We start from the raw sequence: 56469 nt of genomic DNA, 5'->3' as shown, positions 1-56469 counted from the left end.
AAACGCTTTTACACAAGAAAACACAAACGGGAAAACCGATGAAGGCACATTTGCATCATGAAATCGGTATAGAGCATCTCGAATATCAAGGCATTCGTTAAGGACACCCTCTTTTCTTAGCTCAAGCGCCAGAAACGTTTCCGCGTACTTTGACAAGTCAGCTATGACATCGTCTGGCTCATCCAAATCCTTCCAAAGCTTTCGAAGCTCCTGAAAACAATCTGATTTGGCGACCGTATGATCGTGGCAGAGACAGTACGGAAAAAGGTAGTCGTCAAAGCTTCCACTAAATCGTGAGAAGAAAGGTTGCCAGTTGTTGGAGTAAACCGATTTTGCCCTCGCCGGTTCATCATAGACTTTTGAAAAGATCTCATTTCGAACCAAATCCCCAATGGTCGTTTTCACACCCTTTTCGTTCAAACTCTCAAAAATAAGAGGGGCGCTGGCAGGGTCTCTCAATTTAAGAAATATAAAAGTCAAACGAGTAGTTACGATTTCTGTAAGTGACTTCAATTCCTCAATCGCAGCCTGCTCACTTTCCAGATCTTCGACCATCCCATTTAGGAGTCGTCGAATTCTGAAATATTGGGCTAGCATTTCCTGCCTTGACTCCGGAGGCTCTAATCCTTCAACTGAAGGAGGGCGAATCTCGAATGGGTCCAGTTCTTCAGACAGCCCAGCAATTCCGCGCAAAATTTGCATGATGTACTGGAATTCGTTTCGATCTTCGAGAGAGGGGAATAATGTGGTCGTATGCTCGAGATCCCTTTCCTGGAAAATAAGAAAACGAGTAACGATTCGTTCTGCATCTTTGTATGCTTTAAGGCCGCAGAGCACCTCAGATATTGCCGCCAAGAATAGATAGACAGTTGTGAGTCTTTGTTGGCCGTCTACAACTTCAACTTCTTCGTAGTCACCGAATGAACCCGGTCGGGAAACGGCGACAACAGTTCCCAAGAACCGAGCGGAGTCCTGAGAATCTTGAATTGCCGATATGTCATCTAAAAGTTGGTCTAGATTTTTTTTAGACCAGACATAGCGCCTTTGGAAAAGTGGAATACTTACCCTTCGTTGTTTGTTAAAGAACTTGTCATACGTAAGTTCATTTGATTCTTCGGTTACCTTTGACTGCACATCGAACCCCTAATTTAGAATCACACTTTTCCAAAAACCTTGTACTAATGCATTTTATGTCGGCACAGTTTCATCACTGTTATTGAGCACATAATATGTAACAGCATCTGTATATGCTTTAGTTAGTAACTCATAGTCATGCGTGTCACTCGTGAATCCCGACTTAACAACTTCAAAAATCGTTTCGGCCGCACTGGCCTCAAGTGAACTTATATCCAGTTTCCCAACTTGCACTTTAGCGATCATACCGCCAACACCACGAATTGCTGATTCCCACTTGTTCTGGTCCATCCGTTCGCCAAACTCCCTCTCAACCACGTAAGAAAATGCATTCCATATTTTCTTAACCTCTGGATCTCCTGCAGTGAGCCCTTGGCATTGCAAAATCAATAACATCGATGCAGCCTCTACCGCACTGAATCTAGAGTCAGGTCTTACAATTGCTTTTGCAACAAATACCGAATTAAAAGCGCCCAGGACTCCATCAACAATTCCAGTTTGCGATGCCAGCTCTTTCCCCAATCTTGCCGCACTGCCAAAAATCGATGCTGCAGGTTGCGTAAAGTCCCAAATTGCATTTGTCATTTTCACAAAATAGGAATCTGACATTAAGAGTTCTTCGGCTCGCGATTGACCATCCCAATCAGCTAGGGCACCACCAACCAAAGCGACCACTTCTTTATCTCGGCATAAGAGCCCACGTAAATTCCAATTTGCAAGTGTTGCGATGTACTGAGCATGCTCTATTTCTGAAACCAACCTTTCTGTTGAGCACCAAACCAGGATGTCAGAAATATCGAATGAAACACTGCCATCAATTCCTTCACAAACCCAAATTCTTGCTAAAGCATCTTCGCAGATATAGCTGTAGCCATGCCTACTCACGAGTTCCTTGGCATCCTGAAGGAGGTTATAGCCGACGTTCCCGTCAATGCCGGCCTTAGCAGCCAAAGACGAAGGTTGGTCAATCTGAACTAGATGTTTGAATAGTTCTTCACTTATTGCCTTAGATTTTTCAGAAAGTTGACTCCCGAAAACGGGATGAGACAAATGCCTCAAATACATTATCGTCGCTTTAGAAATTGCCACTTTCCTGAAAAGCTCGAATATCAACCCCAAAACCCCTAGATCAAAAGCAATAATGAGCGTTAGCAAATCGAGTAAGGGCACCCCGGCAACACTTTTTGATTCAATCTCGTTCTTATCCAGCCCAAGTCTGTTTTGCACGTGATATTCAATTGCATCCTTACTTGAGTACTTGCTTACTTCCCATAAATAGAGCACATCTGGTATTTCGAACAAAAAGTCGCTTGGCCTTGCAATGAATGGAACTAGTTTCACTCCAAACCTCAACTCACGAGCAGATTTTTCCTTCAGCTTTTGAAAACTTCCGGACCGACCGATTGCGCTGTTGATCTGCTCAACAATGTTAGGGGCTGATGGGCCTAAGTCCATTTCAGCGGACCTCAGCGATTTAGAGTCAGGAAACCGTTCAGTAAACTGTCTCAATCGAGATTGAAAAGCCTCAGCCCCAACGCTTTGGCCTTCTTCGTCACGTGTCACGCCAGACATCAAATAGAGCTGAAGAAAAATTGACTCCTGGGCTTCATCCTTCGGATCAACCAACTCGCCAATTTTCAGAGCAATTCTTGTTAATTTTGAACTGCCTGCCCCCAAAAACAGTTCTAAATTGAAGCGATTCCTTAGTAGATAAATTTTCTGAAGAGGATCTGAAGTAGATTCAATCAGGCTTTTAAGTGTCTTTAGCGCAAGGTCTGTATCGCCAAACCTATATGCAATCGAGGAATAGGCTTCTAGAACGAATGCAGGAGAAAAATCCGAAGCCAGCACGTCTTCCAGTAGTTTTTGAGCCAGAATTGATTGACCTGAAAGATCTAGAGCAACCGCATGGATGGCGCGAAGATGTAGGCTTTTTTCAAAATCTAAAATAGCTTGACTAGTTACCTTCAAAAGCTCATCGAGCTGATCCAGTTCGATTAAAGCCTGTGTCCATTTAACAACATCAAATTCCTGCAAATGCCTCCTTTCCTTTATAGAAGCAATGATTTGGATTATTTTTTCTGCTTGATCTTTTTGCGATGCATCGAGATTCGCCAAAAGGCTTTCTTCAATTCTTGATGCACTTCTATCTAATTGGTACGCATCCCACAATTCGACAAGAATCGAGTGCCTTTCTAGTGGCGAATCCTCAATCCGCTTGAATGCCTCATATAGTTGCAAGTATTCACGCCAATCGTTTTCTTTACGAAGTTCATGAACAAATTCTTGCTCATCAGTAACTTCAAAAAGCTTATGGGCCGCGAGAGCACCAACGCATAGCGCTCCACCATGCAAATCAGAGTCTTCTACTAATTGGTTTGATATTTCATTCTTTACAATGTCAACTAGATTTGTGTGATCCCCTACCTGGTAAAAGCACACTGCCAAGTTATAGGCTCGCATACGGTTGGGAGGTAAGCTCTTGAGCAATTTAATTGCGTCATCAAACCGCCCCAGCTCAAACGAAATTTGCGCTAATGCAGAATTTGTCTGGTCAGACTCACCCCGGCTGTCCCTTATTCTTGATATCCAGGTATGAGCTTCTGCCTGATTTGCAGTTACAGACGAAATGTTCGCAAGCACCTCAACTACAAGTTCACTGTTAGGCGGCCAACCGGACTGCTCCAAATGTTGCAAACAATGAACCAACCATCCCCAAAGCTCTCTTGCTTCAGCCTTTTGTAGGCTTTTGTCAAATTTTCCTAGCTTTAATACCTGATAATATTCTCCGAATAATTCATAAGCGGTCGATTTCAACCTAAAAATTTCTGCCAACAACTGTTGTCTTTCTGAGAGATAACCATCAGCTATAGCCCGATTAAGAATGCGAGCTGATTCCGAATAATTGCCCTCCTGAAAACAAACAATCCCTCTTGTTACAACAGTTTCCCCACATGAAGATTCACCTAATATCGAATGTGCTTCTTCAAACCTATCCTTGCTAGCCAAAAGCCGTGCCTTCAACAAAGCAAGCTTTCCAGAATTAGTGCCCTCTAGATCCTCCAAAATTCGACATATTGTTCCATCGTTAATTGGGTCCCCAGAAGCCCGTATTTCTGACTCGTAAACAGCAACCGCATATTGCTCGTTTGTGACATCAAAACTTAAGGCCATTTGATAACAAGCGAGAGCTGCTTCCTCGATTCCTTTAAATGCAAATGCTCTGCCTTTTAGAAACTGAATACGCGCTTTTAGTGCTTCTGCACCCCCTTCTGTTTCTAACTCCAAGTGTTCGATTTGCTCCAATGCCCGATCAGGGCGGCCATTGTCAATCGAGCTCTTGATTTCATGAAGCTCCGAAGCGAAAGCTTCTTTCTGGACGAGATCCGGGATTTCTTCGTTAGCAATCTGAGCGATTGTTGAGCCCTCTAACCGCTGAGCAAGTATCGCTAGACCACTAAAAAACTGTCCTTCCTGATTTGGGTTCTCACTGCCAAGCTTCTGCTTTGAAATTTTTATTAGCTTTGCAACTGCGATGTTGGTACTAACTTGTCTGGTAGCGAAACTGGAAATATCTGTTTCTGGAGTCAGCTGATTAGATACCGGAATACGAAATGTGTACGAACTCTCATCTTTAAACTCTGATTTTCCATCCAGTTTTTCTTCGAATTCTTCATGAATCCACGAATAAAAAACTTTCGAATCTTTAGCTGGAACGTTATCGCTTAAATCGGCATAGATGAGCAGAATTGGCCAACCTGATTTGCGAAAGTAATTTAGCGTGCTTCCATAAAGGGACTCTGAGTAGTAGGCACCATCTCCATGCAACTTCGAACATTTTGTGCTCGACTTTAATTGGGCATGGAACGGGAGCTTCATCCTTCCATCTTCATAATATTGAAGAAATATGTCATAGCCAAAATCTGAATCCCCGGACATATCTTGCACAATCCAGGTCTCTGGGCGATTCGCAATGAATGCTTGATACCCCTTGTTCCCAATGATTTGAGATTCTGAGATTTTTGGGCCAGACATCTATTAGTAACTCAACTTTTCTTTCATCCACTCAGCTCTAATTCTTGACTCAAACACAAATTCTAAACAGTCCATTGAGTTGTCATTTCCACACCTCAACATGAATAAGATCAAGATGAGCCACCTTTAAATCCAGTTGAAATCAAGATCGAAATACAAATCGTAATTGAACGATAGAATTATTCGGGGCAGTCAAAGTTAACCCAACAAACTTGGGAAGTAGTCATTGAAAAATACGCCATCACAAAGGAGCATTGCCCGCCCCTTTGCTCCATAAGTTTATCCAATCAGTTCTTTTCGCCGACTTTCAATTACAAAGTTGATCCACATGACCCGCCAGTCGATTCAACATAATCGCAAATCTAGATTCCAAAATATCATCAACATTAGCTGGTTACGAAGGTTATACGAGAATGTTTTAATTAGGTACTGAAGGCATCAGTTCGAGCCAATTTGTAATAGTCGAAGCACCTCTCTGTAGAAGGAGCTTTTTTGAAAAATGGTACACATCAACCACGGGGAAGTGCTGATACTAGAAACGAGGCGATGAATTACCAGCAGCCATACTTTGGTGTCGTGAAGTCACTGACGATGTACCAAACGCCGCCGGAGGCGATAGAAGAGGATTGAGCGAATAGTGTGGCCGGAATTGAAGCAACGCGATTCTGGGCCCCTGTAGGGCCTCTCTTGGTGATAACAACTAACCATCAGATTGGAGCGTCCAAGGAGGCGACCACGCTTGAACCGACTGATCCAGACTTAAAATTGAGCAGGAGGAAATTACAATGATGCAAATTGCCGCTGTCGTCTGGTGGATCATCTCTGGAACCATTGCATTTGGAGTCGTCCAGCCCGAAAGCTTCTTTGCCGTCATTGGATTCCTCATATTGTGGTGGATCATCCGATGGGGCGGAGTATTAGCTGGTGCCTTCATTGTTGGCGCAGGAGTTCGTGCTGCTGAGAAACGCCCACGCAAGAGAGAAGAAGAGGTTCCGATTGAGGAGCTACAGCGACAGGCTGCCGAAGAAGAAGATCCAATGAGGTTGTATGAACTTGCAAGATCACTCGATTCCAGAGACTCCACAGCGGCATTGGCCACAATGGAGAGAGCGGCGGAGATGGGCCTAGCCAATGCTCAGTATTTTCTCGGTGTTCACTACTCGATCCCTTTTGACGACTCCCAGGACTACGAGCTCGCCGCTAGGTGGTTTCGGAAGGCCGCTGACCAAGGATTTGCAGCGGCCCAATTTAAACTTGGCAAAGCCTATTATGAAGGCTTGGGTGTAAATCAGAGCCAATCGGAGGCGCTCAACTGGCTACGCAAGGCTGCCGAACTCGGAAATGAATACGTAAGGCGAAAAGCTTCGGATTACATAAGTCGAGTCGTAAAAACCCGGACCTGACAATTTATCATGGTGGGTCACAGAGATTTACAAACCTACCTACGGGTTTAGTAACTTCGAAATCCAAGAACCAAGTTCAAACCTCCCCCCCCCCCGGCTGTAAAAACTGGTTCCTAAATCTGGCCTTCACTTACGCCACCCGCCATGGCCTTAACCCGCCTATCGATTCAACATAATCGCGGATTATTCGCAGTGCCTTCGGCACCGTCCGCTTCGCCGCATAATCACGATTATGTGTAAATCGACTGGCTAGCCTTTTCCCAACTTGGGTTTATTTCTGGCCTCAGGGTTTTAGATCTTAAGTACTAGAAATTTAAATGTAAGCATAGATAGAACCAACCCCTCTTAAATCTCTTTACTACTCCTTCATCTAAACAAACTATCTATTTCAATATAGCTATTTTCAAATTTCCTATTTTCATCATTATTAGTGTCTTTAGTATTGACTGACTCTGTGCCGCCCAGGTGGGGACTCTGCGCCCCAGGTAGGGGCTTAGAACCCCTACCTTGAACTGAATTTTTTTCGGTTTGGAGCTTTAATAGATTCAGTTCGTAGAAACTCGTTTCTCTATGAAACTGTGTTCCCACACGGTCAATATCCAGCCAGCCCCCATTCTCAAGCTTTCTAAGATTTCGAGTAATCGTTCTTTTGTCGAAACCTGTCAGCTTTGCAAGCCGACTAATACTAGGCCGACATTTGCCGTTCTCGTTCGCTAAAGCAGCGATCGTCAAAAGGATATGCTTCATGGTTGGAGATGGGATATCCGCATGGATAACCAGATCCACATAGTTAATTTTATAGTCCTGGTTCATTACTCTTTCCTCTGAAAAGGGCGAAATACCCACAAAGCACAGTGGAAGGCTGAACATTGCCTGATTTCTTTTCGGAACCCTGGCTCAATCCAGTCTTCAAACGCCTCACCCTGATCACTAGCAGTACAACCAACGCAATGAGCACACATTGCATTTATTGCAGCTCTCATTGATCGTTTGCCTTGGGAAATTAGCGCCAAATTGCGGCTAACTGGATTGTCTTCTCGAGTTTGGTCGAGATTCTGAGCATCGGCCCCGCAAAAGGAAGAAATATCCTTAGAAGGGGCTATTTGCCGGTTTTGAATTTCAATAGATTGTAATTCGAACATCTTGCTGTCTCCTTGCATGGAGGCAGCCGTAAAAACATATCGAGATTGCTATGATCGAAACTGATCAGCATCCAATTGATCAGTAGTTGACCCCGGTATGCCATTACGGCTGCCGGGTTTATCACTGACCTGCCTTACGAACCTGCTCAACGGATTCCGAAGTAATTCTTCTGGATCGTCCAACCAGGTAGCTTTTAAGCTGACCTTTATTGATCAATGCATAAATTGTTGGGGGAGTGACCCTGAAAAAGGCACTTGCTTCCTGAACTGTGAAATCTTGGGTTTTACGATCTTTCATTTTGATACTCCAATCTGTACTTGGGAGTACCAATTTATTCATGTTGTTAACCGTTCAATAAGACAAAAACCAGCCCCATTAATTGTCACTATTTTTGGTTCTCTGATTCTTGAGTTGTTCCCACGAAGATAGCGCACTATCAAGCCGTTCAAGGTCCTTCCCGACTCGAGGCTTCATAACATCTATCCACCTCTCTATCGTGCGAGTGTCAGGAAAATCCGATTTATCCCCGAATACTTCCATCGCAAATCTTTCAACGGCCTCAACACGCTTTATTTCGCCGCGAAGGTGCTGTTTCACAATCTCGTAGGCCAAAGTCCCTGGGTATTCCGTTTTGGGATCAAAATTAAATTTTCCCGAACTATCTTTACGAAGTTGCAGTATTTGACGTAACTCAACATTCATATCATCACCGGCTTTAGTTCCTTGCACTAACGCAGCAAGCAGAACCGCCACCTGTAAAGCATCTTCGTGACGGACAACCTCTTCCTTCAAAGTGCCGTCAATGAATCTCTCAATTGCTTCTCGCTCCAATTTGGGCGAGTAACCATTCTCGACCATCCACTTGATCATTTCCTGTGATCGGCTGGTCATATCTTGTCCACCGCGTCACGGAGGTTTTCTGGTGCCAAATGAGCGTAGATCAGGGTCATTTCAAGATTGCTGTGGCCCATCAATTCTCTAACTGTGTTTAGTGGAACACCGGCCGACACCAGCTTGGAAGCGAAGGTATGACGAAGATCATGAAACCGGAAGTTCTGAATCCCGGCCTTTCTCAGTACACGGTTCCAGGTCTTAATGAACTCATGCTTCCCAAACACCAACTCATTAGCACCGGGATTGGCCTCTCCGCGATGTATGTTTATCGTTTCAAAAGCTACGGCATTGAGTGGAACGTGACGAGTCTGCCCCGACTTTGCGCCTAGTCCATGAACAGTGAGCATTTTTTCGCGAAAATCCACATCACCCCATTTCAGGTTCCACAGTTCTCCACGTCGCAATCCCGTATTGATAGCCAGCATCACCATCGGAGTTAGTCTGTCGCAGTAGGCTCCCAAATCGGGCATTGCTTGGTAGTTACGCTCCTTCCGCCACTTGTTAGCTGACTGACGCGATGTACGCTTATATTCGTCTCGAGCACTGAGAGCTGCGTAAAGAGCAGCCTCTTCATTCGGCCCCAGGCTCCGGGGCTTCCTGAGTTTATCGACCCGAAGGGCTTTGAACTTGGCCATTGGATGCACACCCAATAAATCCCACTCAACTGCCTTCGAAAATGCCGCTCCTAACGCACCGGTATCACGATTAATCGTCGTTGCCGCCCGACCATCCTGCTGCCGTTTAGTACGCCACGTTTCAATGTCCGCCAGTTTTATCTCCTCCAACAGCTTTTCGCCAAACCTAAAACGATAAAGACGATTGAGGGTGTCATCTGGGTTGGCATGGTTAGCCCTAACGAACGGCTCATAATGCTTCTCCAGGAACGAATCAAACGTCATTGGTACTCGACTAGGTTGATCTGCTTCGCCCCGTAAAATTCTCTCGGCTTGAGCCTTCGCCATGGCAAAGGTCATGACGGGCATTCTTCCCAAAGTTTGCGGCTTTCGTTTCTGGATCAACTTCCAAACTTTGGTCCCCGTTGGCTGTACGCGAAGCACCAATCCTGGGATTGCTGTGTCATGGATCTGGTAGGGCTTATCATCGGGCTTGGAGCGTTCTGCCAATCCCTGACTAAGTAGCTTTTTCATGAAATGAGGTGTGTGCTGCCTGAGCAGGTTGGGACCAAGAGAGGCTTAACGACTGCCATCTTGATTCATTAAGCGTGTGATTCTTCGAGTTCTGTAATCCAAAAGTCGCTCAACCTTTGACTCCCAATCAACTGGAAGATACGGATCGTTCCAACTCAATTGCTCATACCAACTCGGGACCAGATCATGCCGAAAATCAGAACGCCCTTGAAGTGGTGACTCCCCGTACAGATCTATGTACCGCTTGTAGAAGACTGCTTTCAGTACCATGGAGTTGTCCGTGGGCCGTATCGTGCCTTTTGGTAAGAGCACGACATTGCAAGCACACGAAAAATCCCCAGACGGCAACATTTTGGCGTCAAATTCTCTGAAGAACTGACGTTCTGTACCTAGCTCACTTTCCTTGTGTGAAAACACGTGAGCAAGCTCGAATTCAGAAAGACCCAGATCTTTCCATGAGGGACCCGAGTAAATTTTGTCACCCGTTAGGAAGCACCAGATGTGACGAGGAAAAACGTTGTCATCAATAATCGCTTTAAATTCAGGGTTGTACTTTCTCCTATTTCCTACACCACTTACGTAACGTTTCACTCCCGGAAATACACATGCTGAACCTGGGAACAAATAGTCTTTGGTAGGAACCCGATCTCCAAAAAGAGATTCAAAGAACTCCCTTTGCTCCTCATTCCTCTCTTGAATTGTGGCAACCACTTTAGGGTGAATGTGGTGTGCCAACTGAGCGAGAATAACCGCAATTGATTCTTCGAATTCTGTGACTCGGTTTACGTACAACTTGCCACCACTCTGCCAGCTATTGGGTTTATTCGTAAATCCGCTGTAAATCCTTTGGCATTATAACCGCAATTAACTGAAGAAAACGTCTATAAATAAAACAACAAGATATGCGTTAGACGATTGATTTAAAAGGGGTATAAAACGCAGTCACATTGCAGAGGTCACTGGTTCGATCCCAGTATCGCCCACCATTTTTCAGATCAGGTCTTCCGGATCAACCCCTAACGCACCCGCCAACGCGCGTACCGTTTTGTACGCCGGCTCGCTATTGGCACCGCGGGATTCCAGCGTCGAAATCGTGGCCTGGCGGACCCCGGAAGCCTTCGCCAACGCTGCCTGGGTCATTCCGCGATGCTTACGCCATTCGCGTAAAGGGCTGTGCGCGTTCAAGAGCCTTTCAACGAAGTCCGCGGGCAGCAGTTCATCCTCGCCACTATCCAGCGCTGCAGTCGCTTCATCGAACGCGCGAATGTCCTCGGCCTCTTCGGCCAAAGCCGTCAGTCGCTCAAGCTCGGCACGCGGCAGCATGGCCATTTCATCGCCATTTGGCGTAGTGAAATAACTGACGACAGCGTTCATTGGTATATACCTCCACGAGGCCCGACATCCATTACGACCATGATGATGAGTTGATTGCCGACGTCATCCAGGCGGTAGATCGCACGATATCGACCTTGGCGGTAGCGAAACCCTTCACGCCCCTTCAGGTTGACGATGTCTTTACCCTTGGTCCGACCATCGGCGATATCGGCTAGGGCAACCAGCAATTTCTTTCGATCGCGAATGGGTAAGGACCTGAGCCCCTTAACCGCCCGTCTGTGGTACTTGATCGAAGCCATGATTATACGCTCACAGTATATTTAATCAATACTGTGTTCTATGTAGTCTTTTTCTTCGTCATGACCTCAACGACAAGAAACGGACCTGCGCTCTACCAGTCCCAGTCTTCTGTATCATCCAAGTCGATGCCGTCCTCCCAGGCATCTTCATCATCATCGGGTCGATAGTCGTCGAACCACCCGGCACGCAATGCCCGCGTGCCTTCTGGGATGTTGTCTTCAAAGTCCACGGTTTAGTGCCTTCGCTCGGGTTCATTCCAAGAGTAGACGAGGCCCAACGAGTTGCCCATAAGCACTCATCTCGAAATGCTGTAAGCAAATCACCCGCCCAGACTACCCGCCGGATATCGCCGCAATAATCATCAATGGCTCATCGCCATTAGCCACCGCGGCCGGCAGCGCCGTGTCCAGCGGCAGGTGGGTGACATCCTGGCGACAGGCGAAAAAGCGTACCTTGGCGCGCCGCTCGCCACTCACGTGCTCGCGCACCATGCCACGCAGCATGGGGTAGCGCGCCTCCAGCGCATCAAGCACGGAAGCGACGCTCACCGGTGGTGACACGTCCAGTGTGACCTCTGCGCCGGCACCGGACAGCATGCGCAGGTGGTGCGGCAAGGTCACCCGCACCGCGGCGGTTTCGTCGCTCACACAACCACCCTCATTTCAGCGTCTGCACTTCCACCGACAGCACGGGTGGCAGGTCACGCACGGCGGCGTGCCAGTGGTCACCGCCGTCGGGCGAGACGTAGACCTGGCCGCCGGTGGTGCCGAAGTAGATGCCGGCATCGTCGCACTCATCCACGGCCATGGCGTCGCGCAGGATGTTCACGTAGCAGTTTTCCTGCGGCAGGCCGTCGGTCAGCGCTTCCCAGTCCTCGCCGCCGGTGCGCGAGCGGTAGACGCGCAGCTTGCCCTCGGGCGGGTAGTGCTCGAAGTCGCTCTTGATGGGCACCACGTAAATGGTCTCGGGCTCATGCGGGTGCACGGCAATGGGAAAGCCGAAATCGCTGGGCAGGTCGCCGCTCACCTCGCGCCAGTTCTCGCCGCCATCGTCCGAGCGCATCACGTCCCAGTGTTTTTGCATGAACAGCGTGTCGGGCTTCGTCGGGTGAATGGCGATGCGGTGCACGCAGTGGCCGACCTCGGCGGTGGGGTCTGGAATGTACTCACTGACCAGGCCGTGGTTGATCGGCGTCCAGCTCTCGCCGCCGTCCTCGCTGCGGAAAGCACCGGCGGCGGAAATGGCGGTGAACAGCCTTTGCGGGTTCTGCGGGTCGATAACGATGGTGTGCAGGCACAGACCGCCCGCACCGGGCTGCCAGCCGGGGCCGGATTCGTGACCGCGCAGCGCCGGCAGCTCTCGCCAGCTGGCACCGCCGTCGGTGGTCCTGAACAGCGCGGCGTCCTCGACACCCGCGTAAACGGTATCGGGGTCGTCCAGCGACGGCTCCAGGTGCCAGACCCGGGCGAACACCCAGGGCTTCTGGGTGCCGTCGTAATGTTGGTGCGTGGTCAGAGGCCGGCCGGTTTCATCGCTGTCGTCGTAGACGAACTTGTTGCTCTCGCCGGTGGGCATGCCCTGCTCGTCCACCAGGTCGCCGCCCTGCGAGCCGGGCGTGAACCAGGTCTTGCCGCCGTCGTCGGAACGCTGGATGACCTGGCCGAACCAGCTGCTGGTCTGCGACACGTAGATGCGGTCGGTGTCCACGGGCGAGCCCTTGGCGTGGTAGACCTCCCACCCGGCGAAATGCGGGCCGGAGACCGACCAGTTCTCGCGATCGTCGCTTTCCAGGATGAACAGGCCCTTGCGGGTTCCGGCGAGTACTCTGACGGCTGGCATGTCACTCCTCCCTGGCCGGGATCAGCTCCCGACGTACTTGGCGTAGACGGCGCGCGCCTCACTGGCGTCGTCCGTGCCCTTGATGATGGCGCGCCCGTCCGGAAACAGGCTCAGTTCGAACACCTTGCCGCGGTCGCCGAGCTCGGCGCGCAGCATGAAATCATTCACCTTTACAGGCCCATGCTTGCCCAGGTGCCCGGCCAGTGCGGCCAGGTCGATGGCCGCCCCGGCCGGTCGGGGCCTGAGCTGCACCGCGTCGCGGCCGCACAGGCTGGTGGCCGAAGCGCCGGCGTCACCTTCAAGATAGTCGAAACGACGGCCGCTGCAACACGGACAATCGCTGTCCGGTGCGTCCGCCGCGTCCAGTTGAAGCAGGCGGTTATCCCACAGGTCGAGCGTCAGCAGGCCGCGCCGCAGGCGCTCGTGGGCGCCGGCCAGCCACTTGATCACCTCGGCCACCTGGAACGCCGCGATGATGGACACGGCCGGGCCCAGCACGCCCACGGTATCGCAGGTGGCGCCCTGCCCTGGTGGCGGTGGCGGGCCAAACAGGCAGCGCAGGCACGGGGTCTGCCCCGGCAGGATGGTGGCCGCCATGCCCTCGGTGCCGACGGCGCCGGCATAGAAATACGGCAGGCCTTCGCGCACCGCGTAGTCATTGGCCAGGTATCGCGCCTCAAAATTGTCCAGGCCGTCGACCAGCAGGTCCGCGCCGGCGGCGTGGCGGGCAAAACTGGCGGCATTCAGGTCGTCGACCACGGCCGTGACTTTTACCGAAGAATTGATACGCGCCAGCTTGCGCCTGGCCGCCTCGGCCTTGGGGAGTGCGTCGGCCACATCCTGCTCATCGAACAGCACCTGGCGCTGCAGGTTGGTCAGCTCGACGAAATCGCGGTCGACGATCACCAGGTGGCCGACGCCGGCCCTGGCCAGGCCGTCGGCCGCGACGGTGCCCAGCGCGCCGCAACCCATGATCATGACCGTGGCGCCGGCCAGGCGCTGCTGCGCCGCCCGGTCCAGGCCCGGCAGCAGCATCTGCCGGTGATAGCGATCAAGGGAATCGTTCATGCGACCGTCCGCGTCAACCGTGACTTCCTGGAGGCCATGGTAACGCAGTCGTGACGATATAATGCGGCGTTCGCCCGGCCCACCGGGCACCACGAATACCGGGAAAACAACATGCACAACACGATCACGACCCTGTCGATCGCCCTCGCCGCCAGTCTCTCCATCGCACCGCAGTCCCATGCCCAGGACGACCCCTGGCTGTGGCTCGAGGGCGTCGATGACCCGAAGGCCCTCGACTGGGTTCGCGCCGAGAACGCGGACACCGCGGAGCGGCTGGAGACCAGCCCGCTGTTCACCGAACTGCAGGCCGAGGCCCTGGCGGCACTAAACTCTGAATCGCGTCTGCCGGCCATCGAGCAGAAGGGCGAGAAGATCTACAACTTCTGGCGCGGGCCGGACAACCCGCGCGGCGTGCTGCGGCGCACCACGCTGGACGAGTTCTCCAGCGACAACCCGGCCTGGGAGACCGTCATCGACATCGACGCGCTCAGCGAAGCCGAGGGTGAGAAATGGGTCTACAAGGGCCTGGACTGCCTGCCGAAACAGCCCGAGTTCTGCCTGGCGCGGCTGTCACCCGGTGGCGGCGACGCCATCGTCACCCGCGAGTTCAACGCGGTCAGCAAGACCTTCAAGGCCGACGGTTTCACCCTGCCGCTGTCCAAGGGCGGCGCCAGCTGGATCGACCAGGACACGCTGTTCGTGTCCACCGATTTCGGTGAGGGCTCGATGACCTCGTCCGGCTACCCGCGCATCGTCAAGCGCTGGCAGCGCGGCACGCCGCTGGAGCAGGCGGAAACGCTGTACGAGGGCAACGCCGATTCGGTCTCCGCCTTCGGCACCCGCCTGCGCTCGCCGGCCGGCGACGTTGACCTGGTGCGCGAAGGCCGCACGTTCTGGACCGGTGAGTACCGCATCCTGGGCGACGACGGCCTGGTCAGGCTGGACCTGCCCGCCAGCGCGCAGGTCGGCGGCCTGTTCCAGGGCCGGCTGGTCATCCGCCTGCAGGAAGACTGGGAGCGCAACGGCGAAACGCTGCCGCAGGGTGCCTCGCTGATTGCCGATACCGGTGCGCTGGTCCCGGGCGGCACCGGTGACATCGAGGTACTGGTCGCGCCGGACGACACCACCGTCGTTGAGGGCATCACCATCAACGACAACGACATCCTGGTCACCGTGCTCGACAACGTGCGCGGCAAGATCTACCGGCTCACGCCGGGCCCCGAGGGCCAGTGGCAGCGCAAGCTCGAGCCCTTCCCCGATGACGGCGCGCTGGAAATCGTCACCAGCGACAGCGAGACCGGCAACTTCTTCGCCCGCTACGAGTCGTTCACCACGCCACCAACGCTGTACTACGCCGCGGCCGGCGCCTGGCAACCGCAGTCCGTGGCGCAGCAGGAGCCGACCTTCGACGGTGACCTGTTCCGCACCGAGCAGTATTTCGCCACCTCCGCCGACGGCACCCGCGTACCCTACTTCGTGGTGGCGGCGAAAGACATCGAGCTGGACGGCAGCAACCCGACCCATATCTTCTCCTACGGCGGCTTCCGCAACGCGCTGACGCCGTCCTACTCCGGCTCGTACGAGAACCTGTACGGCGCCTACGGCAAGATGTGGCTGGAGCGCGGCGGTGTGTTCGTGCTGGCCAACATCCGCGGTGGCGGCGAGTTTGGCCCGGCCTGGCACGCGGCGGCGCTGAAACAGAACCGCGAAAAGGCCTTCGAGGACTTCGAGGCCATCGCCGACGACCTGTTTGAGCGCGGCATCACCGCCCCCGAACACCTGGGCATCGAGGGCCGCTCCAACGGCGGACTGCTGGTTGGCGCCCTGATGACCCGCAACCCCGGCAAGTACGGCGCGGTGATCTGCGGCGTGCCGCTGCTGGACATGAAGCGCTATCACAAGCTGCTGGCAGGGGCGAGCTGGATGGCCGAGTTTGGCGACCCGGACAAGCCGGAAGAATGGGCCTACATCTCAAAATACTCGCCGTACCAGAACCTGGAGGCCGACGTCGATTACCCGGCCACGCTGTTCTACACCTCCACCCGTGACGACCGCGTGCATCCCGGCCATGCCCGCAAGATGGCGGCGAAGATGCAGGACATGGGCCAGGAGATCTGGTACTACGAGAACCTGGAAGGCGGCCATGGCGGCTCCAGCACCAATGACCAGCTGGCCTACCGGCTGGCGCTGGTGTACACCCACCTGTGGACGCAGCTGAAGTAAGGCCTTATAAGAAGGTTAAGACGATGCTTCGACGGGGAGGCCGGGTTCGGCCTCCTCGGCGGTCTCGGCCTGCCACTTGAAGATATTCATCTCGATAAAGATGAAGGCGACCAGCCACAGGAAGGCATCCCAGAAGTCCAGGAAGTCCCCCAGCACCCCCCAGTAGGCCGCCGCGGCGAACAGGATGGCGTAGAGCACGCCCTTGACCAGCTTGGACGCCCGCATCAATGCCTCGGTCAGGCGGCCGCGCAGTTGCAGCAGCACCTCCACTTCCAGCATCAGTACGATGATGATCCAGTCGCCCGCGTTGATCACATCGACCCAGGCCAGGCGCACGGCTGCCGCCGCGGCATCGGGTGTGCCAATAATCTGGGTGCCATTGATCCTAACCAGATCGCTGCCCGACAGCGCCGCGCAGGCTGCCGCGTCAATCGGCAGGTACTCGTCCAGGTCGGACAGCCAGGTAAAACCGGTGCCGACCAGCTCGCAGACATTGGCGATGACAAAGGGCTCGTGGCCACTGACCAGCCCCAGCTTGCCCAGGTAGCCCCAGAACGCCCAGCCGATAAACACGTAACAGATGGATCGAACGGCCATCAGCAGCCATTTCAGGCCGCCGCGCAGGCGCTCATCGGAAATGACCGCGGTCTCCAGTTCGAACAGCAACAGCAGCACCACCCACGCGGCCGTGTCGATGGTCGCCGAGAACGCCTCGACGAAATTGCCCCAGCCAATGTTGGAACCGAAGGTTTCGCGCGCCGCCAGGTAGTCCTCCTGGAAGAACAGGACGATGTTGATCGCCAGCAGCAGGTAGATGGTGTATTTGAACGCGCGGAACAGCAACCCGGTCAGTCCAGTTCCAGCATCAGGCGCTGGTTCATGTAGTCGATGCGCATGCCCAGCGCCCGGGCAATAAGCTCGTTGACCGCGGCCGCCAGCCGCGAGTCCCGCAGGTCCGCCGCGCTGAGCACCTCGGAAGACATGAAATACAGCACCGAGGGCGCGTCGGCGGTGACCGTCGCGGTGCGCCGCTTGCCCGGAATGAACATCGACAGCTCGCCGATCAGCGAACCCGGCCCGAACTTCTTCACCCGGTGCTGGGCGCCGTGCTGGTCGATATACGCCGACAGCGCGCCGCTTTCCAGGATGTAGAAGCCATTATCCCGGTCGCCCTGTGCGAACAGGGAATCGCCCTCGGCGCACTCCACCCGCTGCAGCGCGTGCATGATCAGCTCGATGCGGTCCTCGGACTCCAGGATCTGCTCGAGCTGTTCACGTACCGTCATGCGGATGGCGCTGGGGTCGGCATGGCGCAGCACCAGTTCCTCGATGTATTCGACGGCGTAATCCATGTCCTCGAAGAACAACGGGCTGTCTTCCTCCAGGCTCACCGCGTTCAGCGAGGAGATCTGGAACTGGCTGGCCATCGGTACATCGGAGTACAGCAACTGGATGCCGCGATCCTCGCAGAACTGCCTGACCTGGACAAAGGTATTCAATGCAGAGATATCGATGCCCGTGACCCGCTTGAAATCGAGCAGCACGGCCAGGTGTTCCTCGTTCTCATCCGCCAGGTCTTCCTTGATACGCTGGAACACATGGTTGGCGGTGCCAAAGAACAGGAAACCGCGCAGCGTGTACACCAGCGAACCGCGACCGACCCGGTCCAGCGCCAGGTTGACCGACGGCGGCCGCTCCACCGAGCTGCGGTATTCGCGCAGCGTATAACGGCCGTGAATGGCGCTGATCATGCTGTAGCGCAGCACGAACAGCACCAGCGTCAGCACGATGCCGGTGACAATGCCGACCATGAAGCCGACAAAGATCACCATGGCCAGGATGATGCATACCACCAGGAAATCCACCGGCTGGAAGCCGCGGATACGCTGGAACAGCCACTCGTAGGCCAGCTGGTAGGCAAACAGGAAAATGGTCGCGCCCACCAGCACCTTGGGCAGGTAGCTGATCAGCTGGCCGCCGAACGCGGCGATCAGCAGGCAGACGATGCCGGAGACCAGGCCGACCCAGCGGCTGGAAACGCCAAAGCGCGCATAGATTGACGAGCCGGCGACATCGGTATACCCCGGCGGGCAGGCCACCACGGCACAGAGCAGGTTACCCAGGCCCTGGCCCTCGATTTCGGCGGAACCGTCGACATCGACCTTCTGCGAAGACGACAGCGCGGTCAGCGACATCGACGCGCTCAGCAGCGCCAGGAACACGATGGTCAGCAGTTCAGGCAGCGAACCCAGGATAAAGCCGAAGTCGATATCCGAGAACGACAGGCCGGCAAGCGTTTCCATGACGCTGCTGCCGTTGCCGGACACATCAAACAGCCAGCCGCCAGCCAGCAGGGCCTGCTGGTCCATGCCCAGCCAGCGCGTGACCGCGTAGAAGCCGATGAAGATCAGCAGCGCTGCGGCCGGGAACGCCCAGACGCGCCGCACGCGGCCAACGAACACCGACAGGAACACGCCGCAGCCCAGGGCCGCCAGCAACTTGGCCAGGTCCTCGCCCACGGCGAGCTTTTCCGGCAGGGCGGAAGAAATCGGCACGTCCACGGTCACCAGCACGGCCGCATTGACCAGCAGCCAGGCCACGCCGGCCATGAAGCCGCAGATGACGGGGAACGGCAGTAACTCCAGCACCCGCGCGGCCCGAAACCGCCCCGCGACCAGGAAACCCACCGCCACCAGTACGGCAGAAACGGACGTCAGCGCCAGCAGGGTCGCCAGCGATTCCGGCCCGGCACCGCCCTTGGCCGCCACCAGGCTCACACCCAACCCGGCCAGGATGACCACGGCCTGCTCGTCGATATTGGTGACGTGCACGTTCAGGCCGCTGGTGAGGGCAACGAAGATCGCCAACAGCCCCCAGCCCACCAGGATCGCCATGACCGCCACCGGCAGGTAGGCCGTCATCGACCCGGCAAAGAGGATGGTGGCAAAGCCGTAGCACCACAGGGCGCTGTCCAGGCCATCGAACAGGCCCAGCACCCCGTCGGAGAATGGTGTCTTGGAAACGTAACCCCTGCGTTGAATCCAGTTCATAGTGTCCGTTTCACTGGCCCGAGCCGGCCAGCTACCCTTTGTGAACCTGTTCGGAGAAAGCCCTGCACGCGTCGCCGAAAGCCCCAAACAGGGCCATCGACACGGTGCTCGCCGTGACTTTCCACTCCGGATGCCATTGTACGCCCAGTGTGAAGCCGGGTGCATCGGCCACCACGAAGGCCTCGACCAGGCCGTCCGGCGCCAGCGCCTCCACGCGCAGGCCCTGTCCCAGCCGGTCGACCCCCTGAGAATGCAGCGAATTGACCGTTGCCGTGGCCTGGCCCGTCAGTTCCCGCAGCAAGCCGCCCTCGACGAAACTGACCTCGTGCGCCGGGCCATACTGCACCTCCACCGGCGCGTCGTAATCCTCGTGGTGGACCAGCGCGCCGGGGCGCTCATGCACGGCCTGGTGCAGGCTGCCACCCATGGCCACGTTCAGTTCCTGGAAGCCACGACAGATGGCCAGCAGCGGCAGCCCCATCTTCAGCGCCGCCGGCACCAGGTCGAACGCGGCCACATCCCTTTCGGGGTCGTGCAGCGTGCCAGGCGCCGATGATGGCCCGTCGTATCGCGCCGGCGCCACGTTCGACGGACTGCCGGTCAGCAACAGGCCGTCCAGCCGTTCCAGCAGGCCCGCGACCTCGAACCCCTCGCCAAACGAAGGCAACACCACCGGGTCGACCCCGGCGCCATCCACCAGCGCCGCCAGGTATTTCTCGCCGGCCATGTGGAACGGATGCGGCCCGACCATGCGGCGGTCGGCGACCACGCCCACCAGCGGCCGTGGCGATGACAACGGCCTAGGCCCCACCCGTCACACCCAGCGACGACGCCGTGATATCCAGGCTGCGCCAGGCCTTGTCGACCAGTTCGCCGACCTGCTCCCGGGTCATTACCAGCGGCGGCGCCACGATCATCGAATCGCCGACCGCCCGCATGACCAGGCCCTGGGCGAAACAGGCATCGCGACAGCGGCCACCCACGCCCAGGTCCTTGTCGAACCGCGCCAGGCTGTCCTTGTCACGGACCAGCTCAATCGCACCCACCAGCCCGATGCTGCGCGCCTGGCCCACCAGCGGATGGTCCGCCAGCGTGGCAAAGCGCTCGGAAAACCAGGGGCCAACGTCATCGCGGACCCGCTCAATCACACCCTCGTCACGCAGCGCGCGGATGTTCGCCAGGGCCACCGCGCAGGCGGCCGGATGACCGGAATAGGTAAAGCCATGGGCGAACTCGCCGCCCTGTTGCCCCAGCACCGCGCCGACGCGCTGGCCGACCAGCACGCCGCCCAGGGGCAGGTAGCCGCTGGTCACGCCCTTGGCGAACGGCATTAAGTCGGGCTCGATGCCCAGGCGCTGGGATCCGAACCACTCGCCCAGCCGGCCGAAGCCGCAAATGACCTCGTCGGCCACCAGCAAGACATCGAACTCGCGGCAGATTCGCTGGATTTCCGGCCAGTAGCTGTCCGGCGGGATGATGACGCCACCGGCGCCCTGCACCGGCTCGGCGATAAACGCGGCGACGTTCTCCGGGCCGGTTTCCTCGATCTTCTCGGCCAGCAGGCGTGCCTGCCGCAGGCCAAACTCGTCCGGGTCCATGCCCGCGCCCAGGCCAAAGTGATAGGGCTGGTCGATATGCTCGATGAAATTGACCATCGGCCCCAGCTGGTCGTGCATCGGGGCCATGCCACCCAGGGTCGCGGCCGCCACGGTGCTGCCATGGTAGGCATTGCGCCGGCTGATGAACACGCGCCGCTGCGGCTGCTCCACCAGGTCCCAGTAGCGCCGCACCATCTTGATGACGGTGTCATTCGCCTCCGAGCCGGAGCCCGTGTAGAAGACCTTGTCGAAGCCCTCCGGCGCGACCTCGCCCAGCACGCGCGACAGCTCAATCGCGGGCGGGTGGGCGGTCTGGAAAAAACTGTTGTAATACGGCAGTTCGCGCATCTGCGCCGCTGCCGCGTCGACCAGGTCCTGGCGGCCGTAGCCCAGGTTCACGCACCACAGCCCCGACATGCCGTCGAGTATGCGATGCCCCTCGGAATCGTAGATATACACGCCGTCGGCGCACTCGATGACGCGGACGCCTCGCTGGCCCAGGTCGTGGTGGTCGGTGAACGGGTGCAGGTAATGGCGGTGGTCCAGCGCCTGCCACTCTCCAGTCCCGTGGCGGGGCACGCCGGCGCCGGATTCAGTGCTCATGTTGAATAAACCGGACAGGACAATTCATGCCCCAAGCTTCCATCACCTGCCGCCCGTTGTCCAGATGAACAGTGGTTAAACTTTGCTCAATCCTCGCGAACGGATGATCCGGGCGGCTTGTGCAGCCGCCCGGATTTGCGCAGGGCCTCACGCAGGACGTATTCGATCTGCGCGTTAACGCTGCGCAACTCGTCTTCCGACCAGCGCCGCAGTGCGTCGTAGATGTCCTCGTTGACCCTGAGCGGGAATGACTTCTTCGCCGGCATGCCGAATCCGTCAGTTGTAGAGCGAGCCCGCGTTCACCACCGGTCGGGCGTTTTCCTCGCCGCACAGCACCACCAGCAGGTTGCTGACCATGGCCGCCTTGCGCTCCTCGTCCAGGTTGACGACGTTGTGCGCCTCCAGGTCGGCCAGCGCCATCTGCACCATGCCGACAGCGCCATCGACGATCTGCCTGCGCGCCGCCACCACGGCCTGGGCCTGCTGGCGCTTGAGCATCGCGCTGGCGATCTCCTGCGCGTAGGCCAGGTGCGAAATGCGTGCCTCGATGACCTCGACGCCCGCCTTGCCCAGGCGATCCTGCACTTCGTCCTTGAGCTTGTCCGCGATGTCCTGCGGGTCGCTGCGCAGGGCAATCACCTCGTCATCATGTGACTCGTAGGGATGGGCAACCGCCAGGTTGCGCAACGCCGCCTCCGACTGGATATGGACGTAGTTGACGTAATCATCGACCTCGAAAACAGCCTCGGCCGAATCCACCACCCGCCAAACCACGACGGCAGCAATCTCGATCGGGTTACCCGACGAGTCATTGACCTTGAGCATCTCGCTCTCGAAGTTCCGGACCCGCAGCGAAACCGTCTCCTTGGAGTAGAACGGGTTGGCCCAGCGAAGCCCCGTTTCATGGACGCTGCCCACGTAGGTACCAAACAGCTGCAGCACCTTGGACTGGTTTGGCGCCACCATGAAAAAGCCCTTGTAGCAGATGAGCACAATGACCGTCGCCACAATGGCAACAAACACCATGGTGATGTTCTCGTCCTGCGCGGCTTTCACAAACAGGTAGCCGAAAACGATGTTCAGCACCGGCAGCACCGCCAACGCCAGGAAGCCCGACGCGCACTTGCGAATGCGTTCTTCAATCATGAGTTTTCCTCCCTTCGTACGATTAAGTACATATTGATATCATATTGTATGTCACGCGCGTTTGCTATCAATGTGGCATTGGTCACGGGTTACGGGTTACGGGTGACGTGTCACGCGTCACGCGTCACGCGTCACGCAAGATTGCTGCGGGAAATAACGTAGCGAACAACACCGTACTCGGAGCCTTTTCCCGCTGGCATGAATCCATTGCGGCGGAGCACGGCGATGGATCGCCTGAGATGGGGGAAGGTCTCGGCGCTGACCTCGTTGACACGCGGGTGACTGAAGGCCCATTCAACCAGGCGGCTCACAGCCTCGGAGGCCAGGCCCTGACCCTGGAACGCGGGCAGCAGTGAGTAGGTAATTTCCACCGAGCCGGCGCCATCCGGGCGGCCCTTGAAACCGCAGACGCCGGCCAGGGTCGATACGCCCTGCCCGCCACGCGTGGCCAGGTACCAGTTGGTCCAGCCATGGTGCGATGCGTCGGCCAGCAATGCCAGCGTCAACTGCAGCGCGTGCCGGGAATAGAGTTCAGGCGGCCATTCGGCGGGCACGTCCAGCCCCAACCGGCGGGCCAGCGCTTCGGGGCCGTCCAGGTCGGCGCGGGTGATGTCGGCCGTGGCCGGCACCAGGCGAAGTCGCGCCGAGTCGATATAGCTGGCGTTCAGCCCGTTCACGAGGAATACCCCGACAGCAGGGCGCTCCAGAGCCGGTCCAGGCGCGCCTCGTCGCCCACCCACAGTTTGTCCAGCGAGCGGCGCAGGCGGGCCAGGTTGCGGCCGCCGTCCACGGCGTGGCCGGGGCGGTAGCTGCAGCGGTCGAAGTCGATCAGCCATGGCGCACTCTCGCCATCTCGGAACAGGATGTTACGGGCGTTCATGTCGGCGTGGTCGACACCGGCATCGTGGAACTCGCGCAGGCCGGCGCCCACGCGGCGCCAGTCCAGGTCCGGGTCGGCGAAGCGGTCGGGCCAGGCCCGCGAGCGCGGAATACGGCGCGTCATCAGCGCGCCGCTGTACAGCAGGCCATGGCGCCGGACCTGCGCGGCCAGCGGTTCCGGCACACGCAGTCCGTCGGCGTTCATTCGCCGCAGCAGTTCGAATTCGCGGAACGGCCGGCTGGCCTTCAGGCCCAGGTAGACGTAGCGGTCGCGGCTGAGCTTCGCCGCCCAGCCACCGCGGAAATAGCGCCGTAAGACCACGCGGCCAAACGGCGCGTCGATAAAAAAGGCGGTGCCACGACCCGGCGCGGCGCCATCCAGCGCGCCTTCCGCCCGCCACGCGTCCACGTCGAACAGCGCCGGCCCCGGCGGGGGCAGCGCGTCCCGGTCATATACAATGACCCGTGATTCTTGCGTGCTGACGGATGGATTCATGGTCGATAAGCCTGCGCCTATTGTGCGTTTGGACGCCCCCCCGGACAACATCTGTATTCTGCGCCTGTCCGCGCTGGGCGATGTGACCCATACCGTCCCGGTCGTGCGTGCGTTGCGGGACCACTGGCCGTCTACGAAGATCACCTGGATCATCGGCAAGCTCGAACATAAATTGCTGCAGAACCTGGACGATGTCGAGTTCATCGTGTTCGACAAGCGCGGTGGCTGGGGCGCGGTACGGCAACTGCGTGAGCGGCTTCACGGCCGTCGCTTCGATGTGCTGCTGCACATGCAGGTGGCGATGCGCGCGAACCTGCTCAGCCGGCTGGTCAAGGCGCCGGTCCGGCTGGGCTGGGACAAGCCACGCGCCCGCGACCGGCATAGCTGGTTTATCAACCACACGGTCGCCGCGGTGCCGTTCCAGCACCAGGTGCAGGGCTTCCTGGAGTTTCCACGCGCGCTGGGGATCGACGTGGCCACGCCGCGCTGGGACCTGCCGGTCTCGGACACCGACCGCGCCTGGGCGGAAAAGCAACTGCCCGGCGACCAGCACACCCTGGTGATCAGCCCCTGCTCCAGCCACACGCTGCGCAACTGGTCGGTGCCGCGTTATGCCACCGTTGCCGACTACGCCGCGCGCAGCCTGGGCATGCGCGTGGTTCTGAGCGGTGGCCCAAGCGACCTGGAACGGGAAATGGCCGCCGCCATCCATGACGAGATGCGCAGCGAGGTCATCGACCTGGTCGGCAAGGACACGCTGACCCAGTCCATGGGCCTGCTGGAGCGCGCCAGCGTGGTCATGACGCCGGACTCCGGCCCGGCGCATATCGCCTCGGCGCTGGGCACCCCGGTCATCGGCCTGTACGCGGCCACATGGTCGCGACGCAGCGGGCCTTACAACTCGCTCGACCTGACCGTCGACCGCTTCACCGAGGCCGCCCAACAGTTCCGCGACAGCACGCCGGAAGGCCTGCGCTGGGGAACGCGTATCGAAGAGCCCGGGGTCATGGACCTGGTCGACGTGGACGCCGTGGTGGAAAAGCTCGACGAAGCGGTCGGTCTCTAGGGTCGGTCGCCAGGCCGGGCACTAGGCCCGGGGACTGGCCGTCAGGTCGGCGTTGACCGCCTCATCCTTGCTGGTTTCCGCCTGGTCTTCGCTGCCGATGGGCGTCTGCTGGGAGAGGAATCGATCGGTCGACCGGTCCCAGTTGTTGTCCAGCGCAAACTCGATGCAGGCATCCGGGTCCAGCCGCAGTGCGCGGTGGAAGGCGGCCTCCAGGTCATCATCCAGGGCACCCGTGGAACCATTGATCACCACGTCCTGCGGGCCCGGTACGGGAAACGCCGCCACCGGCACGCCGCAGGCCATCGCCTCCAGCATCACCAGGCCGAAGGTATCGGTGCGGCTGGGAAACACGAACACGTCGGCGGCCGAGAGCAGGCCGGCGAGTTCCTCGCCGTATTTGGGCCCCGTGAACACGGTGTCCGGATAGGTCTCCTTCAGCTTGTCCAGGTCCGGTCCACCGCCGACCACCACCTTGGTGCCGGGCAGGTCCAGGCCAAGAAAGTCCGGTATGCCCTTCTCCACGGCCACGCGACCCATGAACATGGAAATCGGCCTTGGCAGGCTCAGCGCTTCCTTGCCCCGTGGCTTGAACAGGTCAGTGTCCACCGCGCCGGGCCACACTTTCATGTGCTCGAAACCGCGTTCGCCCAGCTCCTTTTTCTGCGTCCTGGTCCGCACCAGGGTCTTGCGCGCCGGCGCGTGGAAACGGCGCAGGAACCCATAGCTCCAGTCCACCGGGATGGGTGCCCGCAGGCGGATGTACTCGGGAAAACGGGTGTGGAACGAGGTCGCAAATGGCAGGTTGTTCTTCAGGCAGTACCGGCGCGCGGCCATCCCCAGGGGGCCTTCCGTGGCAATGTGGATGACGTCCGGCTGTCCCTCGTCCAGCATCCTGGCGACTTTCGAATACGGCTTCAGCGCCAGGCGGATTTCCTTGTAGCCCGGGCACGGGATGGAACGGAACTGGTCCGGCGTGACCAGGGTCAGGTCCAGGCCGCGACGGCGGATCCGCTCGCTGGTATTGCGCATGGTGGTGACCACGCCATTGACCTGCGGCGCCCAGGCGTCAGTGACCAGGGCGACCGAGCGGATGCGCGGGTCCGGGGTCTTGCGTTTGCTCATGCAGCCAGGTCCCCGACCATGTCGTCGCCGGCCTCGACCGGGTCGGCGGCATGCACTTTCAGGCGCTCGGCGCGGTCGCGCCACTGCAGCAACTCGATGCTGCCGTCGTGCTTTTCCACCAGCGCCGTGCAGCTTTCCACCCAGTCACCGCAGTTCATGTACAGGATGTCGTTCACCTGGGTGATCTCGGCGCGGTGGATATGACCGCAGACCACGCCATCGACGCCGTCCTCGGATGCCGCGCGAACCACGGCTTCTTCGAAGCTGGAGATGTACTTCACCGCGTTCTTGACCTTGTTCTTCAGGAACGCCGCAAGCGACCAGTAGCCCATCCCGAAGACCCGGCGCATGCCGTTCAGCAGGATGTTCAGCTGCAGCAGGGCGCCGTAGGCCACGCAGCCAATCTTGGCCAGCCATGGCGAGCAGCGCACCACGCTGTCGAACTGGTCACCATGCAGCACCAGCATCTTCCGGCCGTCAGCCGTCTCGTGAATGATGCGGTCATGGATCTCGATGCAACCCATGTCCATGCCGTCATAGGCACGGCAGACTTCGTCATGGTTGCCGGGCACGAACACCACCCGGGTGCCGTGGCGGGCCTTCTTCATCAGCCGGTGCACGACTTCGCCGTGCGCCTTGGGCCAATAGCGCCGCCGCTTCATGTACCAGAAATCAAAGATATCCCCGACCAGGTAGAGCGTCTCGCACTCCACCTTGTCCAGGAAGTCACAGAGGAATTCCGCACTGCAACCTGGAAAGCCCAGGTGCACATCAGAGATGAATACCGTGCGGCTACGGATCTTCGTATCGAGCGTGACCAATGAATTCATGGTCTTACCTCCCTGTGTTTTACGAAAGTCTAGGGAGGTCGTGTTTCAGCCCGATGAAGGCCCCGTGACCATTTAATGACGCCCAACCGCGTCACCTGTCACGCGTCACGCGTCACGCGTCACGCGTCGAGTCTCATGCGCGCCCCTCCGGACCAAACCCGATCGCACGTATGAACCCATCGCGATCGGCCGGGGAAACGAGCACCTGGCCGCCGTCATAGGCCACCTTCAGCCGCTTCAACGACAGCGCTGGCGCGGAAAGGATTGAACGGCTGGGCTCCACGGAACGGATCCCGCTGATGGCGATGGTTTTCGACACCGGCCCGGAGCGCACCCGCAACTCGTCGCCCTGCACCGTGTATCGCGTGCTCAGCAACAACCACAGCGGAATCAGCGCCGCGATGAGCACAACACCCAGCACGACCAGCGCCTCGCCGAACGACCGGAAACCGGCCTCCAGGTAAGCAATGACGATGACCAGCAGTGGCGCGCCAAAGGTCACGATGTAGTACCAGCTGTCCACGGCACTGCGAAAAACCTGCGACCGGCTACCGGGTCTGTCGGTTCGAGCCATCGATGAACTCCACGTCGAATTAATGCACCGACAATCTAGCATAAGCACCTGAGTTAACGTGACTTCCTGCCCTACTCAAGTCGCCCGCGTATTGCTAACGTAAGCCCATGATCAGGGGGATCAGGATGATGAAACATATGTCGACGGCGTGTATCGCCGCGTTACTGCTTACCGTTGTGGCAAGCGCTCCGCAGGCCGACCCGGGCCAGCCGCCCCACCTCTCCGAACTCGATGCCAGCGAGTGGACCGAGGTCGAGCAGGCCTTCGAACTCGCCTATGAGCAATGGGACGCGGGCTTCACTGCGGAACTGGCGACCAGTGGTGACCCTTCATTGCGCGTGATGGGCCTTTACATGCTCGCCATCGTCGAGCACGCTGGGGGCGTCCCACTGGGAACGCTGCCGCACGGCCGGGACATCCGCGCCCTGGCCGAAACCCCCGGAATGACCAACGACGCCACGTGGGTGGCGGCAAAGATCTGCGGCGAGAGCTGCCTGTCAGAACGGATGATTGACATACTGGCGGACGCCGAACCTGGCAACGGCGCGGTCATCGTGCTGGACCTGCAGCGCCACCGCGCGCAAGACCCCATAAACTGGCTCAACAACCCAGGAGTCCGCGAGCGGTTGCTCAGCCTTTCTTCGTCCGACCGCTTTGACGCCCACCCGCTCGCGCAACTGGCCAAGTTGCAGACGGCACTGGAGAAATACCTGCACGCCAACCCATTCCCGCCCATGCCGAAAGGGGTCGGTGACATGAGCGGGGCCGCGGCCTGGCTGGAATTACTGACCCACTCCGTACTTTCCATGAGCTTTCCGACATGGGTGCTGGTCGAAGCATGTCGCGTTGGCGTCGACACCGAAGACGACGCAGTCGTGAACGCATGCCGTCATGCCGCCGGCCTGATGATCGCAGGCAGCACTGAACCCGAAAGGCACACGGGGCGTCACATCGAGCGCATTCTGGACCATCCCGAACCTGACAGTGAAACAAGAGAACGCTGGCAGCGTGAATTGATGGGCAGAACGTGGGCAAAAGGTTGTCTGAGTTCGTTTCAATCCAACGAAAAGGCGTTACTCGCCGCCATCACGCCGAAGGATGCCTACCAGTGGGCGCGTGACGGCCTGCAATTGGGCAGCCTGGAAGCCAGTTTTAACCTCGCCACGACACTCCATGACCGCTATCTCGGGGCGCTCACGGTCGACCCGAGCGAATGCCGCCGGTTCGAACGCCTGACGCACGGGCAGATCGACCGCATCTTTCATGACGGCGAGCAGAGCTACAGCGTGCGCTGGGAGCAGGCCTTTATCCGCATGGAGGCCCTGGAAAACGCCGGCGAACTGGAAACGCTGGGCGACCGTTAAGTCAACCAACACGCGACGAAATCAGTCCAGCCGCATGCGCTCGTAGATCGTGACCAGCTCACCGCTTTCGCGCATCTGGTCGAGCTCGGTCTCGATGTCGGCGACCGCCGCCTGGTCGTCGGCCACGACCACGAAGTGCATGGGTTCGTCACGCAATTCGACATCGTCGGCCTCGTCCAGGCCGTTGTGGCTGATGATGCCCTTCAGGTCGTCAACGTAGGCCTGGCCACGCTCGGAGTACTTCAGCAGGCCATCGGCCAGCACCAGCGAGTCCAGCGGCTCGCCGGCGGCGCGTTGCTGGGCTCGCAGGCGACGGAAATCGGCGTAGGACGGGTGTGACATCAGGTTCATGAAGTAGCCGCGGACGCTGTCGAACGGCCATTCAAACGAGGCGATGCGGTGGTCTCCCAGCGACGTGCGTTGCTCCTCGGGCTTGATCCCTTCCCCGCCGTAGGTCCATTGACCGAACAGGGCGTTGCCCTGGATGGCGAAGCGCGAAGTGCCGTAACCACTCTCATAGGCTGCCTGGCCCAGGGCCAGTCCGGCAGGGATTTCATCCAGCCGAACCAGCACTTGATCCAGCCAAGCACCGAGTTCCGGTGTACTGATTGACAAATCGGCGACGTCATCGTCTCCGGCAATACGCAACTCAACCAGTCCCTGACGCAGGAACTCGATATCCTCCGGCGTCAGTGAACGCCCGTCGGCCAGGCCGGCCTGGAGGTCCAGGACACGGGCGCGGCGCTCACGAACCATCTTGTTGGCGTGCAGGACCAATGGCAGCATGAAGCGATAGAAGATCTGCTTCTTGCGTTGCACCGTCATTTCGTTGGACATCGTCTCCCAGCGCTCGCCCACCGCCGTGAACAGCAGGTAAGGCACGCCCAGCGACGGGGCCTCATCCAGGCCACCCCAGGCCTCCGCGGAGTCCAGCCAGTCCAGGCCGGTCTGGTCTGCCGGCAGCACGATGATCTCCTTCTCGAGCAACGAACCGGTGCCGGCTGGCTCGGCCGTCCCGGTTAACGTTTCTGAAGCATCTACGGGTGGCGTCGCGGTATCGACCGCAGCGAGTTCTCCAGTTGAGGCTTGTTCCGTGTCACCGGCAGGGCCATCGCATGCGAACAGCGACAGGGCCAACAGCGAAACGACAATGGGATGCAGGAAACTTTGGCGGCTCACGGGTGAATCTCCGGAACGATGGATATGGCGTGCAGTTCACCACCCCGCCGGCTGGCGGTCAAGCCAGCCGTGCGGGGATCAGCCGGTATGGTCGTCAGAAATCGAAACGCCCGCGCAGGCCGCCGTAGAACGCACGCCCGGGGCGGGTGTAGCCATAGACTTCCTCGTAATCTTCGTCACCCAGGTTGTCGACACGGCCGATCAGTTCCAGCGACCGGGTCAGCCGCCAGGAGGCGGCCAGGTCGACCACCGTGTAGGCATCCAGCTTGACCTGGCTGGAGACGAAGGTCGCGGGATCGTAGAACACGTCGTACTGCTCACCGGTGTAATCGATGTCGAGGTTCAGGTTGCCGCGGCCGTCGCCAAAGGCCCAGTTGGCGGTCAGGCCGGCCTGGTGACGGGGTCGGCGGACCTCACGTTGGGTGCCGCCGCCGGGGAGGTCCTCGCTGGCGTCCAGGTAGGTGTAGTGCAGGTCCAGCAGCAGCGATTCGAGCGGCGCGGCGTCAAACACCACCTCGAGCCCGGAGCGATCACTGTCGGCATCGCGGTTGGCGGCGGTGTACAGGAAGGTATCCGGGTCGAAGACGAAACCGTCGATCTCGTTCTCCAGCACCTGGTCAAACCAGGCCACGTCCAGGCCCAGGTCGCCGTCGAGCCAGCGCGCTTCCAGGCCCACTTCCCATCCGGTCGACTCTTCCGGCACCAGGCCGGGGTTGCCGATGAACTGGTCCGGGTAGAAGCCAAAGCGCTCCGTGAACGTCGGCGCCTTGAAGCCGGTGCCCACCGAGCCGCGAGCACGCACGATATCGGTCACCTGGTGGCTGGCGGCTACTTTCCACGTGGTGATGGCGTCCCAGTCGCTGAAGTCGTCGTAGCGGCCGGACGCGGTCCAGGTGAAGCCCTCGAACAGCTGGCCGATGTATTCAAGCTGGTAGCCGGTCTGGTCGGTTGACTGGTCCTGGTTGGGGTTGCCGAAGCCATAGTCGATGCCACGCTGGCTGAAATCCGAGTCGATGCGGTCGATACCGGCACTCAGGCGGTGCTGCTGGTCATCGGCGGCGCCGTCGAGCAGGACGCTGCCACGCAGCCGCGCCTCCAGCACCTCGGCGCCCGTGGCGCTGTCCCAGGCGCCAAACGCGTAGTTCTGGTTGTCGGTATCGGTCCAGCCGACGAACGCGTTGCCGGACCAGCGGCTGTCGGCCGGCTCGAAACGTGCCTCGCCGGAGAGATAGTTACGCTCGGCCTCGGTGTACTGGTCGCCATCGATGGGCAGGCCGGTGACCACGAAGTCCGTGCCATCAAACTCGTTCTCGGCCTCCACGTGGCGGCCGGTGAAACGCAGGGCCCAGCCCTGCCCCAGCCCGACGTCCACGCCCAGGTCAGCGGTGGTGTTGGTGCTGCCATCCTTCTCGTCGCCCTGGCGGGAAATGTTGGTGCCATCGGTGTCGTAGTGGGACACGCCGGCCGTGACCCGGGTCGCGCCCGCGCTGAAGCCGCCGCTGGCCGCCAGGTCGACGGTGCCAAACGAGCCGCCCTCGGCGCGGCCATTGACCCAGCTACCGGTGCGGTCCCTGCGCCGGATGATGTTGACCACGGCACCCACGGCGTCCGAGCCCCAGGTGGCGCTCTGCGGGCCACGAACGATCTCGATGCGCTCGATGTCATCGGTCAGTGCATAGGCAAACTGGAACTCGTCCGCACCGGCCGGGTCGTTGGCGCGGATCCCATCGATCAGCACCAGCAACTGGTTGGCCTCCGTGCCGCGCACGCGCACCTGTGTCAGGGCGCCCGGGCCGCCGGACTGGCTGACCGCAAACCCTGGCACATCGCGCAGCAGGTCGGAAAGGTAGCGCGCCTGCTTCTGCTCAATCTGCTCGCGCGTGATGATGGTGACGGACGCGGCGACATCGTTGACCGCCAGCGGCGTCAACGCCGCGGTGACCACGGTCTCGCCCAGGTCCAAAGGTGCCTCGTCATCGGGCTCGTTGACCTGCGCCTGGGCGCCAAGCACAAAGAAACCGGACAGCAGGCAGGCCGCCCGCACGCAATTCAGGTTGGGATACATGTTTACACTCCGGCGTTCGCACCCGAACGCATCGGGGCCTACTCGGGTCCGGGAGTGGTCGTCGGCAAATCCAGGCTGCGGCAGCGCGACTCACACGCCCCGCCCACCGCGATGGCACATTGAGATTCACCCGGGGCCGGTCTCCGGACTCGCGAAGGGCATGATTCATGCCTGCGCCGGGTCGCCTTCCCATGCCCGGGCGTTCACCCAGTGGCACAGTGGCTGCAATGACCCAGCCTTCGCTTACCGTTGCGGGGGCAGTGACGGCCTTGTCATGACACGCGATTCGCGCACCCTGACGCACCATCTTCCCGTTTCATTCCCCTGGCCGGGCGGCCATGGGAACACCCAAGGTATCGAACGCGGCAATATGCTAATTCAGCCGCGTGCTGTCAAGGGTGACGCGTTACGCGTTACGCGTTACGCGTGACGCGTGACGCGTGACGGTCAGGGGATTTGGAGGCAGCGCATGTTGTCGAGGGACATGCGGCACATGGTGACGCGGCCGGGCGGGTCGACGGGTTCCCAGGTGCCGTTGCCGTCGACCTGGATGTCGGTCATGCCCAGGCGGGCCATGTCGTCCAGGGAGTAGGTCCAGGCAGTGTCCGTTTTTCGGCTGGGGTAGCCGGCGCCATCGGCGAAGCCAAGAATGGTGATCCGCTGTTCCACGCCAGCCAGCTCGAAGAACCGCACCTCGCGTTCGCGCTCGCCGTTCGCCCGGGTAACGCAGTCGTCATAATCGGCGCTGTCGGCACCCTCTTCCGGCTTGAACGACTCACACATGGCTTCCGCGCTGTCCCATTGCAGGGTACCGCCATGCCAGCCGAGCTCTGCGCCTGGCGCCAGGCGACGTTGGCGGCCGGCGGGGAAAATGTAATTGGCGCAGGACGAGTAGCAGTACTGGTCCACGTAGACCGTCAACCCGCGGACCAGGATCCACTGACCCAGGTCCATTCCTGCCGTGATCGGACCCCCGCCGCTGATGATTCTCAGGCCGGCACCAGGGTGCTGGTCAAACAGCGCCAGCGCTTCACCATTGGCTTCCTCGGACAGGGGGCCTTCGTAGACAATCCATTCGCCGTCAAACCAGACCCTAGCCTCTTCCGGCGCCTCCCAGATGGGATGCCGGACGCAGCCTGACATTGCCAGTAACAGCAAGCCGAAGAGCACCCGGGCTGTCGTGGTGTGCAGGCGAATGGCACTCACGGCCTAGCCCTAGGTGTAATCCTGGTAGGACTTTTCCTCGACGATGGTGGAGCCCAGGTAGGTGTTGAGTTCCTTCTTGGCGGCGGCACGCTTGTCGTTGGTGACGTAGACGGCGCGGGCCAGTTCGATGAAGCGGTCGTCGAATTCCTTCGCCCGCTCCTTGTCGCGGATATCGTCCTCGATTTCCCACAAGGCCTCGTTGATCGACTTTAACTCGGCGTGCAGGCGGGTGACCGTGTCATCGGCATTGACCGCGTCGCGCCAGGTGGCGTTCAGCAGGTCCAGCTCCGTGCGCACGTTGGCCAGCTTGGCCGGGTCGTCCATGCGTTCGGATTTGATTTCCAGGATGGTGATCTTGTCGAGCAGCTCGCCCGGGGACATCGGGATGTGGATAAGCTCCATGACGTTACCCTCAGGCCAGGGTGTGGGCGTTGTGCCACAGCCAGATCGCGCAGGCGACCAGGTAGACGGTGATGTAGAGCTCGCCGTTACGAATCAGCGACTGGTGCGCGCTCCAGCTGGTGTCGGTCAGCTTGCCGATGTTCAGGCGCTTGGGGATGACGGCCCAGGTACCGGTGCTCCACTGGCGCCAGTCATCGCCGAAGATGCGCTCCAGCTTGGCGTCCTCGTAGCGGATGGCCGCGGGGTACCAGATCACCCAGAAGGCGACGATGACGGCGATCACCCACAGGTTGGCGGCCGCGAGGCAGAAGCCAATAAGGATCAACAGGTTTCCCAGGTAGAGCGGATGCCGGACCAGTGAGTAAGCGCCGGTGCTGGCCAGGCGCTTGTTCTTGAAGATGGTGCCGGCCGCGAAGGTACGGAACAGCTGGCCAAAGGTGGCGATGCCCAGGCCCCAGATCACGCGCTCGTGACCCGGCTCGGCGAACGCCGCGCAGACCGCGATCAGCAGCAGGCCGAAGGCCTGGCGGTAAATTTCCTTGAAACGTACGCGGTCGACGAACCCCATGAATCCGCCGCGCGCGCCGATGACCTCGGTGCGGTCTCTGCCCATTCCGGTATCTCCTGTGTAGAACGCGAATTTTAGCCGATTTGGGCCCCATAGCGTCGGCCGGGCAAAGAAAAGGGCGGCTTTCGCCGCCCCCTCTCCCCAATTGCGGGGTCAGTCGCCCTGGGCGACCTGCAGAGACGCCGGCTCCAGCAATTGCTGAGCCAGCTTTTCCAGCCGCGCGATGCGTTCCTCAAGCTCCGCGTTACGCGCCACCAGCGCCTGCACGGCCGCCATGTTCACGCCGGCCATGTCGCGCGCGGAGATGGCCTTCTCGCCACTGGCCAGGCCAAAGGCGGCGTAAAAATCCTGCGCCATCGGGCCAATGTGGCGCTGGTCGGCCGACTCGTCGCGGTAGGCCCATTCGGTGATCGGCACCTGTGCCAGCTTCGCCAGCACCACATCGCCGTCCAGCGGCACGATGGCGTGCTTCTGCTCGCGGTCCGACATCTCCAGCAACGTGCCCCCGATTTCCAGGTTACCGGTGTCGGTCACCCGCATCACCCAGTCACCCTGGTTGTTCTTGACCACGAACCGCAGCCCGGCGCTGAACACCCAGGAGTTGCCCATGGCCGTGTTGGTCATGCGGAACTCCGGATTGCCGTTGTTTTCGATCTCGAACAGCGTGCGCGGCCCCTGGTCCACGCTGTTCTCGACCACCAGCACGTTGGCCGTGCCGTCGTCGCGCTGCACGTGCAGCGGTGCCAGCGGCATCGTGGTTCCTATCGCAACATCTGTGTAATTTGGGGCGCCGTTGGAACCGGCAATGGATCCCAGCACAAGGCTCCAGGGTTCTGTCGCCATGGCGTACGGGCCAATCGCGGTGCTGTGCTGCTCGAATGCTCCCGCGGCATAGCCGAGAGCGACACCGGCAGTCTTCGAAACGACAGAGTGTGGACCTACGGCAACGCCACTTGCTGCTGCAAGTGCGGTATCGGCGTCGCGACCGACTGCAACGCTATCGGCACCCTGGGTGCGTGCCATGCGCCCGACTGCCGTGCTGTAAATCCCGTCACTCCTCGCATAACTTCCAACGGCCAGGCTTTGCACCCCGTAGGCACCGGCTCCGTGGCCAACGGCGGAGCTGGAACCCGCACTTGCGGACGTGGTCGCGTTGCGACCCAACACGAGACTATCATCACCTTCTGCCGTCGCTTGCCATCCAAGCACGACAGAGCGTTCGCCCACCGCATATGCACCGTATCCCGCCGCGAAATTTTGCAAGCCCGCTGTTGTGGCACCCTCACCCAACGCAACGCTGGATGACCCCCCGGCGACGGCGTCACGTCCCAGTGCCGTGGCCGACCACTCGGTCGTTAACGCGTTGAACCCCAACGCGGTACTGAAGCTGCCCTGCGTTTCGGCGTTATAGCCAACCGCCACGCTGCTGCCCGCGTTTGAATCGGCAAAGTAGCCAATACCGACAGATCCCTCAGAAGGGTCGGCACTCAGAATAGTCGTTGCCCGACCCAGGTCCTGTATCGCGAATATCGCGTCCAGACCCACAATCGCCCATTCGTTTCCGGTGTGATTGGTATCGTCAAACAGCACCTGCGGATAAACGGATTCGGCTTCCAGGTTCGCCGCATTCGCGACACCGGACGCACCAATTATGACACCGGCTAACCCGGCTCCTACGACCTTCAACGTGCTCTTGCTGTTCACCGTGATTCCCTCCCATTTCGCTCGTCGTGACCCATCATCTGGGTTGCTTAACGGGTCTAACGGGCGAGCGGCGAAAAAACTGACACTGGATGATGGGTTCGCCCGGCGGCGGGTTCAGCGCAGGCCGTGCTGGTCCAGCAGGGCCTGGAGGGTCTCGTCTTCCATACCGGTGTCGCGCAGCGTGGCGACCAGGGGCGCGGCCTCGTCGTACTGGCCCAGTTGGATCAGTGGAATGGCCAGGGAATAGACGTAGTACTTGTTGTCCGGTTCAGCCTGCTGGACGGGCCGCATCAACTCGACGGCCTCGCGCCACATGACCTGGCTCTCCTGCTGGTGGCCGAGCCGCGAGAGCACATTGGCCACGCTGGTCAGGTCGATGGCGAGGTCGTTGGCGGAGGAATAGCCGCCGGAATCGCGGGCGGCGATGTCTCGCGAGCCTTCGAGCCCGCGCCGGTACAGTGCCAGCGCGCGCTCGTCGTCGCCCATCGCCTCGGCGATTTCGCCACCGGTCGTTAGTGAATAGGCGAATTCACGTCGGTATTCGAGGTTCTCCGGCGCCATCAACGCCAGTCGCTCGCCGGCGGCGATGGCTTCGTCGGTGGTCGACTGTGCTTGCCCGAGGTCACCGCCATCCAGCAGGAAAAACGCCTTCTGGTTCAGCAATATCCGGTAGTTACTGAGGAATTCGATGTCCTCACCTGTCGCGTCGACGGTCTCCCGGGCCAGGACCAGTGCCTGTTCGATGGACGTCATGGCGTCTTCCGGCGCGCCGTAGTCGAAATGGTGCCAGGCCATGGCCTGGTGGGTGTGGGACAAGCGCAACCGCCATCGATTCGCGGCACCGGATTCGGAGCCGGCGCCGGCCAGCGCGGACGCGGCGGTCGCGGTGGAGGACCGAATTTCGGTATCGGCCTTTTCGGGCTGATCGTACTCCATGTAATGCCAGCCCAGTAACAGGTGCGCCTCCCAGGCCAGTCGCCGAGCCTCGTCCGTACCCGTGTCGGCTAGCTGGCCTGTGAGTGAGAGCGCGCGCCGCAGGCTTTGCTCGGTCTTCTCGCCCTGGCCCTCGGTCGCCAGGGTTTCCGCCCGCAGGACGTCGATCGACGCCAGGGTTCGCAGGTATTCCTCGTGGAATCCCGGCTTGTCGGCCAGATTGGCCAGGTTGGCTTCTGCCTGGTCATAGGCGAGCAGGGCCTGCTCACTTGATTCGAGCTGGTCGAACACCCGGCCGCTGTTCCTGTAAGCCAGTGCCGTCTGCAAACGGGTATGGTCGTCGAAGATTCTCGGATCCTGGCCGGACAAATGATCTACGCCACGACTGGCGACCAGCTCCAGCGCATCAACACGACCGATCCTGACCAGGCGGTCGAACAGATCGGTCAGGACGAAGTTGTAGAACTCGTCGCCGGCGTTCTTCTCGGCCTGGGTTAACTGTTGCAGTTCCTGGATGTCTGCGGTGTAACGCCCGATGCCACCGACCAGGAGCACCCCTGCCAGCAACGCTGCCGTGGAAAACAATGGGTGACGGCGCACCGCTTTGCCCAGCACATGCAACGGACGCTGTCGGTTCGCGACCAGCGGCAGCCCCTGCAGCCAGTTGTTCAGGTCGAATCGCAGGGCCGCCGCGTCAGCGTAGCGGCTTTCCGGTCGATGACGGGTACAGGCCTGGATGACCTGGACAAGATCTGGTGGCACGCCCTTGTGCCTGAGTCGTTGCTCGCGCTGGCGGGCGCCGATCCCGGTCAGCTCAAGGTCGTTGCAACCCGGCATGGAGCGCGCCAGCATCATGCCCACTGCGTAAAGGTCGGCACGCGCATCAGCGGCTTCACCCTCCGCCTGTTCCGGGGCTGCGTAACCCGGGGTGCCGAAGCGTGCCTTTGCCGTGTCGGCATCGGAATCCACCTGGCGCGACGAAACGCCAAAATCAATGATGACCGGGTAGGCCACACCGTTGGCTTCGCGCACCAGGACATTGGCCGGCTTCAGGTCCATGTGGACCACACCGCGCAGGTGGATGAAATCCAGCGCATCACACAGGCGCGTGAACAGGCGCACTACGCTTTCGGCATCCAGGCATGACTCATGGCAAAAGCGATCGATATGCGGGCCGTCGATGTACTCCAGCACCAGCCAGGGCTGGCCTCCTTCCGTCAGCCCGGCATCGATGATGGGGACGATGCCCGGGTGGCGCAGGTCGGCCAGGAACTGCATTTCGCGGAAGAACCGCTCGCGCATGGCCTGGCCGGCGAAACGCCGCGGCAGGAACTTGATGACAACGGACTGCTGGTAGATGCCGTCCGAGCGCTCTGCCAGGTAGACCTGGCCCTGGCCGCCCTCGTCCAGCTGCTTCAGGATCCGGTACTTCGACAGCTCAATGTCTTCCAGCGACTCGTTGGGCAGAAAGGCGTGCTGGACCAGTTCCGGCGTATCATCGGCGACCCGATCACCCAGCGGCCGGAAACCCAGCCCCTGGGATTCCAGCCAGGCGTCCGGGTCGAGTGAGTCATCCCGGTCGAATGCGTCGGCAATCTGCCGCCAGCGGTCTTCGACGCCGCTCATTCGCCCATGGCCACCGCGAGCATGGTCCGGGCCTTCTGCCAGTCACGAAACACGGTGCGCTCGCTCAGGCCCAGCACGCGGGCGATGGCGTCGAACGGCATATCGCCGAAAAACTTGCAGGTGAACACCTGCTCCAGCCGCGGCTCAAATTCGCGCAGCTTTTCCAGCTGCCGCTCCAGTTCGAGCATGGTCTCCGACTGCTGGTAGACGGGCATCCGGTCAAGTGCGCTGTCATCATCGACATAGGTGATCAGGCGATTGCGACGAGCCTGGTCGAACAGGATGTGGCGCATGGCCAGGGCGCAGTAGGCGAAGAAATGGTCACGGTCGTTGAAGCCGTTCTTTGCCCGCTGCGACTTCAGCCAGGCCTCGTTGACCAGTGCGGTGGTATCGATGCGGTTGCCGCTGACTTTCAGGCGCTGACCATGGGCGATGGTTCGCAGGTGCTGGTACACCTGCTCCATGGCCAGTTCCTGCTCGGCCGTCAGCTCGCCATTTTCGACACCCAGCAGCTGGGTAATCTCCGCCTGGTCCATTCCACTCCCCCGTTTCTGTCACCCATGATACGAATGGGCGCAGAAAAGGGAAATGGGCGCGCAAGAATTGCAGTGCGGGCATCATCGTTGCGACAGCGCCCGGCCCGTCGCCGGCAGGCTGTCGCGAAGCGTGGCCACCAACACCTTGAGGGCATCCAGCTCGGCGCGGATATCGGCGTTTTCCCGTTCCAGCTTCTGGTTGAGCGCCTGCAAAGCCGCCATGTTGACCCCGGCCATGTCACGCGCCGAAATGCGCGTCTCGCCGCTGGCCAGGCCGAACGCGGCATGGAAGTCCTGCGCCATCGGGCCGATGTGGCGCTGGTCGACTGTCTCGTTGTCGTACGACCACTCGGACACCGGTACCTGAGCCAGCTTCGCCAGCACGGTATCGCCGTCCAGCGGCACAATGGCGTGCTTGCGGTTTCGGTCCGACACTTCCGTCAGCGAGCCGCCGATCTCCAGGTCGCCGGTGTCGGTGACCCGCATCACCCAGTCGCCCAGGTTGTTCTTGACCACGAAACGCAGGCCGGCACTGAACACCCATGAGTTGTTGTTGGCGGTGTTGGTCATGCGGAACTCGGGGTTGCCGTTGTTCTCGATCTCGAACAGTGTCTTGGGCCCCTGCACCGGACCGGAGTCAGACACCAGGATCATCGCCGTGCCGTCGTCGCGGGCCACGTGCAACGGCGCCAGCGGCATGGTCGTGCCGTTGCCGATGCTGGCGTATTCGTTTGGCACGAACTCGTCGGGGTCGTTAACACCGGGGACGGCCCCCAGGATGATGGTGTTCGCATAAGGAGCGGATGCCCGATGACCCAGCGCGGTGGCGAACCAGCCATCGGATCGGGCATTGTGGCCTATTGCGAGACTGTAGTCTCCAGACGAAAGGGTATCGGGGCCCAGCGCCATACCCCACCAACCGCTGGACAGGGCGTTCGGACCGATCGCGGTGCTTTGCAGTTTGGACGCCAGGGCGCCCTCGCCGAGCGCAACGCTGTAGTTGCCGGTCGCATCGGCGTCAAAGCCCAGTGCGATCCCGTGCGTACCGCCTGCCGATGCCATGTACCCGAACGCCGTCGAACGCGTGTCGGGATCGGCCATGAGGATTGTCGTGTTCACCTCCACGTCCGAAATGGCGAACAGGTCGCTCAACCCCCAGATTAACCACTCGTTGCCCGCCGAATCCGTGTCATCGAACGCCACGATTGGCGTCACGCTTGACGCGGTCAGATTGGCCGCGTTCGCCACGGCCGGCAACACGAGCGCGATGCCGAACAGGCAGGCGACCAGAATGTCCCCAGTTCGCTTCAGTCCCATCATTAAACCTCCTTTTCCGGTCAGTCATCTGGCTTGTAACTGACTCAGCAGGTTTAACGACCAGGCGAGGGAAAAACTGACACGCGCCGTATCAGCCACCGATACCGCGCAGCGCATAACCGATACCGAACGCGATACCGGCGGCCACCAGGCCGATGCCAAGGGTCTGCAATCCCTGGCGCCACCAGGAGTGCACCGACCATCGACTTTTCAGCGAGCCGATGGCGAAGAACGTCAGGCTTGAGAATGCCAGGGCCCAGTGAAAGGCATCGGCAAATCGGAAAAGATAGGGCAGCAGCGGCGCGGCGCCGAAAAGGACGAACGAGACGAAGGTGTGTAGCCCGACGCGAAGCGGCGTCTTGCCATCCGGGCCGGCGGCGTATTCCTCCTGCAGCATGACGTCGATCCAGGCTTCTCGATTGGCGGTGATACCGTCTACGACCTTATCCAGGTCACGGCCTTCGTAACCCTTGGCGGCGAAGATCTGCCGGACTTCCTCGCGCTCGCCTTCCGGGTCCGCGTCGACGTGTGATTCCTCGACCCGACGCAGGCGTTCACGATTATCGGCGCGCGTCCGCGCCCCACTGTAGGCACCGGCCGCCATGGAAAACCCGTCGCCCACGAGGTTGGCCAGGCCCAGGATCACGACGATAAACGGTGACAGGCTGGCGCCGGTCACGCCGGCGACGATCGCGAACGTGGTCACCACGCCGTCGATGCCGCCGTAAACCCACTCCTGGACGTAATTCGTTTCCGGACCGGCGGCGAGTCGCTCGCGAATCGCGCCGGGTTCGTGCGAATGATCCTGTTTGAGCATGGCGACCTGCCGTGACTACCAGCCGATACCGTAATCCTCGCCAGTATTGCCCGCCCCACCCCACATCGTGCCGTGATCGGCGTCGAACCAGATCGCGGTGATCGGGCTGTAGGTCCGTTCAACGACTTCGACGTCGTAGCCCATTTTGCCCAGGGCCTCGCGGGTGTACGGCGGCACCACGGGCATCACCTCGATACGGCCCGGTTGCGCGTCGTGGGCGCCGAAGGAACTCTGCATCTGGTAGCTGGTGATGTTCGGCGCTTCGGCGGCCTGCTGCACGTTCATGTCGAACTCGACCATGTTGAGAAAGAACTGCAGCAGGTTCTGGTCCTGGCTGTCGCCGCCCTGCACGGAAAAGGCCATTAGCGGCTTGCCGTCCTTCAATGCCAGGCTTGGGGTGAGCGTGGCGCGCGGGCGCTGGCCCGGCTGGACCACGTTGAACGGGTTCAGGCGCTTGTCCAGCACGAAGCTCTGCATGCGCTGGCTCAGGCCGATGCCAGTGTTACCGGCCACGAAGGCCGGAATCCAGCCACCGCTGGGGGTAATCGAGACCACCCAGCCTTCCGCATCAGCCGCCTGGATGGACGTGGTACCCGCGTAGAAACCTTCGTCGTGGCTCATCTGCATGGCCTGCTGGAAGCCGTCCGTACCCTCGGCCTCGGCCCTCGGCGGGATCGGGTTCCAGGCCTGGCGCAGGTCTTCGAAGGGGTTCTTGCCACCCTGGTACGGGTACGGGTCGCCGGGCGTCAGGTCGGTCAGGTTATGGTCGGCCGGCATCAGCTTGCGGCGCTCGGCGGCGTAGTCCTTGCTGAGCAGGCCGGCAATGGGCTCTTCCGGCGGCACGTACGGGTCGCCGTAGTAAAAGTCGCGGTCGGCGAAGGACAGATTCATCGCCTGGTAGAGGGTGTGGATGTAGCGCGCGGAGTTGTAACCCATGCCCTTCAGGTCCAGCGGCTCCAGCAGGTTCAGCGCCTGCAGCATCACCGGGCCCTGCACCCAGGTGGTCAGCTTGTAGACATCAATGCCCTTGTAGTTGGTGGTGACGGGCTCCTCCAGGTAGACCTGCCACTGGTCCAGGTCCTCCATCGTCATCAGGCCGCCGTGCTCACGGCTGGCGGTGACGATGGCCTGGGCGATATCACCGCGGTAGAAACGGTCATAAGCTGCGTAGATGGCGGCCTTGCGGTCACGGCCCTCGGCCAGGGCCTCGGCCTCGGTGTCGACCAGCTTCTGCAGCGTGGCCAGCAAGTCCTGCTGGCGGAAGATTTCACCACCCGCCGGGGCGGCGCGCTGGTCCGGGTTGTCCGGGTCGCGGTGCGGCAGGAACAGTTCGGTTGAACTCGGCCAACGCTCCAGGATTTCTCGACGGCGCTCGATGTTATCGGCGTTCGAGGTCTCGATGGGGTAGCCCGCCGCCAGTTCCATGGCTGGCTGCAAAACCTCGGCCAGGCTCAGCGTGCCGTACTCGGCCAGCATGGTCATCAGGCCACCTGGCGTGCCCGGTGTGACGGCCGCCAGCGGGCCATACTCGGGTGGATAGACCATGCCCTGGTCGGTGAAATACTCCGGGGTCGCGCCGGAGGGTGCCACGCCCAGCGCGTTCACACCGATCACCTTACCGGTGTTGGGGTTATAGATCAGCGCCTGGGTCTCGCCACCCCAGCTGAGCACGTCCCACATGGTGGCGGTGGCCGCCAGCATGGCGCAGGCCGCGTCGACTGCATTGCCGCCGCGCGTGAAGGTCATGGCACCGGCGGTCGCGCCCAGCGGCTTGCCGGTCACGGCCATCCAGTGCTTGCCGTGCAGCACGGGCTTGCTCGTTGACTGTGCGTGAGTGGCCGGGGCGGCAATCAGGAAGACCATCGCGGCGATCACCGCGCGAGAGGCAGGACCAGGTTTCATACGTGACTCCGTGTCGGGTTATCGCCCCAATATAACCCAGAGGAGCCGGCCCGGCGCATTGGGCGCCGGGCACGGAGATCAGTTCAGGCGGGTGCCCAGGATGCCGGCGACCAGCATGACCGCCAGGAACACACCCACCCACATCACCATGCTGCCGGTGGGCCAGTTGCGCGTCAGCGCGACCTGCAGGTTGTTGCGGGTGGCGCGGAAAATCGGCCGCTTCAGCATCGCGGAACCGGCGCCGCCCAGCAGGCCGCCGACCGCGCTGCAGGCCGCCACCACGCCGCGGCCCAGACGCGGCAGGCCCTTGCGCCACAGCCACTCGACATCGATGTTGGTCGAGCGCAGTTCCGGCGGATACATGCCGCGCATGTTCAGCCACACGAAGGCCAGCGCCGAGAAGAACAGCAACTGCAGCTGGGTCAGCACGTGTGTCATGTCGTACGGCGTGTACTCATAGTCGTACGGCAGCAGGTTGTACAGCAGCGACGGGAAGCTGCCGATGGCGATACAGGCCACGGCCGCGATGCCCATGGCGACCAGCATGTTCACCGGCGGCTCGGTCGTGCGGATGCCCGAATCATGCGCGAAGAAGGCGAAGTACGGGATCTTGATGCCCGCGTGGTGGAACACGCCGGCCGAGGCAAACAGCATGGCCAGCCAGACGTACTCGTAACCTTCGTACATCAACGCCGACATCACCATGGACTTGCTGACGAATCCATTGAACAACGGGAAGGCCGAGATCGACGCTGCGCCGATACAGCACAGCGTGGCCGTAATCGGCATCGATTTGTACAGGCCGCCCAGGTCGGAACCGTTCATGCGCCCGGTCATCAGCAGCACCGCGCCCATGGCCATCATCAGCAGGCCCTTGAACAGCACGTCGTTGAAGGCATGCGCCACCGCGCCGTTCAGCGCCAGTGTCGTGCCGATACCCACGCCGACCACCATGAAGCCCAGCTGGTTGATCATCGAGTAGGCCAGCACCCGGCGCAGGTCGTTCTCGATCACGGCAAAGAAGATCGGGAAGCAGGCCATGGTCATGCCCACGTAGATCAGCGCCTCGGTACCCGGGAAGCCCCGCGCCAGCGCGTACACCGCCGCCTTGGTGGTGAACATGCACAGGAACACCGTGCCGGTGGGCGTGGAGGCCGGGTAACCGTCGGTCAGCCAGTTGTGCAGGAACGGGAAGCCGGCCTTGACGCCGAAAGCCAGCAGGATCAGCCAGCCGGCCGTGGAACTGGTGCCAATCTCGTTAAAGGCAAAGCTACCGGTGGCGAGACCATGCCACATCAACCCGACCAGCAGCAGCAGGCCGGAGACCACCTGGAACATCAGGTAACGGATGCCGGTGCCCACAGAACGCTCATCGCGGGACGCCCAGATCAGGAAGGCCGAGCTCAGGCCCATGGCCTCCCAGAACATGAACAGCGTGACCAGGTCGCCAGCAAATACCGCGCCCACGGCGCTGCCCGCGTACAACAGCGCGGCCACGTGCTGCATCGTGTCCTTCACGTGCAGGGCGTAGATCACGCCGATCAGCGCGGCGATATGGAACAGGTAACCAAACAGCAGGCTCAGCTTGTCGACGCGGTAGGGCTCCAGGTCCAGGCCCATGAACTGCAACTGCACAGCCACGCCCGGCTCGACACCCAGCAGGTGCAGCCCACCCAGCACCGGCGCTGCCAGCATAATGACGGCACGCAGCCAGCCACGCGTGAACAGCGCCAGGACCGCAGCGCAGTACAGCGGGACAAAAGCGGGAATATCAGGGCTCCACATCGTAATAATCTTCGTCTCGCATCAGGAACTTGCGCATCCAGGTGGCAATCCAGACCAGCACGACACAGGCCACGAAGCCGAACAGCGCATAAAACGCCGGAATCTTCTCAATGGCAAACATGATGTGGCGGTGCACGAAAAAGTCGACCACGACCAGGATCGCGCAGGCCACGTACAGGCTGACGCGGATCAGTCGCTGGTTTTTCGGCTGGTCCAGCCAGTCGGTGCTGTGTTCATCGCTCATGGGGTGACTCCCGGTACGATCATGGCCGCCAGCTCATACAGCGGTCCGGGGAAGAAGAACAGGACGATACAACCCAGGCTGGTGAAGGCCATAGCCAGCAGGCAGGCCAGCGGCGCCTCACCGCCACCGTGGTGATCGTCGTCATGGCCGCCGGCCGGTGCGGTGCGAAAATACGCGCGCATCGGGATCGACAGCAGGTAAAAAATATTCAGCAGCGAACTGACCATCAGGATGCCCAGCAGCACCCAGTGATGGGTCTCGATGGTCGCCAGCGCCAGGAACCATTTGCTCCACATGCCGGCCAACGGCGGCAGGCCGATAATGCTCAGCGCGCCGATGGTGAACGCCGCGAAGGTCCACGGCATGCGCTTGCCCAGGCCGTCCAGCTGGCTGACCTCGGTCTTGTGCGCCGCCACCATGATGGCGCCGGCCGCGAAGAACAGCGTGATCTTGCCAAAAGCGTGCGTGGCGATATGCATGGCGCCGCCGATGATGCCCAGCTGCGTGACCAGCAACGCGCCCAGCACGATATAGCCCAGCTGGCTGACGGTCGAATACGCCAGCCGCGCCTTCAGGTTGTCCTTGGTCATCGCCACCAGGGATGCCAGCAGGATGGTCGCGCCGGCCACGTACAGCAGCCACTCGTTGGCGCCCGCACCGGTAATGGTGTCCAGCCCGAATAGGTAAACAGTCACCTTCAACACCGTGAACACGCCCGCCTTGACCACCGCCACGGCGTGCAGCAGCGCGCTCACCGGGGTGGGCGCCACCATGGCCGCTGGCAGCCAGCGATGGAACGGCATCAATGCGGCCTTGCCGATACCGAAAGCGAACAGCGCGTACAGCACGGCGATCAGCCAGGCCGGTGTGTCACCGGAAAATACGCCGCCTTGCTGGAAGTCCAGGTTGCCGGTCACAGAGTACGTCCAGATGATCGCCAGCAGCTGGAACACGATGGACGTGGAAATCAGGATACCCAGGTAGACGCGGCCGCCCTTCTTCGCCGCGTCGGTGCCGGCATGCGTCACCAGCGGATAGGTCGACACCGTCAGCGCCTCGTAGAACAGGAACAGCGTGAACATGTTGTCCGAAAACGCCACGCCCATGGTGCAGGCGATGGCGATGGCGAAGCAGGTGTAGAAGCGGGTCTGGTTTTTCTCGTGGTGGCCGCGCATGTAGCCGATGGCGTACACCGAGGTGACGATCCACAGCAGCGAGCCGATCAGCGCGAACAGCATGCCCAGCGGCTCCACCGACAGCGCGATGGGTATGCCGGGCAGGGTTTCGACCAGCACCAGCCGCGGTACTTCGCCGGCCATGACCACGGGCCACAGCGACGCCACGATGCACAGCAGCACCACGCCGGTGACCAGCGTGACGGCCTCGCGCAGGTTCGGCCAGCGGCCGGTCAGGGCCACACCAACGGCGCCGACCAGCGGCACCACGATGGCCAGCCACAAGGCGGTCACGGGTTCGATGCCGGTCATGGCGCCACCCCCAGCAGGGCCTCGGCGGCACGCGCGGCGACCTGGGCCGAGAAGCGCGTATCAATGCCAAACCAGATATTCGCCAGCACCAGCACCCACACGGGAATCAGCAGCGACAGCGGCGCCTCGCGCACATCCGCACGGCTCTCCGGCAGGTCGCGGAACCAGGCCACCTCGATCACCTTCCACACGTACATCACCGCCAGCAGCGAGGTCAGCAGCATGATCACCGCCAGCCACCACCAGCCCTGCTCCAGGGCCGCGGAAACCAGGTACCACTTGCTGATGAAGCCGGCCGTCAGCGGCACGCCGACCAGGCTCAGGCCGCCGATGGCAAACGCCATGATGGTCCAGGGCATGACTTTCGCCAGGCCGGACATGTCCCGAATGCGCGTGGAGCCGATGCGGTAGGCCACCGCGCCCAGGGCCAGGAACAGCGCACCCTTCATCAGCGCGTGATTGAAAATATGGGTGATGGCCGCGGTCAGGCCCAGCACGGTGCCAAAGGAGATGCCGATGGCCATGTAGCCCAGCTGCGCGACACTGGAGTAGGCCAGCAGCCGCTTGGCGTCAAGCTGGTTCACCGCCATCAGCGACGTGGCGATCACGCCGATGATCGACAGCACCAGCAGGATGGGCTGCAGCGGCATCTCGCGCAGGCTGAACTCGACCCCGAAGACCGTGAACAGCACACGGATCATCACGTACACCGCCACCTTGGTGGAGGTCGCGGCGATAAAGGCGCTCACGGCAGAAGGCGCGTAGGTGTAAGCGTTGGGCAGCCACAGGTGCAGCGGGAACAGCGCCAGTTTCAGCGCCACACCGGCCACCATGAAGGCGAACGCCGTGTGCACCACCCGTACTTCTTCCAGCGCCGGCAGGCGCGCGGACAGGTCGGCAATGTTCAGCGTACCCGTCACCGAGTACAGCAGGCCCACGCCGATCAGGAAGAACGTGGCGCCGATGGTGCCCATGATCAGGTACTGGTAGGCCGCGGTCAGCGCGCGGCGGTCGCGGCCCAGCGCGATCAGCGCGTAGCTGGACAGCGACGAGATCTCCAGGAACACGAACATGTTGAAGATATCGCCGGTGGCGGTAATGCCCAGCAGGCCGGTGTAGGTGAGCAGGTACAGGCAGAAGAACAGCGACGTCAGCCGTTCCGGAACCTCGCTGCGCGCGCTCGGGCCCGCGAACGGCGTGACCACCGCGCCGATGGCGGCGACCACGAACAGCACGAAGGCATTCAGCGTGTCGATGCGGAATTCGATGCCCCACGGTGGCGCCCAGCCACCCATCTGGTAACTGATGGCACCCGTGTCCAGCACACCGCGGAGCAGGCACCAGGCCATCGCCAGCACCGCCCACGACACCGCCGATGACAGCAGCCACGGCAGCCGGCCATTGGGCAGCATCGCCACCACGGGCGCCGCCAACAGCGGGACAACAATCATTAATGCCGGAAATTGTTCCATGTTTCTCGTTCTGTTTTCTCGCAGCCGGCCGGGATCAGAAATCCTGGTCCTGGACGTGGATTTCTTCTTCTTCGATGGTGCCGTAGGCCTCGCGGATGCGAATGACCAGCGCCAGCGCCAGTGCCGTGGTGGCCACGCCGACCACGATCGCCGTCAGGATCAGCACATGCGGCAGCGGGTTGGCGTACAGCGTGATGCCGTCTTCCAGGATCGGCGGCGCACCGCCGGTGACGTAACCGAAGCTGATAAACATGATGAACACGGAGGTCTGGAAAATGTTCAGGCCGACGATTTTCTTCACCAGGTTGCCGCGGTTGATCACGGTGAACAGCCCGGCCATCATCAGGAAGATGACGATCCAGTAGTTGTAGTGCCCCAGGAAATCCATCAGCCCTGCCCTCCCCGCTCACGACGACCGCCGACGGCGAAGAAAATCAGCACCAGGGTGGAGGCCACGGTAATGCCCACGCCCAGTTCGATGGCCAGGATGCCGTAGTGCTGGCCATGGGCGGGATGCGCCGGGGACAGCGTGTTGTAATCCAGGAAATTGCCGCCCAGCAGCATGTTGACCACACCGGTGCCGCCGTAGACCAGCACACCCAGCGCGGACAGGGTCTTGAGGACGCCCACCGGCGCCACGTCGCGGGCATGCTCCAGGCCAAACACCAGGGCGTAGAGAATGAACGCCGCGGCCACGATCACGCCGGCCTGGAATCCGCCACCCGGGCCGAAATCGCCGTGGAACTGCACGTACAGGCCAAACAGCATGATCAACGGCAGGTTGAACTTGGTGATGACCCTGAGTATCTGGTGGTGCTGCATTACGGCTGCGCCTCCTTTTCCTCGTCTTCGTCCTCGCGCCGGCGGCGTCCGCGCGACAGCAGGACCAGTACGCCCATGCCGGCGGTGAAGACCACCACGGTCTCACCAAAGGTGTCGAAGCCCCTGTAGCTGGCCAGCACCGAGGTCACCACGTTGGGTACGCCGATTTCCTCGCCCGATTCCTGCAGGTAGCGGTCGGCCACGTGGGTATGCACCGGGTTGTCGGCCTTGCCAAACGTGGGGATGTCGAAGGTGCCGTAAACCAGGAATGCGCCGGTCACGGTGACCATCGCCAGCGGCAGCCAGGGCTTGTGCGCCGGCCGCCGCTCGTGGCGCGAGGTCATCACCAGTGTGGCCAGCATCAGCACCGTTGAAATGCCGGCACCAACCACGGCCTCGGTAAAGGCCACGTCCGGCGCGGCCAGGGCGACGAACAGCGCCGCCGACACCAGGCTGTAAATGCCGAACAGCATCACCACGGCAAACAGGTCGCGCAGCCGGATCACGGCCACGGCGACGATCACCAGGAACGCCAGCAACAGGATATCGATTAACGGTTCGATGACGGCGTCTCCTTGAAATCGTCCATCGCGACGTCATCCGCGAGTTTGGGTTCGACCCCACCATGGCGGGCCGCCTTGGCCAGCGCATGGGTCGCGGTGGGGCTGGTCATCCACAGGAACACCAGGATGAAGGCCAGCTTGACCAGTGCCAGTGTCCAGCCGGCCAGGAAGGCCAGGCCCAGCAGCACCAGCAACGCGCCGATGGTGTCGGTGATGCCGGCCGAATGCATGCGCGAGTAGACATCCGGAAACCGCAGCACGCCGATGGCGCCCACCAGGCAGAAAAACGCGCCCAGGAACACCAGCGTGTAGGCGACGATCTCGACGATACTCATGTCTCGTCCTCCCCGTTCTCGGTGGCCAGCGCCGTCTCGCCGCCGTATTCGAAGAACCGCAGCACGGCGATCACGCCGATGAAGTTGATCAGCGCGTAAGCCAGGGCAATGTCGAGGACATCATGGCGACCGGTGATGAACGCCAGCAGCGCCAGCAGCAACACCGTCTTGGTGCCGAACATGTTCACGGCCAGGATACGGTCATACACCGTCGGCCCCTTCAGCGCACGGATCAGCACCAGGCCCATGACGACCAGGATGGCCACCGCCGCACCGACCAGCATCAGCGGTCGCCCCCGGGGCGGGGAGAAGTATTCTGTGGCTGCTCTTTCGGCTCCGGCACGGCCTTGTCCATACCGCCGCTGACGGCATCACGGGCCACGTCCGGGTGCAGCGCGTGCACGGTAATGGCGTGTTCTTTCAGTTCCAGGCTGACGGTGCCCGGCGTCAAGGTGATCGAGTTGGCGTGGATCACCAGCCCCAGGTCACTGTGCTGGCTGGCCGGCGCATCGAACACCACCGGCTTGACCGCGTCGGCCCCACCGAACACGCGCCGCGTGGTATCGATACTGGACTTGACGATCTCCTTCACCAGCCACAGCCAGTAGCCCGGCAGGCGACCGACCAGCGCGAACGGGTAACTTTCACCATCGACCACGTGCATGCGATTGGCAATCCAGACAACGAAGGCAATCGAGATCACACCAAAGGCCAGTATCAGTGCCTCGGTATGGCCCGACAAGGCGAACCACAGCACGGCGAGCGCCAGCGACAGCAATAGGGACTGTTTCATCGTTTCACCGGTTTGGATGCCGGGGTGGTGACCCCGCCGCGGGATTTGTTAAACATATTGTGAACCTGACGGGCGGCCTGCGATTATCACCGATGGCCCGACGGAATTCCAGACACGGCCACCGCCTTGCGGTACGCTTCGCGCATGCCGATCGTCGCCCATAACAAGCTGCCCGCCTTCGCCGACCTGCAACGCCAGGGTCACGACCTGCTGGACGTGGACCATGCCATCCACCAGGACATCCGTGAGCTGCATATCGGCTTCCTGAACATGATGCCCGACGCCGCACTGCGCGCCACTGAACGCCAGTTCATCCGCCTGGTCGGTGCCTGCAACCGCATCGTGCAGTTCTACATCTACCCGTTTTCCCTGCCCGGCCTGGAGCGTGGTGAGAAGGCGCAGGCCTATATCGACGAGCACTACGCGCGCTTCGACGACCTGCGCGAAGCCGGCCTGGACGCACTGATCATCACCGGCGCCAACGTCGCCAACCCGTCACTGGACCAGGAACCGTTCTGGGAGCCACTGGTCGAGGTGGTCGACTGGGCGCGGGACAACGTCACCTCGATCATGTGCTCCTGCCTGGCCACACACGCCCTGCTCAAGCGCCTGCACGGCATTGAGCGCGTGCCGTTGCCCGCCAAGAAGTGGGGCGTCTATCCACACCGCGTAACCAACAAGCACCACCCCTTGCTGCGCGAGGTGAACACCCGGTTCGATGCGCCGCACTCGCGCTTCAACGATATCTCCCGCGCGCAGCTTGAAGACAGCGGGCTGTCGGTACTGGCCGAAAGCGTTGAGGGTGGCGTCCTGCTGGCCGCCAGCCCGGACCAGTTCCGGGTGATCTACTTCCAGGGCCACCCGGAATACGACGCCTGCTCATTGCTGCGCGAGTACAAACGCGAAGTGGTCCGCCACGCCAATGGCGAACGCGTCGACCCGCCACCGCTGCCGGAGCACTACTTCACCGCCGAGACTTTGCCCATGGCCCGCGAACTGGCCGCCGCAGCCGGCGACCCTGACCGCGTTGCCGAAATGGTGGCGGCGCTCGAACCCCTGGTGGACAACACCTGGGGTGACACCGCCAAGGCCATCTTCAACAACTGGCTGGGCCTGGTTTACCGCGTCACTCACGTCGACCGGCACAAGGTGTTTATGGATGGCGTCGACCCTGATGACCCGCTCGGAGTTTTGGGGTCAGAGTAAAGTGCCAGGGTAAATTTTACCCTGGCACTTTACTCTGACCCCTTCCCTCCTTACGTCACCGAGGCCGGGGGAATCAGGTCAGCCTGCTTCTGCCGCGCAGTGCGGGCGTCGAAAATGCCCCAGGCGCCTTCGGGGCCGTGCCAGTCACCGCCGGTGGCCGCCTTGGTGTACTCGGTGGCTCGGGTCTCGAAGAAGTTGGCGTGCTCCACACCGTTAAGGATTTCAGTCAGCCACGGCAACGGGTGTTCCCCGACGCCGTAGACCGGCTCCAGCCCGAACTGGCGCAGGCGCCAGTCGGCGATGTAGCGGATGTACAGCTTTACCTCGTCGGCGGTCAGGCCTTCCAGCGGGCCCATCTCGAAGGCCAGTTCGATAAAGCGGTCCTCCAGCGTCACGACGGTTTTCGCGCACTCGGTGATGTCGGCTTTCACGTCGTCTGTCAAGGCGCCGGTCTCGCGCGCGAAGGCATGGAACAGGCGGATCATGCCTTCACAGTGAAGGCTCTCGTCGCGCACTGACCAGGACACGATCTGGCCCATGCCGCGCATCTTGTTGTGGCGCGGGAAGTTCAGCAGGATGGCGAAGCTGGCGAACAGCTGCAGGCCCTCGGTGAAGCCACCGAACATGGCGATGGTACGCAGGATGTCCGCGTCGGTCTCCACGCCGAAGCGCTGCATGTAGTCGTGCTTGTCGGCCATGGCCTCGTAGTCCATGAACGCGGCGAACTCGCTGTCGGGCATGCCCAGGGTTTCCAGCAGCAGCGCGTAGGCGACGATGTGCACGGTCTCCATGTTGGCGAAGGCGGCCAGCATCATCTTGATCTCGGTGGGCCGAAACACGCGCGCGTAGCGCTCCATGTAGTTGTCCTGCACCTCCACGTCGGACTGGGTGAAGAAGCGGAACACCTGCGTCAGCAGGTTGCGCTCGGCATCGTCCAGGCGGTTCGTCCAGTCCTTGCAGTCCTCGCCCAGCGGCACCTCTTCGGGCAACCAGTGAATCTGCTGCTGGCGGCGCCAGAACTCGATGGCCCACGGGTAGCGGAACGGCTTGTAGGTCTTGCTGGGCGTCAGCAGGCCCGGGCGTTCGATCAGTTCGATCTGTTCGGTTTTCGGCATCGTCGGGGTCCTCACTGGCAGGCCAGGCATTCGTCGTACTTGTCGCCGTCGGCCGTCGCCAGCGCGCGCGCCGGCCAGGCCTTGGTGTTGTCGGCCTCGACGCCGGCGAACCCGGCGCGCTGCACCGATTTCGAGCGGCAGTAATACAGGCTCTTGATGCCGCGCTCCCAGGCCTGCCAGTGCAGCATCAGCAGGTCCCACTTGTGGATGTCGGCGGGCAGGAACAGGTTCAGCGACTGGCCCTGGCAGACCGCTGGTGCGCGGTCGGCGGCCAGGTCGACGATCCAGCGCTGGTCGATCTCGAACGCGGTGCGGAAGATGGATTTCTCATCATCGGTCAGCGACTCCAGGTGCTGCACCGAGCCGTCGTGTTCCAGGATCGACGCCCAGGTGCCCGGGGTGTCCAGGCCTTTCCCGGCCAGCAGCGCGGTCAGGGCGCGGTTCTTCACCGTGAACGAACCTGACAGCGTCTTGTGCGTGTAAATGTTGGCCGGGATCGGCTCGATGCAGGCCGAGGCGCCGCCACAGATGATGCTGATGCTGGCCGTCGGCGCGATCGCCAGCTTGTTGCTGAAACGCTCCATGACCCCGGCCTCGGCGGCATCCGGGCAGGCGCCCTTTTCCTCGGCCAGCACCCTGGACGCACGATCGGCCTGCTTGCGGATATGTTTGAACATGCGCCGGTTCCAGCTCTTGGCCAGCGCGCTCTCGAACGGAATGCCGCGCGCCTGCAGGAAAGAATGAAAACCCATCGCGCCCAGCCCGACGGAGCGCTCGCGCGCGGCCGAATACTTCGCGTTAGCCATGCCCTCCGGCGCCTCTTCGATAAACGCGTCCAGCACGTTGTCGAGGAAACGCATGATGTCCTCGACAAACTGCGGTTCCTCGCTCCACTCATCCCAGGTGTCAAAGTTGAGCGACGACAGGCAGCACACCGCGGTGCGCGGCATGCCGTGCTGGTCGATGCCAGTGGGCAGCAGGATCTCGCTGCACAGGTTCGACTGGCGAACCTTCAGGCCGGAACCCTGGTGATGCGCGGGCAGTGCCTGGTTGGCCGTGTCGGCGAACAGCAGGTAGGGTTCGCCGGTCTGCAGGCGGGTCTCCAGGATCTTCTGCCACAGCAATCGCGCCGACACCTTGCGCAGCACCTCACCGCTGGCCGGGCTGCGCAGTGCGAACTCGGCGTCTTCACGCACGGCTTCCATGAACTCGTCGGTGATGTTGATGCCGTGGTGCAGGTTCAGGCTCTTGCGGTTGAAGTCGCCGGACGGCTTGCGAATCTCGATGAACTCCTCGATCTCCGGGTGGTGGATGTCCAGGTAGACCGCGGCGGAACCACGCCGCAGCGAGCCCTGGGAAATGGCCAGGGTGAGCGAGTCCATGACCCGCACGAAGGGGATGATGCCGGAAGTCTGGCCATTCTCCTTCACCGACTCGCCGATGGAGCGGACGCTGCCCCAGTAGGTGCCGATGCCGCCGCCGTTGGACGCCAGCCAGACATTCTCGGTCCAGGTGTCGACGATGCCGCCCAGGCTGTCCTCCACCGCGTTCAGGAAGCAGGAAATGGGCAGCCCGCGTTTCGTGCCGCCATTGCTCAGGATGGGCGTGGCCGGCATGAACCAGAGTCGCGAAATATAATCGTAGAGCCGCTGCGCATGCGCGTCGTCGTCGGCGTAGGCCCGCGCCACCCGGGCGAACAGGCCCTGGTAGGTCTCGTTCTTCAGCAGGTAGCGATCCTGCAGCGTTGCCTTGCCGAAGTCGGTCAGCAGCGCGTCGCGTGCCGTGTCGACCTGGATGCCGTGAATGATCTGTGTTTCGGAACTGTCTGCGGCCAGTGGGGCCGGTTGTGGGGTTGCCGCGATGCTCGCGGCCGGGGCTGCCTGGGGCATGAAGTCACCTCGCCTTTTGCCTGGGTCCTGGGCGGGGGCTTCGGGAGGCTCGGCGGTCCGGCGGTGCTTCGGTGGAGGGCCGTGTCTCCATCCGGCACACCCCGACCGATGAATACATCAATGTCCGGCGGCAGGTCTCCTGGCTTGCAGTTTTGGCGGCTTCACGGCCTTCCCGGGCGGACCCAGTGGCGTTCAATGTGAAACCAACACTGCACACAGTTGCGGGGGCAGCTCCGGAATCAGGGCCTTTCAGCCCTTAACCGGATTCCCTTTTCATCACTATCGCGAACCGGCGAACCCCTATATCTTGGGTTCGCCGGCCACGATTTGTCAATATCTTGTGTTTTGGGTGACGCGTGACGCGTGACGCGTAACGCGTGACGAAAAGCGTTCCACCCCCTGGGGAGGGGGTTGCTCCTTTCCGGACCTTCGGCGGCACGGATGCCGCCGATGAGCGATCCAAGGATGGACTCGAGCGAGTCCGGAAAGGAGTAAGCCCCTCCCCAGGGCATGCGACACCGCCCCGGCGTCACGCGTTACGCGTTACCCGTCACTCGACCGGGTTGCCGTCGGCGTCGAGGACAGTGACTTCACCCAGGTCCAGGCCTTCGAGCTGGGCCTCGATCTGCTCGCGGTCACCGACAATCAGCCAGGTCAGGCGTTCGGGGTGAATCACCTCTTCCGCCGCGCCCTGGATGTTTTCCAGGTCGAGCGCATCGTACTGCGACTCCAGCGTGGTGACGTAGTCGTCCGGGCGGCCGAAGCGCTGGTTGGACAGCAGCGCACCGAGTACGGCATTGCTGGTCTCGAACTGGCCGGGCAGGCTGTTGACGGCGTTGCGGACGCTCTTGTTCAGCTCGTCCTGGGTCGCCGGGGCCTCGTCGGTGTACTCGTCGAACTCGCGCACCAGCTCGGCCAGCGAATCGCCGGTCTTGTCGGTCTGCACCGGCGCGTAAGCGATCCACATGCGCTGGCCGCGGGCATCCGGGGAGAACGTGTAGGCGCCGTAGGCCCAGCCCTTGTCCTCGCGCAGGTTCATGTTGACGCGCGCGGTGAACTGGCCGCCCAGGATGTCCGTGGACGTATCGATGGCCAGGTTGTTGTCCGCGCCGGTGGGCGGCGCAACGTGGCCGGCCAGCACCATGGACTGCGGCGAGCCGGGTTTGTCGATGATCAGCACGCGGCCGGTCTCGGCCATCGGCACATCGGCCAGGTTCTTTTGCGGCACGGCGGAGCGCGGTGCGCGCCACTTG

General features: G+C 60.8%; 54 protein-coding genes, 1 pseudogene and 2 riboswitches (2 of these 57 running past the window's edge). Of the genes and pseudogenes, 5 read left to right on the top strand and 50 right to left on the bottom strand.

Translation table 11 applies throughout. The annotated features are described in order from the left end of the window. Both F3N42_RS13400 and F3N42_RS13395 read right to left on the bottom strand, forming a co-directional pair. A protein-coding gene (locus tag F3N42_RS13400; protein WP_150864993.1) for a DUF262 domain-containing protein crosses the window boundary here: on the bottom strand, positions 1-1134 show its 5' portion. 624 nt of this gene lie to the left of the window's left edge; 1134 of the gene's 1758 nt are visible here — the first part of the coding sequence; the start codon lies at positions 1132-1134; its stop codon lies off the left edge, out of view. A gap of 54 nt (positions 1135-1188) precedes the next feature. Continuing rightward, a complete protein-coding gene (locus F3N42_RS13395; protein ID WP_150864992.1) occupies positions 1189-5169 on the bottom strand; it encodes a DUF4365 domain-containing protein in 3981 nt (1326 codons plus the stop codon). Positions 5170-5954: 785 nt separating this feature from the next. Between F3N42_RS13395 and F3N42_RS15810 the strand changes: the two genes are divergently transcribed. Continuing rightward, entirely contained in the window at positions 5955-6572 is a 618-nt protein-coding gene (locus F3N42_RS15810) for a tetratricopeptide repeat protein (protein ID WP_150864991.1), read from the top strand. Between the two features lie 366 nt (positions 6573-6938). On the opposite strand, the gene F3N42_RS13385 is transcribed toward F3N42_RS15810, so the two are convergent. From F3N42_RS13385 to F3N42_RS13345, 12 genes are all read right to left on the bottom strand, one after another. Continuing rightward, positions 6939-7385, bottom strand: a complete 447-nt coding sequence (locus F3N42_RS13385) for a helix-turn-helix domain-containing protein (RefSeq protein WP_191621424.1) — start codon at positions 7383-7385, stop codon at positions 6939-6941. Beyond that, complete coding sequence (locus F3N42_RS15660) at positions 7385-7714, bottom strand: hypothetical protein (protein ID WP_191621423.1); 330 nt, start codon at positions 7712-7714, stop codon at positions 7385-7387. Before F3N42_RS15660 ends, F3N42_RS13385 begins: the two co-directional genes overlap by 1 nt. 121 nt (positions 7715-7835) lie before the next feature. Continuing rightward, positions 7836-8012 (bottom strand): helix-turn-helix domain-containing protein, encoded by a 177-nt coding sequence (locus tag F3N42_RS13380; RefSeq protein WP_191621422.1) that lies wholly within the window; start codon positions 8010-8012, stop codon positions 7836-7838. Between the two features lie 78 nt (positions 8013-8090). Further along, positions 8091-8606: a hypothetical protein gene (locus F3N42_RS13375; protein WP_150864988.1), complete on the bottom strand. Its 516-nt coding sequence runs from the start codon at positions 8604-8606 to the stop codon at positions 8091-8093. Beyond that, positions 8603-9757 carry a tyrosine-type recombinase/integrase gene (locus tag F3N42_RS13370; protein ID WP_150864987.1) on the bottom strand — a complete coding sequence of 385 codons (1155 nt, stop codon included), beginning with the start codon at positions 9755-9757 and terminating at the stop codon, positions 8603-8605. The genes F3N42_RS13375 and F3N42_RS13370 overlap by 4 nt, the downstream gene beginning before the upstream one ends. A gap of 45 nt (positions 9758-9802) precedes the next feature. Next, positions 9803-10549: a hypothetical protein gene (locus F3N42_RS15655; RefSeq protein WP_191621421.1), complete on the bottom strand. Its 747-nt coding sequence runs from the start codon at positions 10547-10549 to the stop codon at positions 9803-9805. 198 nt (positions 10550-10747) lie between these two features. After that, on the bottom strand, positions 10748-11131 hold the full coding sequence (locus tag F3N42_RS13365) for a helix-turn-helix transcriptional regulator (RefSeq protein ID WP_150864986.1): 384 nt from the start codon (positions 11129-11131) through the stop codon (positions 10748-10750). Continuing rightward, positions 11128-11391 (bottom strand): type II toxin-antitoxin system RelE family toxin, encoded by a 264-nt coding sequence (locus F3N42_RS13360; RefSeq protein WP_150864985.1) that lies wholly within the window; start codon positions 11389-11391, stop codon positions 11128-11130. The genes F3N42_RS13365 and F3N42_RS13360 overlap by 4 nt, the downstream gene beginning before the upstream one ends. A 92-nt stretch (positions 11392-11483) precedes the next feature. Continuing rightward, complete coding sequence (locus tag F3N42_RS15650; protein ID WP_191621420.1) at positions 11484-11621, bottom strand: hypothetical protein; 138 nt, start codon at positions 11619-11621, stop codon at positions 11484-11486. A gap of 103 nt (positions 11622-11724) precedes the next feature. Next, a complete protein-coding gene (locus F3N42_RS13355) occupies positions 11725-12039 on the bottom strand; it encodes a MoaD/ThiS family protein (RefSeq protein ID WP_224784934.1) in 315 nt (104 codons plus the stop codon). Positions 12040-12049: 10 nt separating this feature from the next. After that, positions 12050-13231, bottom strand: coding sequence for a WD40/YVTN/BNR-like repeat-containing protein (locus F3N42_RS13350; protein WP_150864984.1), 1182 nt, complete (start codon positions 13229-13231; stop codon positions 12050-12052). A 21-nt stretch (positions 13232-13252) separates the two neighbouring features. Then, positions 13253-14299: a ThiF family adenylyltransferase gene (locus F3N42_RS13345; RefSeq protein ID WP_150864983.1), complete on the bottom strand. Its 1047-nt coding sequence runs from the start codon at positions 14297-14299 to the stop codon at positions 13253-13255. A 111-nt stretch (positions 14300-14410) separates the two neighbouring features. Here F3N42_RS13345 and F3N42_RS13340 point away from each other — a divergent pair, with 111 nt between their 5' ends. Next, positions 14411-16522, top strand: a complete 2112-nt coding sequence (locus tag F3N42_RS13340; protein ID WP_150864982.1) for a prolyl oligopeptidase family serine peptidase — start codon at positions 14411-14413, stop codon at positions 16520-16522. Positions 16523-16537: 15 nt separating this feature from the next. Here the strand turns inward: F3N42_RS13340 and F3N42_RS13335 are convergent, their stop codons facing one another. The 8 genes from F3N42_RS13335 to F3N42_RS13300 form a co-directional block, all read right to left on the bottom strand. After that, a complete protein-coding gene (locus F3N42_RS13335) occupies positions 16538-17365 on the bottom strand; it encodes a hypothetical protein (protein ID WP_224784932.1) in 828 nt (275 codons plus the stop codon). Between the two features lie 5 nt (positions 17366-17370). Beyond that, entirely contained in the window at positions 17371-19572 is a 2202-nt protein-coding gene (locus F3N42_RS13330) for a SulP family inorganic anion transporter (protein ID WP_191621419.1), read from the bottom strand. Between the two features lie 31 nt (positions 19573-19603). Next, positions 19604-20368 carry a gamma-glutamyl-gamma-aminobutyrate hydrolase family protein gene (locus F3N42_RS13325; protein WP_224784930.1) on the bottom strand — a complete coding sequence of 255 codons (765 nt, stop codon included), beginning with the start codon at positions 20366-20368 and terminating at the stop codon, positions 19604-19606. A 4-nt stretch (positions 20369-20372) separates the two neighbouring features. Continuing rightward, positions 20373-21773, bottom strand: a complete 1401-nt coding sequence (locus F3N42_RS13320; RefSeq protein WP_150864978.1) for an aspartate aminotransferase family protein — start codon at positions 21771-21773, stop codon at positions 20373-20375. Between the two features lie 86 nt (positions 21774-21859). Continuing rightward, the gene (locus F3N42_RS13315) at positions 21860-22039 is read right to left on the bottom strand and encodes a TA system antitoxin ParD family protein (protein ID WP_150864977.1); all 180 of its coding nucleotides are present in this window, start codon (positions 22037-22039) and stop codon (positions 21860-21862) included. Between the two features lie 10 nt (positions 22040-22049). Beyond that, on the bottom strand, positions 22050-22919 hold the full coding sequence (locus tag F3N42_RS13310) for an SPFH domain-containing protein (protein WP_150864976.1): 870 nt from the start codon (positions 22917-22919) through the stop codon (positions 22050-22052). 131 nt (positions 22920-23050) lie between these two features. Beyond that, positions 23051-23596 (bottom strand): GNAT family N-acetyltransferase, encoded by a 546-nt coding sequence (locus F3N42_RS13305; protein WP_191621418.1) that lies wholly within the window; start codon positions 23594-23596, stop codon positions 23051-23053. Then, the gene (locus tag F3N42_RS13300; RefSeq protein WP_191621417.1) at positions 23593-24294 is read right to left on the bottom strand and encodes a 3-deoxy-D-manno-octulosonic acid kinase; all 702 of its coding nucleotides are present in this window, start codon (positions 24292-24294) and stop codon (positions 23593-23595) included. The genes F3N42_RS13305 and F3N42_RS13300 overlap by 4 nt, the downstream gene beginning before the upstream one ends. On the opposite strand from F3N42_RS13300, the gene F3N42_RS13295 reads away from it, so the two are divergent. Then, on the top strand, positions 24293-25360 hold the full coding sequence (locus tag F3N42_RS13295; RefSeq protein WP_150864973.1) for a glycosyltransferase family 9 protein: 1068 nt from the start codon (positions 24293-24295) through the stop codon (positions 25358-25360). The genes F3N42_RS13300 and F3N42_RS13295 overlap by 2 nt on opposite strands. A gap of 21 nt (positions 25361-25381) precedes the next feature. On the opposite strand, the gene F3N42_RS13290 is transcribed toward F3N42_RS13295, so the two are convergent. The 3 genes from F3N42_RS13290 to F3N42_RS13280 form a co-directional block, all read right to left on the bottom strand. Then, positions 25382-26482 carry a glycosyltransferase family 4 protein gene (locus tag F3N42_RS13290; RefSeq protein ID WP_150864972.1) on the bottom strand — a complete coding sequence of 367 codons (1101 nt, stop codon included), beginning with the start codon at positions 26480-26482 and terminating at the stop codon, positions 25382-25384. Then, positions 26479-27312 carry a UDP-2,3-diacylglucosamine diphosphatase gene (locus tag F3N42_RS13285; RefSeq protein WP_150864971.1) on the bottom strand — a complete coding sequence of 278 codons (834 nt, stop codon included), beginning with the start codon at positions 27310-27312 and terminating at the stop codon, positions 26479-26481. Before F3N42_RS13285 ends, F3N42_RS13290 begins: the two co-directional genes overlap by 4 nt. Before the next feature lie 133 nt (positions 27313-27445). After that, positions 27446-27886, bottom strand: coding sequence for a PH domain-containing protein (locus tag F3N42_RS13280; RefSeq protein WP_191621416.1), 441 nt, complete (start codon positions 27884-27886; stop codon positions 27446-27448). Between the two features lie 107 nt (positions 27887-27993). Between F3N42_RS13280 and F3N42_RS13275 the strand changes: the two genes are divergently transcribed. Further along, positions 27994-29250 (top strand): hypothetical protein, encoded by a 1257-nt coding sequence (locus tag F3N42_RS13275; RefSeq protein ID WP_191621415.1) that lies wholly within the window; start codon positions 27994-27996, stop codon positions 29248-29250. Positions 29251-29271: 21 nt separating this feature from the next. Here the strand turns inward: F3N42_RS13275 and F3N42_RS13270 are convergent, their stop codons facing one another. The 22 genes and pseudogenes from F3N42_RS13270 to F3N42_RS13170 all read right to left on the bottom strand — a co-directional run bounded on the left by F3N42_RS13270 (position 29272) and on the right by F3N42_RS13170 (position 51006). Next, positions 29272-30429: a glucosaminidase domain-containing protein gene (locus tag F3N42_RS13270; protein ID WP_150864968.1), complete on the bottom strand. Its 1158-nt coding sequence runs from the start codon at positions 30427-30429 to the stop codon at positions 29272-29274. A 94-nt stretch (positions 30430-30523) separates the two neighbouring features. Continuing rightward, positions 30524-32494: a TonB-dependent receptor plug domain-containing protein gene (locus F3N42_RS13265; protein WP_150864967.1), complete on the bottom strand. Its 1971-nt coding sequence runs from the start codon at positions 32492-32494 to the stop codon at positions 30524-30526. Between the two features lie 117 nt (positions 32495-32611). Next, positions 32612-32861, bottom strand: a riboswitch (cobalamin riboswitch). A gap of 80 nt (positions 32862-32941) precedes the next feature. Then, positions 32942-33700, bottom strand: a complete 759-nt coding sequence (locus tag F3N42_RS13260; RefSeq protein WP_150864966.1) for a hypothetical protein — start codon at positions 33698-33700, stop codon at positions 32942-32944. Positions 33701-33709: 9 nt separating this feature from the next. Further along, positions 33710-34102, bottom strand: a complete 393-nt coding sequence (locus tag F3N42_RS13255) for a DUF6165 family protein (RefSeq protein WP_150864965.1) — start codon at positions 34100-34102, stop codon at positions 33710-33712. A 10-nt stretch (positions 34103-34112) separates the two neighbouring features. Beyond that, the gene (locus F3N42_RS13250) at positions 34113-34715 is read right to left on the bottom strand and encodes a methyltransferase family protein (RefSeq protein WP_150864964.1); all 603 of its coding nucleotides are present in this window, start codon (positions 34713-34715) and stop codon (positions 34113-34115) included. Positions 34716-34823: 108 nt separating this feature from the next. Beyond that, the gene (locus F3N42_RS15805; protein WP_224784937.1) at positions 34824-35423 is read right to left on the bottom strand and encodes a tail fiber domain-containing protein; all 600 of its coding nucleotides are present in this window, start codon (positions 35421-35423) and stop codon (positions 34824-34826) included. 99 nt (positions 35424-35522) lie between these two features. Next, positions 35523-36092: pseudogene (locus F3N42_RS15925) on the bottom strand (hypothetical protein); the annotation flags it as partial. A 396-nt stretch (positions 36093-36488) separates the two neighbouring features. Beyond that, positions 36489-38933 (bottom strand): serine/threonine-protein kinase, encoded by a 2445-nt coding sequence (locus F3N42_RS13240; RefSeq protein ID WP_150864962.1) that lies wholly within the window; start codon positions 38931-38933, stop codon positions 36489-36491. Continuing rightward, the gene (locus F3N42_RS13235; protein ID WP_150864961.1) at positions 38930-39469 is read right to left on the bottom strand and encodes an ECF-type sigma factor; all 540 of its coding nucleotides are present in this window, start codon (positions 39467-39469) and stop codon (positions 38930-38932) included. The genes F3N42_RS13240 and F3N42_RS13235 overlap by 4 nt, the downstream gene beginning before the upstream one ends. 81 nt (positions 39470-39550) lie before the next feature. Continuing rightward, positions 39551-40786: a tail fiber domain-containing protein gene (locus F3N42_RS13230; RefSeq protein ID WP_191621414.1), complete on the bottom strand. Its 1236-nt coding sequence runs from the start codon at positions 40784-40786 to the stop codon at positions 39551-39553. Positions 40787-40877: 91 nt separating this feature from the next. Beyond that, entirely contained in the window at positions 40878-41603 is a 726-nt protein-coding gene (locus F3N42_RS13225; protein WP_150864959.1) for a VIT1/CCC1 transporter family protein, read from the bottom strand. Positions 41604-41618: 15 nt separating this feature from the next. Further along, complete coding sequence (locus F3N42_RS13220; RefSeq protein WP_150864958.1) at positions 41619-43505, bottom strand: gamma-glutamyltransferase family protein; 1887 nt, start codon at positions 43503-43505, stop codon at positions 41619-41621. Between the two features lie 78 nt (positions 43506-43583). Continuing rightward, positions 43584-45290: a Na(+)/H(+) antiporter subunit D gene (locus F3N42_RS13215; RefSeq protein WP_150864957.1), complete on the bottom strand. Its 1707-nt coding sequence runs from the start codon at positions 45288-45290 to the stop codon at positions 43584-43586. Beyond that, complete coding sequence (locus tag F3N42_RS13210; RefSeq protein WP_150864956.1) at positions 45277-45534, bottom strand: hypothetical protein; 258 nt, start codon at positions 45532-45534, stop codon at positions 45277-45279. Before F3N42_RS13210 ends, F3N42_RS13215 begins: the two co-directional genes overlap by 14 nt. Next, complete coding sequence (locus F3N42_RS13205) at positions 45531-47021, bottom strand: monovalent cation/H+ antiporter subunit D family protein (RefSeq protein ID WP_150864955.1); 1491 nt, start codon at positions 47019-47021, stop codon at positions 45531-45533. Before F3N42_RS13205 ends, F3N42_RS13210 begins: the two co-directional genes overlap by 4 nt. Further along, positions 47018-48472: a monovalent cation/H+ antiporter subunit D family protein gene (locus F3N42_RS13200; RefSeq protein ID WP_224784928.1), complete on the bottom strand. Its 1455-nt coding sequence runs from the start codon at positions 48470-48472 to the stop codon at positions 47018-47020. Before F3N42_RS13200 ends, F3N42_RS13205 begins: the two co-directional genes overlap by 4 nt. Before the next feature lie 55 nt (positions 48473-48527). Beyond that, positions 48528-48881 carry a cation:proton antiporter subunit C gene (locus F3N42_RS13195; protein WP_191621413.1) on the bottom strand — a complete coding sequence of 118 codons (354 nt, stop codon included), beginning with the start codon at positions 48879-48881 and terminating at the stop codon, positions 48528-48530. Further along, the gene (locus F3N42_RS13190; protein ID WP_150864952.1) at positions 48881-49315 is read right to left on the bottom strand and encodes a Na(+)/H(+) antiporter subunit B; all 435 of its coding nucleotides are present in this window, start codon (positions 49313-49315) and stop codon (positions 48881-48883) included. The genes F3N42_RS13195 and F3N42_RS13190 overlap by 1 nt, the downstream gene beginning before the upstream one ends. After that, a complete protein-coding gene (locus tag F3N42_RS13185) occupies positions 49315-49854 on the bottom strand; it encodes a DUF4040 domain-containing protein (protein ID WP_224784926.1) in 540 nt (179 codons plus the stop codon). Before F3N42_RS13185 ends, F3N42_RS13190 begins: the two co-directional genes overlap by 1 nt. A gap of 11 nt (positions 49855-49865) precedes the next feature. Continuing rightward, positions 49866-50213: a monovalent cation/H(+) antiporter subunit G gene (gene mnhG / locus F3N42_RS13180; protein ID WP_150864950.1), complete on the bottom strand. Its 348-nt coding sequence runs from the start codon at positions 50211-50213 to the stop codon at positions 49866-49868. Then, complete coding sequence (locus tag F3N42_RS13175) at positions 50210-50497, bottom strand: monovalent cation/H+ antiporter complex subunit F (RefSeq protein WP_150864949.1); 288 nt, start codon at positions 50495-50497, stop codon at positions 50210-50212. Before F3N42_RS13175 ends, mnhG begins: the two co-directional genes overlap by 4 nt. Beyond that, the gene (locus F3N42_RS13170) at positions 50497-51006 is read right to left on the bottom strand and encodes a Na+/H+ antiporter subunit E (RefSeq protein ID WP_150864948.1); all 510 of its coding nucleotides are present in this window, start codon (positions 51004-51006) and stop codon (positions 50497-50499) included. Before F3N42_RS13170 ends, F3N42_RS13175 begins: the two co-directional genes overlap by 1 nt. A 144-nt stretch (positions 51007-51150) precedes the next feature. Here F3N42_RS13170 and metA point away from each other — a divergent pair, with 144 nt between their 5' ends. Then, positions 51151-52212, top strand: coding sequence for a homoserine O-succinyltransferase MetA (metA, locus tag F3N42_RS13165; RefSeq protein WP_150864947.1), 1062 nt, complete (start codon positions 51151-51153; stop codon positions 52210-52212). Positions 52213-52262: 50 nt separating this feature from the next. Here metA and F3N42_RS13160 read toward each other — a convergent pair whose 3' ends face one another. From F3N42_RS13160 to F3N42_RS13150, 3 genes are all read right to left on the bottom strand, one after another. Further along, positions 52263-53327 carry a ribonucleotide-diphosphate reductase subunit beta gene (locus tag F3N42_RS13160; protein ID WP_150864946.1) on the bottom strand — a complete coding sequence of 355 codons (1065 nt, stop codon included), beginning with the start codon at positions 53325-53327 and terminating at the stop codon, positions 52263-52265. 11 nt (positions 53328-53338) lie between these two features. Continuing rightward, positions 53339-55216, bottom strand: coding sequence for a ribonucleoside-diphosphate reductase subunit alpha (locus tag F3N42_RS13155; RefSeq protein WP_150864945.1), 1878 nt, complete (start codon positions 55214-55216; stop codon positions 53339-53341). A 112-nt stretch (positions 55217-55328) separates the two neighbouring features. Beyond that, a riboswitch (cobalamin riboswitch) is annotated at positions 55329-55525 on the bottom strand. A 241-nt stretch (positions 55526-55766) separates the two neighbouring features. Beyond that, positions 55767-56469: the 3' portion of a M16 family metallopeptidase gene (locus F3N42_RS13150; RefSeq protein WP_150864944.1), read on the bottom strand. The gene runs 2051 nt beyond the window's last position; 703 of the gene's 2754 nt are visible here — the last part of the coding sequence; the start codon falls outside the window, past its right edge; it ends in the stop codon at positions 55767-55769.

The sequence above is a fragment of the Marinihelvus fidelis genome (genome assembly GCF_008725655.1).
GTDB classification, from domain to species: Bacteria; Pseudomonadota; Gammaproteobacteria; order Xanthomonadales; family SZUA-36; genus Marinihelvus; species Marinihelvus fidelis.
The sequence above is the reverse complement of the archived record's forward strand: the minus strand, read 5'-3'. Positions and strand labels throughout refer to the sequence as shown.

What these genes read in the sequence shown, in the direction of transcription:
- F3N42_RS13395 (WP_150864992.1), bottom strand. Translation starts at nt 5,169, where the DNA reads ATGTCTGGCCCAAAAATCTCAGAATCTCAAATCATTGGGAACAAGGGG.
- F3N42_RS15810 (WP_150864991.1), top strand. Translation starts at nt 5,955, where the DNA reads ATGATGCAAATTGCCGCTGTCGTCTGGTGGATCATCTCTGGAACCATT.
- F3N42_RS13385 (WP_191621424.1), bottom strand. Translation starts at nt 7,385, where the DNA reads ATGAACCAGGACTATAAAATTAACTATGTGGATCTGGTTATCCATGCG.
- F3N42_RS15660 (WP_191621423.1), bottom strand. Translation starts at nt 7,714, where the DNA reads ATGTTCGAATTACAATCTATTGAAATTCAAAACCGGCAAATAGCCCCT.
- F3N42_RS13380 (WP_191621422.1), bottom strand. Translation starts at nt 8,012, where the DNA reads ATGAAAGATCGTAAAACCCAAGATTTCACAGTTCAGGAAGCAAGTGCC.
- F3N42_RS13375 (WP_150864988.1), bottom strand. Translation starts at nt 8,606, where the DNA reads ATGACCAGCCGATCACAGGAAATGATCAAGTGGATGGTCGAGAATGGT.
- F3N42_RS13370 (WP_150864987.1), bottom strand. Translation starts at nt 9,757, where the DNA reads ATGAAAAAGCTACTTAGTCAGGGATTGGCAGAACGCTCCAAGCCCGAT.
- F3N42_RS13365 (WP_150864986.1), bottom strand. Translation starts at nt 11,131, where the DNA reads ATGAACGCTGTCGTCAGTTATTTCACTACGCCAAATGGCGATGAAATG.
- F3N42_RS13360 (WP_150864985.1), bottom strand. Translation starts at nt 11,391, where the DNA reads ATGGCTTCGATCAAGTACCACAGACGGGCGGTTAAGGGGCTCAGGTCC.
- F3N42_RS13350 (WP_150864984.1), bottom strand. Translation starts at nt 13,231, where the DNA reads ATGCCAGCCGTCAGAGTACTCGCCGGAACCCGCAAGGGCCTGTTCATC.
- F3N42_RS13345 (WP_150864983.1), bottom strand. Translation starts at nt 14,299, where the DNA reads ATGAACGATTCCCTTGATCGCTATCACCGGCAGATGCTGCTGCCGGGC.
- F3N42_RS13340 (WP_150864982.1), top strand. Translation starts at nt 14,411, where the DNA reads ATGCACAACACGATCACGACCCTGTCGATCGCCCTCGCCGCCAGTCTC.
- F3N42_RS13330 (WP_191621419.1), bottom strand. Translation starts at nt 19,572, where the DNA reads ATGAACTGGATTCAACGCAGGGGTTACGTTTCCAAGACACCATTCTCC.
- F3N42_RS13320 (WP_150864978.1), bottom strand. Translation starts at nt 21,773, where the DNA reads ATGAGCACTGAATCCGGCGCCGGCGTGCCCCGCCACGGGACTGGAGAG.
- F3N42_RS13315 (WP_150864977.1), bottom strand. Translation starts at nt 22,039, where the DNA reads ATGCCGGCGAAGAAGTCATTCCCGCTCAGGGTCAACGAGGACATCTAC.
- F3N42_RS13310 (WP_150864976.1), bottom strand. Translation starts at nt 22,919, where the DNA reads ATGATTGAAGAACGCATTCGCAAGTGCGCGTCGGGCTTCCTGGCGTTG.
- F3N42_RS13295 (WP_150864973.1), top strand. Translation starts at nt 24,293, where the DNA reads ATGGTCGATAAGCCTGCGCCTATTGTGCGTTTGGACGCCCCCCCGGAC.
- F3N42_RS13300 (WP_191621417.1), bottom strand. Translation starts at nt 24,294, where the DNA reads ATGAATCCATCCGTCAGCACGCAAGAATCACGGGTCATTGTATATGAC.
- F3N42_RS13290 (WP_150864972.1), bottom strand. Translation starts at nt 26,482, where the DNA reads ATGAGCAAACGCAAGACCCCGGACCCGCGCATCCGCTCGGTCGCCCTG.
- F3N42_RS13285 (WP_150864971.1), bottom strand. Translation starts at nt 27,312, where the DNA reads ATGAATTCATTGGTCACGCTCGATACGAAGATCCGTAGCCGCACGGTA.
- F3N42_RS13280 (WP_191621416.1), bottom strand. Translation starts at nt 27,886, where the DNA reads ATGGCTCGAACCGACAGACCCGGTAGCCGGTCGCAGGTTTTTCGCAGT.
- F3N42_RS13275 (WP_191621415.1), top strand. Translation starts at nt 27,994, where the DNA reads ATGATCAGGGGGATCAGGATGATGAAACATATGTCGACGGCGTGTATC.
- F3N42_RS13265 (WP_150864967.1), bottom strand. Translation starts at nt 32,494, where the DNA reads ATGTATCCCAACCTGAATTGCGTGCGGGCGGCCTGCCTGCTGTCCGGT.
- F3N42_RS13255 (WP_150864965.1), bottom strand. Translation starts at nt 34,102, where the DNA reads ATGGAGCTTATCCACATCCCGATGTCCCCGGGCGAGCTGCTCGACAAG.
- F3N42_RS13250 (WP_150864964.1), bottom strand. Translation starts at nt 34,715, where the DNA reads ATGGGCAGAGACCGCACCGAGGTCATCGGCGCGCGCGGCGGATTCATG.
- F3N42_RS15805 (WP_224784937.1), bottom strand. Translation starts at nt 35,423, where the DNA reads ATGCCGCTGGCACCGCTGCACGTGCAGCGCGACGACGGCACGGCCAAC.
- F3N42_RS13240 (WP_150864962.1), bottom strand. Translation starts at nt 38,933, where the DNA reads ATGAGCGGCGTCGAAGACCGCTGGCGGCAGATTGCCGACGCATTCGAC.
- F3N42_RS13235 (WP_150864961.1), bottom strand. Translation starts at nt 39,469, where the DNA reads ATGGACCAGGCGGAGATTACCCAGCTGCTGGGTGTCGAAAATGGCGAG.
- F3N42_RS13230 (WP_191621414.1), bottom strand. Translation starts at nt 40,786, where the DNA reads ATGGGACTGAAGCGAACTGGGGACATTCTGGTCGCCTGCCTGTTCGGC.
- F3N42_RS13225 (WP_150864959.1), bottom strand. Translation starts at nt 41,603, where the DNA reads ATGCTCAAACAGGATCATTCGCACGAACCCGGCGCGATTCGCGAGCGA.
- F3N42_RS13220 (WP_150864958.1), bottom strand. Translation starts at nt 43,505, where the DNA reads ATGAAACCTGGTCCTGCCTCTCGCGCGGTGATCGCCGCGATGGTCTTC.
- F3N42_RS13215 (WP_150864957.1), bottom strand. Translation starts at nt 45,290, where the DNA reads ATGTGGAGCCCTGATATTCCCGCTTTTGTCCCGCTGTACTGCGCTGCG.
- F3N42_RS13210 (WP_150864956.1), bottom strand. Translation starts at nt 45,534, where the DNA reads ATGAGCGATGAACACAGCACCGACTGGCTGGACCAGCCGAAAAACCAG.
- F3N42_RS13205 (WP_150864955.1), bottom strand. Translation starts at nt 47,021, where the DNA reads ATGACCGGCATCGAACCCGTGACCGCCTTGTGGCTGGCCATCGTGGTG.
- F3N42_RS13200 (WP_224784928.1), bottom strand. Translation starts at nt 48,472, where the DNA reads ATGATTGTTGTCCCGCTGTTGGCGGCGCCCGTGGTGGCGATGCTGCCC.
- F3N42_RS13195 (WP_191621413.1), bottom strand. Translation starts at nt 48,881, where the DNA reads ATGGATTTCCTGGGGCACTACAACTACTGGATCGTCATCTTCCTGATG.
- F3N42_RS13190 (WP_150864952.1), bottom strand. Translation starts at nt 49,315, where the DNA reads ATGCAGCACCACCAGATACTCAGGGTCATCACCAAGTTCAACCTGCCG.
- mnhG (WP_150864950.1), bottom strand. Translation starts at nt 50,213, where the DNA reads ATGAGTATCGTCGAGATCGTCGCCTACACGCTGGTGTTCCTGGGCGCG.
- F3N42_RS13175 (WP_150864949.1), bottom strand. Translation starts at nt 50,497, where the DNA reads ATGCTGGTCGGTGCGGCGGTGGCCATCCTGGTCGTCATGGGCCTGGTG.
- F3N42_RS13170 (WP_150864948.1), bottom strand. Translation starts at nt 51,006, where the DNA reads ATGAAACAGTCCCTATTGCTGTCGCTGGCGCTCGCCGTGCTGTGGTTC.
- metA (WP_150864947.1), top strand. Translation starts at nt 51,151, where the DNA reads ATGCCGATCGTCGCCCATAACAAGCTGCCCGCCTTCGCCGACCTGCAA.
- F3N42_RS13160 (WP_150864946.1), bottom strand. Translation starts at nt 53,327, where the DNA reads ATGCCGAAAACCGAACAGATCGAACTGATCGAACGCCCGGGCCTGCTG.
- F3N42_RS13155 (WP_150864945.1), bottom strand. Translation starts at nt 55,216, where the DNA reads ATGCCCCAGGCAGCCCCGGCCGCGAGCATCGCGGCAACCCCACAACCG.